The organism is Pseudomonas sp. HT11 (genome assembly GCF_044875395.1).
GTDB lineage: Bacteria > Pseudomonadota > Gammaproteobacteria > Pseudomonadales > Pseudomonadaceae > Aquipseudomonas.
This window is the reverse complement of sequence record NZ_CP173217.1, coordinates 55,628-112,132: the sequence shown is the minus strand read 5'-3', so window position 1 is coordinate 112,132 and position 56,505 is coordinate 55,628. Positions and strand designations below refer to the sequence as shown.

Below are 56,505 nucleotides of genomic sequence, written 5' to 3'. Positions count from 1 at the left end.
CGACGTGGTGCTGGTGCTGGGCGCGAACGACGTGGTCAACCCGGCCGCCAAGAACGACCCTAATTCGCCGATCGCCGGCATGCCGATCCTTGAGGCGTTCAAGGCCAAGACCATCATCGTCAACAAGCGCTCGATGGCCAGCGGCTACGCGGGCCTGGACAACGAATTGTTCTACCTGGACAAGACCATGATGGTCTTCGGTGATGCCAAGAAGGTCATCGAAGACATGGTCAAAGCCGTCGAATAACACTGCGCCAGCGCAATACCCGAAACCCTGGCCTGCAGTAGGCTGGGGTTTTTTATTGCTGGATTAAAACCGACCAAAGGCTCTAAATCGCCGCCTGGCATTCGACCATGGTAGCGGGCCGAAATTTTTTGAAATCACTACACTGCCCACCTTGCTTCCGTAGCCTGAGATAACAATTCATGTACCGTGATCGTATCCGCTTGCCTTCGTTGTTGAACAAGGTCATGAGCGCGGCAGACGCCGCCGCACTGATCGAGGACGGCATGACCGTCGGCATGAGCGGCTTCACCCGCGCCGGTGAAGCCAAGGCCGTCCCTCACGCCCTGGCCGAACGCGCCAAGACTTCGCCGCTGAAAATCACCTTGATGACCGGCGCCAGCCTGGGCAATGACCTGGACAAGCAACTGACAGAAGCAGGCGTGCTGTCCCGACGCATGCCATTTCAGGTCGACAGCACCCTGCGCAAGGCGATCAATGCCGGCGAGGTGATGTTCATCGACCAGCATTTGTCCGAAACCGTCGAACAACTGCGCAACAACCAGCTCAAGCTGCCGGATATTGCCGTGATCGAAGCCGTCGCGATCACCGAGCAAGGCCATATTGTGCCGACCACCTCTGTGGGTAACTCGGCGAGCTTTGCGATTTTCGCCAAGCACGTGATCGTAGAGATCAACCTGGCGCACAACCCGAACCTGGAAGGGTTGCACGACATCTATATTCCCACCTACCGGCCGACGCGCACGCCGATCCCGCTGGTCAAGGTCGACGACCGCATCGGTAGCACTGCAATTCCGATCCCGCCGGAAAAGATTGTCGCCATCGTAATCACCAACCAGTCTGATTCCGCATCCACTGTGACGCCGCCGGACGCCGATACCCAAGGCATCGCCAATCACCTGATCAATTTCCTCAAGCAGGAAGTGGACGCCGGTCGCATGACCAACAAGCTCGGCCCGTTGCAGGCCGGGATTGGCAACATCGCCAACGCCGTGATGTGCGGTTTGATCGAATCGCCGTTCGAAGACCTGACGATGTATTCGGAAGTCCTGCAGGATTCGACCTTCGACCTGATCGATGCGGGCAAGCTGAGTTTCGCCTCCGGCAGCTCGATTACCTTGTCGGAACGGCGCAACGCCGACGTGTTCGGCAACCTGGAGCACTACAAGGACAAGCTGGTGCTGCGCCCACAGGAAATCTCCAACCACCCTGAGGTGGTGCGGCGCCTGGGTATTATCGGCATCAATACCGCGCTGGAATTCGACATCTACGGCAACGTCAATTCCACCCATGTATGTGGCACGCGGATGATGAACGGTATTGGCGGCTCCGGGGACTTCGCGCGCAATGCGCACCTGGCCATCTTCGTGACCAAGTCGATCGCCAAGGGCGGCGCCATTTCCAGCGTCGTGCCGATGGTCAGCCATGTGGACCACACTGAGCATGATGTCGACATTCTGGTCACCGAAGTGGGCCTTGCCGACTTGCGCGGTCTGGCGCCACGGGAACGGGCTCGGGTAATCATCGACAACTGTGTGCACCCGGCGTACCGCGATGCGCTGAACAGCTACTTCAATGCGGCCTGTGCTATCGGCGGGCATACCCCGCATATCCTGCGCGAGGCACTGAGCTGGCACATTAACCTGGAAGAAACCGGGCACATGCTCAAGGCGTGATTGATACAGATTCGAGCTGATGCTCATACAGTTGCATCAGCTCGAATGCATCAGAATCAGATCTGCAAAAAACTGTACTGCTGTACCGGTCATTTCCCGCCGTATATTCCTACATACATCATCGAAATTGCCAATTTCGCACTGTTTCAGTGCGGACAGGTACAGTTGCCCCATTTCCGTACAGTACAGCGGGTATAAACAGTTAACTGGCCCTTCACAATACAGGTGAACTGTATCTACAGAGTCTTGCGTCGGAGGAGGATCATTGGCATCAGTTAAACCACTACCTAATCCCGCCACAAGCGGAAGGATGTCATCATGGAACGTACACTCAGTTCCGATCTGTTCTTCGAAGAAAAAGCTGTAAACACCCAGGCTTCCCTGCCTTTGCGCGTTCTCGCCAACCTGATGTTGTGGCAGCGCCGCATCTCCAGCCGCCATCAACTGGCTCGTCTGGATTCGCGTCTGCTGGCTGACGCCGGTATCAGCGAAGCTCAACGCTACGAAGAGCTGAGCAAGCCGTTCTGGCGCTAATTGGCGCCCGCTGGCCCTGACCCGCCGGGTCCACCGCCAGCATCCAGATTTGTCAAAGCAAAGCCCGCCCCGGGTAACCGGAGGCGGGCTTTGCTGTTTCTGGGATTCAGCTTTTAGATCGCAAACAGATGAGCTGCTTCGTAACCAGTACAGTTTAAAAAACACTACAGTTAAGCAGTACAATTTAGACTTGGTGTATCTGTATTGGTGTCAGGGACACGCCCAACATGGAGTTCCACTACCTCATAAAAGGCCATCCCCATGCGAGCCTCGTCCAGTAAACAACTGATTATTCGTACCGCCAGTGCCCTGGCTCGATGGGCGAAACAGGCCCATGAGCGCCAACAACTGGCACAACTCGACGCTCGCGAGCTGTCCGACGCTGGCATCAGCCAGGGCGACCGAATCGCCGAGCTGTCCAAACCGTTCTGGCGCGACTAAAACGGTGGGGGCTTTCCGAATAGATAAACGGCAGCTTAAGATCGCGTCATCACGTGGCGAACCTTGTAGAACCGACGTCTGATGCTCAATTGCAACAACGTCGGTTTCACAGTGGCCGCTTTGCGCCGCTTTATTTGTTCATCTACAGGAGTCATTCCATGTCCCGTCTTCGCCTGCTGAGTGCTGCAGCCCTGTTGGCCGTGGCTGCCAATGCCAACGCAAGCAGCCTTATCGTGACCACCGATTCGATCGTCGGCGCGCTGAAAGCCACCTCCGATGCCAGCTCGGATGCCACGTCCTCCCTGCGTGACAACAAGGTCGTCCAGGCCGCTCGCGATGACGCCGCCAGCTTTGTGGCCAGCGAAGGCGCCATCCGTGGCGTGAAGCTGGAGAGCGCCTTGGCCCAGATCCGCCAACAAGCCCCCCAACTGAATGCGGCGAGTGACACGCAGCTCGCTCAAGCGATCCTGGCTATCTGACGCAGATCGACAAAGAAGGGCGCCAGCTGCTACCTCATGTGTCAGCGCTGGCTCTCGCCCGGGCGTTGCGCTAGCCTTGGCGCTCGCTTTCAGTTGTCGAGTCTTATGGTTTTTTCATACCGCCTGTTGATCGTTCCCGTATTATTTTCCGTCTGCTGGTCACCCTTGGCTTCGGCCTTTGATGTGTCCACCCAGAGCACCGTCATCAGTGCGTACGCCACCAGCAAGGTGACGTCAGCGCCCTTTGACAGAAAGTTGGTAATGGCCGCCCAGGATGACGCTGCCGCTTTTATCGCCACTGACGGCCAATGGCGGGGCGCTCGTCTGGAATCCGCGCTGGATTATCTGCGCCGCACCCAGCCAAAACTTCATGCAAGCGACCTTGAACTGGCGCAAGCAATTCTCGTCCAATAATCATCTTTGTATTTTGGAGTTATTTCATGCGTAGCCCGCTGATCGCCGCCGCTCTCGGCCTGCTGTTGTTGGCCGATGTTGCCCACGCGCAAACCTTGAAGGCCACCAGTAACATCGTCGTGCGTGCCTCGGCCCGCACCATCGACTTCACCTCGGACACCACCACCTCCATACGCGACTCCAAAGTTGTGCGCGAAGCCCACGACGATGCCGCCAGTTTCGTCGCCACCAATGGCGAGATCCGTGGCGCCCAATTGGAAGCCGCCTTCGACACCCTGCGAACCCGCGTGCCGGAAGCTCGCGATGCCAGTGACCAGACGCTCGCCGAAGCCATCCTCGCTCTGTGAGGCGCCTGGTCGCCTGGCTATTGGCCGGGACTGTACTGCTCTGTGCAGGCGCAGCCCAGGCCAGCCTGCAACTGCGGCTCAAGACCGATGGCTTGAGCCCGGCCGAACAGCAGGCCAGCCAGGCATTGCTTGATGAAGCGATGCGCGCTTTGCCGCCGCGCTTTGTCGAGCAACTGGACCGACGTATCGATGTCGGCTGGACCGACAAAATGCCTGAAAACGCCTATGGTCAGGCCTCACTGGTGTCTGAGCTTGATCTGAATCAGAACCTGCTCGCCAGCCTGACCGACGGCAGCGCCGCCACCCAAAAAACCAATCGCCCACACGGCACTGTGCGCCGCGAAATGCTCGCCACCGTGCTGCATGAGCTGACCCACATCTATGACCGTGCGCGCCTGTGGTCCAAAGACGACCGCACGCTCATCCAGCGCTGCAGCCGCCAAAACAACATCACCGGCCTGATCGGCCTGCCCGATCAATGCCGTGGCCAGAATGATCGCCGCTTTACCTTGAGTGACGACCCGCGCCTGTTGGACCTCGCCGGCTGGCCGCAATACGTGGGCCGTCGCGGCGAACGTGAACAACACAACCACCAGGTTGCCCGTAGCCCGGACATCTATGAAACCACCAGCCCGCTGGAGTTCGTGGCAGTCAACATGGAGTACTTCCTCCTCGACCCGAGCTACGCCTGCCGTCGCCCCGCGCTGTTTCGCTATTACAAGGAACACTTCGGCTGGGCGCCGCCTGCGCAAGACACCTGCGCCAAAACCTACGCATTCCTGAACGCAGGCAACGATTTCGCCAAGACGCCTCTGGGCCAGATCGATCCGGAGCGCGTGTACGAAATCGACTACCTGCTGGCCGAAGCCAACCAGAACCTGGTCAGCCGCTGGGGCCATAGCATGTTGCGCCTGGTGATCTGCGCACCCGGTCGCCCGCGCGGCCCGGATTGCCGCCTAGACCTGGACCAACACCTGGTCCTGTCCTACCGCGCCTTTGTCGGTGACGTACAGCTGTCGAGCTGGGATGGCCTGGTGGGCAAATACCCGTCACGCCTGTTCGTGCTGCCACTGGCCCAAGTCATCGACGAATACACCAAGACCGAGCTGCGCGGGCTGGCCTCCGTACCGCTGAAACTCACCCGCCAAGAGATCAACGACACCGTCGAGCATGCCGCCGAAATGCATTGGAGCTACGACGGCAACTACTTCTTCATCTCCAACAACTGCGCGGTCGAAAGCCTGAAACTCCTGCGCAGTGGCAGCGCCAACCCACAGCTGACCGGGCTCGACAACATCACCCCCAACGGTCTGCTGGAAGTGCTCAGTGCACGCGGCCTGGCCGACACCAGCGTCCTCAAGGATAAACGCGAGGCATTGCGCCGGGGTTATCACTTCGACTCGTTCCGCGAGCGTTACCAGGCGATGTTCGATGTCCTGCGCAAACACTTGCCGATCAAGCAGACCGAGGTCGAAGACTGGCTGTCGCTCAGCGCAGAAGAGCGCCGCCAATGGTTCAGCCAGGCCGACCTGCGCACCAGCGCCGCGCTGTTGCTGCTGGAACAGGCCAGCTATCGCAAACAGCTGATGCTGGCCCAGGATGAAGTCAAACAACGCTACCTCGGTGCCCGCGAGCTGAAAAACGGCGGCATGGAAAAAGCCAACAACACACTGCAACAGATCCTCGCCAACAGCGGCTTCCTCAGCCGCCCGGCGGAACTACTGGGCAGTAGTGGCTACGGCCTGCCACAACCTTCGGAATCCAAACGCCTGGAATCCGAAAGCGCCGAGCGCCAGAAGCAGCTGCAATCGTTGACCGGCGATCTGGATAAAGAGGTGAGGGTGCTGCTCGAGCCTTCCCGCGCCGCCGAAATTGCCGCGTGTGAAGCCAATCTCAAACAGGTGGGCGAGCACCTGCGCGCGCTGCACAAAGCGGCGGGGGGCCTGGAGCTTCCATAATTCGCCCCACACAAGCTGACTCGCCCTACAGAAGAAACAGAAAAACCTCTCATCACCTGATTACACAGCGAAAGCTGGCTGAAAGCTTCCACGTCTAGGATCGCCCCCACTGTCGGCAACAGACCGGCTGTTAACAACAACAATGGTGATTCCCGATGTCCGCTCGTCCTTGCCCTTTCGCTCCAACTCCACCCGTACGCCACGTGCCTTTCGTACTGCGCTGACCCCAAACCGGTTCGCCATTCCCTAGCCGCGCTACGCCTGGAGTATTCCTATGCTGACTTTCCTTGGCTTTGCCATGGTCATCACGTTCATGTTCCTGATCATGACCAAGCGCCTTTCCGCGCTGATTGCCTTGATCATCGTGCCCATCCTGTTCGCCCTGTTTGGTGGCTTTGCACCCGAGATCGGGCCGATGATGCTTGCGGGCATCACCAAGCTTGCGCCGACCGGCGTGATGCTGATGTTCGCCATTCTCTACTTTGCCCTGATGATCGACTCCGGCCTGTTCGACCCGGCCGTGCGCAAGATCCTCAAGATGGTCAAGGGCGACCCGCTGAAAGTGTCGGTCGGTACCGCCGTGCTGGCGCTGGTGGTGTCCCTCGACGGTGACGGCGCTACCACCTACATGATCTGCGTCGCCGCCATGCTGCCGCTGTACCAGCGCATCGGCATGAGCCCACGGATCATGGCCGGCCTGATCATCCTCGCCGGTGGCGTGATGAACATGACGCCATGGGGCGGCCCGACCGCCCGCGCCGCCAGTGCGCTGCACGTAGACCCCTCGGATATTTTCGTACCGATGATCCCGGCCATGGCCGCCGGCGTCGTAGCAATCCTGGCGATTGCTTATATGTACGGCAAACGCGAACGAGCGCGCCTGGGCGAACTGCACCTGCAGGGTGACGAGATCGACCACAGCGAGATCAGCGTGTCGCAGTTCCCGGATGCTCGCCGTCCGAAGCTGATCTGGTTCAACGGCGCCCTGACCTTTGCCCTGATGTGCACCCTGATCGCCGGCTTGTTGCCGCTGCCAGTGCTGTTCATGGTGGCGTTCAGCATCGCGATGATCGTCAACTACCCGTGTCTGCAACAGCAGAAGGACCGCGTCGCTGCCCACGCAGGCAGCGTACTGGCGGTGGTGGGGCTGATCTTCGCCGCCGGTATTTTCACCGGCATCCTGTCGGGCACCGGCATGGTCGACGCCATGTCCAAAAGCCTGCTGGCGGTCATCCCTGAAGCCATGGGCCCTTACCTGGCGGTGATCACCGCGCTGGTGAGCATGCCGTTTACTTTCTTCATGTCCAACGACGCGTTTTACTACGGCGTACTGCCGGTACTCGCCGAAGCCGCCAGCCACTATGGCATCACCGCCGTGGAAATGGCCCGCGCGTCTATCGTCGGCCAACCCGTGCATTTGCTCAGCCCGCTGGTCCCTTCGACCTACCTGCTGGTAGCCCTGGCCGGTATCGAATTTGGCGATCACCAACGCTTTACCCTCAAGTGGGCAGTGCTGGTGTGCCTGTGCATAATGTTCGCCGCTTTGCTGATGGGGATTTTTCCGCTGTTCAGCACTCTATAATCGTACCCACTCACCCGCGCGGCGCTGCAGCTTGCGCGGTTTAACATTTGCTCAAAGGAATACACATGGAATGGCTGACCAATCCGGAAATCTGGATTGCCTTCTTCACCCTGACGGCCCTCGAGATCGTCCTGGGCATCGATAACATCATCATGATTTCGATCCTGGTCAGCCGCATGCCCAAGCATATGCAGGCGCGCACCCGGATCTTCGGCCTGGCCCTGGCCATGGTCACGCGAATCCTGTTGCTGCTGTCGATCACCTGGGTCATGCAACTGACCGCCGACCTGTTCGTGGTCTTCGGCCAAGGCATTTCCGGCCGCGACCTGATCCTGTTCTTCGGTGGCCTGTTCCTGCTGTGGAAAAGCTCCCAGGAGATGTACCACGCGCTGGAAGGCGAAGACGAAACCCACGATGAGCCAAAAGGCGCCGGCGGCAAGTTCATCTACACCATCATTCAAATCGCCATCATCGACATCGTGTTCTCGCTGGACTCGGTGATCACTGCGGTCGGCATGGTTTCTCACGTGCCGGTGATGGTGGCGGCGATCGTGGTGGCCGTTCTGGTGATGATGCTGGCTGCCGGCACCATCAGCGAATTCATCGACAAGCACCCGTCGCTGAAGATGCTCGCGCTGTCGTTCCTGCTGGTGGTGGGTACGGTGCTGATTGCCGAATCCTTCGACGTGCACGTGCCAAAGGGCTACGTCTACTTCGCCATGGCGTTCTCGCTGGCGGTGGAGGCGATCAATATCAAGATGCGCACCGCTATCGCGAAAAAGAAGAAACAGCAGGATCCAGTGAAACTGCGCAAGGACATTCCGGGTCAATAACACTGACCCGCTGCTGAAAAAGGGGCTTTCGAGCCCCTTTTTTTCATCTGCAAAAAACTGATTTCATGACAGTTTTATTTCAAACACGACTTTAGCTATGCGATGCTGGCGCGCAGCCCATTCGCCAACTACAGCTTAAGTAGACGTAGAGCGGCACGCGGCAATTCTTATTTGCTCTTTTTGAGCTAACCCACACGGGGGGCCGAGCATGCTGACCTTGCTCAATCTGCTTTCCGCCGTGACCCTGCTTATCTGGGGCACGCATATCGTCCGTACCGGCATCTTGCGGGTCTACGGCTCCAACTTGCGCCAAGTCATCGGGCAGAACATGTCAAAGCGCTGGCTGGCGTTTGTCGCCGGTATCCTGGTGACGGCCATGGTGCAAAGCAGTAACGCCACGGCGATGCTGGTGACATCCTTTGTCGGCCAGGGCCTGATGGGGCTCACGCCTGCCTTGGCGACCATGCTCGGTGCCGACGTCGGTACAGCGTTGATGGCGCGCGTGCTGACCTTTGACTTGTCCTGGCTGTCGCCGCTGCTGATTTTTCTCGGGGTGATTTTCTTCCTGTCGCGCAAACAGACGCGAGCAGGGCAGATGGGCCGCGTCGGCATCGGCCTGGGCCTGATCATTCTGGCACTGCAACTGATTGTCGAAGCCGCTGGGCCCATCACCCACGCCCAAGGCGTCAAAGTGCTGTTCGCCTCGCTGACCGGCGACATCCTGCTGGATGCCTTGGTCGGTGCATTGTTCGCGATGATTTCCTACTCCAGCCTGGCTGCCGTGCTGCTCACGGCAACCCTGGCCGGGGCGGGCGTGATCGGCCTGCACGTGGCCATCGGCCTGGTGATCGGCGCCAACATCGGCAGTGGCGTGCTGGCGTTTCTCAGCACCAGCATGCAGAACGCGGCCGGTCGACAAGTGGCACTGGGCAGCCTGCTGTACAAACTGATCGGCTTACTGCTGATCATCCCGGTGCTCGACCCGCTCGTAGGCTGGATGGACGGCCTGGACTACAGCGCCCAAGGCATGGTCATTACCTTCCACCTGCTCTACAACGTCAGCCGCTGCCTCATCCTGCTGCCGACGATCGGCCCAATGGCGCGCTTGTGCGCCTGGTTGCTGCCGGAACAAGCCGAGACCAACGGCAAAGCCAAACCGCGCCACCTCGACCTTGCCGCGCTCGACACCCCAAGCCTGGCATTGGCCAACGCCGCGCGCGAAACCCTGCGCCTGGGCGACCTGATCGACAACATGCTCACCGCAATGCTCGAAGTGTTGCGCGGTAAGCAAACCGCCATCACTCAGGAAATGCGCAGCCTCAGTGACGACGTTGAAGCCTTGTACAGCGCGATCAAGCTTTACCTGGCGCAAATGCCGCGTGAAGACCTCAGCGAACAGGACAGCCGTCGTTGGGCCGAGATCATCGAGCTGTCGATCAACCTAAAACTGGCTGGCGACCTGATCGAGCGCATGCTGCGCAAAGTCCAGCAGCAGAAAACCTCGCAACGCCGGCAGTTCTCCGAAGTAGGCCTGGAGGAGTTGGCCGGCCTGCACACCCAGCTGATTGCCAACCTGCGTCTGGGCCTGTCGGTGTTCCTCAGTGCCGACCCGGAAAGCGCCCGCCAACTGCTGCGCGAGAAGCGCCGCTTCCGCGCTCAGGAACGCCGCCTGGCTCACGCCCACGTCAGCCGTCTGCAACGCAAAATCGTACAGAGCCTGGAAACCAGTTCCCTGCACCTTGAGCTGATTGCCGACATGAAACGCCTCAACTCGCTGTTCTGCAGCAGCGCCTACGTCGTGCTCGAAACGTCCGACACCGGCGCGCTCTCGGCCGAAGATATCGCCGACATCACCCATTCACCCTGAACGTACGACGGTGAGTGAAGTCAGTTAACAGTGGACCTCACTCGCCAGGAAGCTGTTATGCGTCGCCTGCTATTCGCCTGCCTGCTCATGGGCTCGGCACATACCTTTGCCTTTGACCGCCTGCAAGTCGAGGGCTACACCTTGCCCAACGGCCTGCAGCTGCTGCTCAAACCGGGCACCGAGCGCGGGCACGTGGCTATCCGCCTGGTGGTAGGCGTAGGCCTGGATGACTTCCCTTGTGAAGAAAAAGAGCTGCCGCACCTGCTCGAACACTTGTTGTTCAGTGGCATCGACGGCGGCGGCGAAGGCGACCTCGAAGAGCGCATGCAGGCCTTGGGCGGCGACTGGAACGCCTACACCAGCAACGCCGACACCACTTTCGTGATTGAAGCGCCCGCGCAAAACCAGCGCAAAGTGCTGGATTTGCTCTTGGCCATCATCACTCGCACAGAACTGACCGACGCCAACATCTCTGCGGCCAAGCGCGTGGTCGAACGCGAAGACGGCGGGCATTACTCGCACCTGCAACGCCTGCTCGACCGCCAGGACCTTGGCCACACCGCCAGCAACCAATTGGCCGTTGAGCTAGGGCTCAAGTGCGCTGAGCGCGCCGAGGTCGACCACTTGACCCGCGATCAATTGCAAGCGCTGCGCAAAAACTGGTACGCGCCCAACAACATGACCCTGATCATCGTCGGCGACCTCGACAAACTGCTGCCGGCCTACCTGGAACGCACCTACGGCCAACTTGATCCCATCGAGCCGAGCGAGCATTTGCCGCTTCCGGAAATCCAGCACGCCGCCGCCAGCCATCGCGACCTGATCCACGGCTGGATCGGTGACAGCGCCAAACTGCACTGGCTGTTCCCGGAACCGGTACTCGACAACCAGCATGATGAAACCTATGACCTGCTCAAGGACTACCTCGACTGGGCGCTGTACCGCCAACTGCGCCTCAAGCACGGTTTGTCCTACGGCCCGTGGAGCGAGCGTGAAGTGCTCGGCGGTGTCGGTTTCCTGAGCCTGAATGCCGACCTTGAGCGTGAAAACCTGCCGCAGGCCGAACAGGTGCTGCAAGCGCTCAAGGCGCAACTGCTCAAGGACGGCCTCGACGCGGCCACCTTCGCCCGCCTGCAGCAAGCTGCTATCGCGCGCCAGGCGTGGGCCGTGCAGGGCAACAGTGCGCTGGCCGATTACTACTGGAGTGCATCCGGCGACTACGCCGACGGCCACTTCAGCGATCCGGTCAAACGCATCAAGGCCGTCAACCTGAAACAGGCCAACCAGGCCATGCGCCAAGTGTTTGACCAGGCGGGCTATTGGCGTATCGAAAAACCGCTGTTGAGCTACGACAGCCTGACCTGGATCGGCGCGGGCGTGCTCGGGCTGATCGCCATTGTGTTGGGCGGCCTGCGGCTTTATCGCAAACGGATCGCGTAATGAGGCACCGAACACAGGACTAAGACGTTATTCTGTCTGGGTTTTTTCCTACACACATTGTGGATCGCTCATGCCAAAGCTGCCGCCCCTTATCCAGCGCATTCTCGTCCTGATCAAGCGCTACCCTGGGGTCATCGCACTCGGCGGCTTTATCTCGGGTGTGTGCAGCTTCATGCTGGTGGATCGCCAGCAGGGCATGGCCAGCTGGATCGCCGTGATCATGCTGGTGAGCTGGCTGTGGCTGATGCTGGAAAACAGCTTCACCCAGCTGTTCGCCAAGGTCTTCAAACGCGAAATCCCCGAACCCCTGCTGCGCTACGCCACCCAGATGATCCACCAGGAAAGTCTGTTTTTTGTGTTGCCCTTCTTTTTCGTCACCACCACCTGGAACAGCGGCCAGTCGGTTTTCACCGGCCTGCTCGGCGCGGCGGCACTGGTGTCGATCACAGACCCGCTGTACTACAAATGGCTGGCGCCGAAACGCTCGCTGTTCCTGGCGCTGCACACACTGACCTTGTTCGCTGCGCTGCTCACCGCGCTGCCGATCATCCTGCACCTGACCACCGCCGAAAGTTACAAATTGGCGCTGGGTGTGGCCATGGCGCTGTCGATCCCGAGCCTGGCGGTCAGCTTGCCGCTGCGCAGCTTCAAAGGTTGGGCGATGCTGCTGGGGGTGACGGCCGCCATTGGCTGTGCCGGCTGGTTCCTGCGCACGTGGGTGCCGCCGGCCACGCTGTGGATGACCGAAGTGGCGATCAGCACCCAACTGCAGGACCGTACGCCCGGAGATGACCTCAAGGAAGTCACCGCCGCCCAACTGCGCAGTGGCGGGCTGTACGCCTACACCGCGATCAACGCGCCGCGCGGGTTGGATGAGCGGATTTACCATGTGTGGAAATTCAACGGCAAAGAGGTCGACCGCATTGCCCTGGATATCCACGGCGGGCGGGACGAAGGCTACCGCGCCTGGACGCACAAGCAGAACTTCCCCGCCGACGCGGTAGGCCGCTGGCAAGTGCGGGTGCTGACGGAGGACGGCCAGGTCATTGGCGTGCTGCGATTCAAAGTCACTGACACAGCACAAACGGACACGCCAAAGTAGGCCGTATCGTGCTATTACGTAGGAATTCTGGATAGCCAAACAAGCTCGGAGCTTATGACCACCAGTACCACGGCGGGCGCCGCCCATCTCGACACGACTACCGCTCCTCCGTTACTCAGGATTACGGGGGACTGGACGCTTGCCCACTACGCAAACCTCAAGAAGCTGTCGGACACACTCGACGGCCAATACGACGCCGGCGCACGCATCGACCTCAATGGCTTGGGCGCCCTGGATACCGCCGGCGCGTCGCTGCTGGTAGAGCTGCTGGGGCCGCACCGTATCGAGCAATCGGCCGAACAGACCGATTGCAGCCTGTCCGCCGCCGACCGCGCGTTGCTGAAGACCGTCTACCGCTCGCTGAATGATTTTTGTGTGCCGGACAAAGCCCCGGAAGAGGCCGCCGGCATCCAGGTGCTGGCGCGCATCGGCCGCGCGGTGGACACCGTGTGGCAAGACAGCAAGAAGCTGCTCGGCTTTATCGGCCTGATCCTGGAAACCTTTGCCCGCGGCATTTTGCGCCCCAAGCGCTGGCGCCTTACGCCCATGGTCGCGCATATCGAACAGACCGGCCTCGACGCCGCCCCCATCGTGGCCTTGCTGACCTTCTTGGTCGGCGCAGTGGTGGCATTTCTCGGCGCTACGGTGCTCAAGAGTTTCGGCGCGACCATTTTTACCGTGGACTTGGTGGCGTTCTCTTTCCTGCGTGAATTTGGCGTGCTGCTCACTGCGATCCTGATCGCCGGCCGCACCGCCAGCGCCTTCACGGCGCAAATCGGCTCGATGAAGGCCAACGAAGAAATCGACGCCATCCGCACCCTGGGCCTGGACCCGATGGAGCTGCTGGTGTTGCCGCGCGTGATGGCGCTGCTGGTGTCGCTGCCGATGCTGACCTTTCTGGCGATGCTCTCGGGGATTGTCGGCGGCGGCGTGGTGTGTGCGGTGGCACTGGATATTTCACCGGCGATGTTTCTCTCGCTGCTGCAATCGGACATCGGTGTACAACATTTTCTGGTGGGCATGGTGAAAGCGCCGATCTTTGCCTTCCTGATCGCCGCCATTGGCTGCCTCGAAGGCTTCAAGGTCAGCGGCAGCGCCGAATCGGTCGGTGCCCACACCACCTCCAGCGTGGTGCAATCGATTTTTGTGGTGATCGTGCTGGACGCAGTTGCCGCGCTGTTCTTTATGGAGATGGGCTGGTGAGTCGTCTACACCGTGCGCCCACCGAGGCGGTGATCGAAGTGCGGGGCCTGTGCAACCGCTTTGGCAGCCAGAGCGTGCACGAGAACCTCAATCTGGATTTGTACAAGGGCGAGATCCTCGCGGTGGTGGGCGGTTCCGGCAGCGGCAAGTCGGTGTTGCTGCGCAGCATCGTCGGCCTGCGCCGCCCCAGCGAAGGCGAGGTGCGGGTGTTCGGCAAGAACCTGCCGAGCCTGCCGGAACAGCAACGCTCACTGGTGGAGCGACGCTTTGGCGTGCTGTTTCAGAAGGGCGCGCTGTTTTCCTCGCTGACCGTCACCGAAAACGTCGCCCTGCCGCTAATCGAGCACGCGGGCCTCAGCCGCGCCGACGCCGAGCACTTGGCCGCGGTCAAGCTTGCCCTGGCGGGGTTGCCGCTGTCGGCGGCCGACAAGTACCCGGCGTCACTCTCCGGCGGCATGATCAAGCGTGCGGCTCTGGCCCGAGCCTTGGCGCTGGACCCGGACATCCTGTTTCTCGACGAACCCACCGCCGGCCTCGACCCGATTGGCGCGGCGCAATTCGACCAACTGATCCTGACCTTGCGCGATGCGCTGGGGCTGAGCGTGTTCCTGGTCACCCACGACCTCGACACGCTGTACACCATCACCGACCGTGTGGCGGTGCTGGCGCAGAAGAAAGTGCTGGTGGCCGATGCCATTGATGTCGTCTCGGAAACGAACGACCCCTGGATTCACGAATATTTCCACGGCCCCCGCGGCCGCGCGGCATTGGATGCCGCTCAATCGCTCAACGAGGTATGACATGGAAACCCGAGCCCATCATGTGATGATCGGTCTGTTCAGCGTAATCGTGGTGGTCGGCGCGATGCTGTTTGGCCTGTGGCTGGCCAAGTCCAGCGTCGACAGTGCCTTCCAGGATTATGAAGTGGTGTTCAACGAGGCGGTCAGCGGCCTGTCGCAAGGCAGCTCGGTGCAGTACAGCGGGATCAAGGTGGGTGACGTCACCAGCCTGCGCCTGGACCCCAACGACCCGCGCCGCGTACTGGCACGTATCCGCCTGGCCGGGCAGACGCCGATCAAGGAAGACACGCAGGCCAAGCTGGCCCTGACCGGCATCACCGGCACCTCGATCATCCAGCTCAGCGGCGGCACCCCGCAAAGCCCGGAACTCAAGGGCAAGGACGGCAACCTGCCGGAAATCATCGCCTCGCCATCGCCGATCGCGCGCCTGCTCAATAACAGCAACGACCTGATGACCAGCATCAACCTGCTGCTGCACAACGCCAACCACATGTTCTCCCGGGAGAACGTCGAGCGCCTGAGCAACACCCTGGACAACCTGCAACAAACCACTGGCGCCATCGCCGAGCAACGCGGTGACATCAAGGTGGTGATGCAGCAATTGATGCAGGTGAGCAAACAGGCGACGGCCGCCCTGGAGCAAACCACCGTGCTGATGCGCAACGCCAACGGCCTGCTGAACGATCAAGGCAAGCAAGCCTTCGGCAGCGCCGAGCAGGCAATGAGATCGCTCGAACAAAGCACCGCAACCATCAACACCTTGCTGACCAATAACAAGGACTCGGTGAACAGCGGCATGCAGGGCCTCAATGAACTGGCGCCGGCCGTGCGCGAACTGCGCGAAACCCTGGGTTCGCTGCGCGCCATCTCCCGCCGCCTGGAAGCCAACCCCAGCGGCTACCTGCTGGGCAGCGACAAGAATAAGGAGTTCACGCCATGAAGCGCGCTTATCAACTGATCGCCCCTGTGGCCCTGGTGCTGGTCAGCGCCTGCTCGATCCTGCCCAAGCCCGACCCTTCGGACGTGTACCGCCTGGCTTCGGCCCAGACGACCACCCAAGGCGCGCCGGTGAGCTGGTCGCTGCGCGTGAGCAAGCCGCAGAGCAGCGAGTTTCTCGACAGCCCGCGCATTGCCGTGGTGCCCAACGGTGACCTGATCAGCAGCTATGCGAACTCACGCTGGAGCGACCCGACGCCCGTGTTGCTGCGCAACCGGTTCATGGACGGTTTCCAGCGCGATGGGCGGGTGACGCTGTTGAGTACCGACGAGACCAACTTGCAGGCCGACTACGAGCTGGGCGGGCAATTGCAGGCGTTTCAGAGCGAGTACCACGGCAGTGCTGTAGAGGTAGTCGTCCGACTGGACGCAAGGCTGGTGCGGGGGAGTGATCAGCGCATTATTGCCAGCCGGCGGTTTGAGGTGAAGCAGCCGGTGGGTGCCACCCAGGTGCCGGCGGTGGTGGCCGCGTTTGGGCGGGCGGGGGATCAGTTGAATAAGCAGGTGGTGGATTGGGTGGTACAGCAGGGCAATGCGGCACCGAAAGGCTAAGGGCCTCATCGCAGGCAAGCCAGCTCCCACATTTTTGAATGTATTTACACATCAACATGTGGGAGCTGGCTTGCCTGCGATAGCCATTTAAGCCTTAACCGAAGAACCAGTAGCACACCGAAATCGCCGCCACGACACCGGCAAACTCCGCCAGCAACGCACACCCCACCGCATGCCGCGCCCGCTGGATCCCCACCGAGCCGAAGTACACCGCCAACACGTAGAAGGTGGTTTCCGTACTGCCCTGAATCGTCGCCGCCACCAACGCCGGGAAACTGTCCACGCCTTTGGTTTGCATGGTCTCGATCAGCAGCGCCCGCGCGGCACTGCCGGAGAAGGGCTTGACCATGGCGGTCGGCAACGCGTCGACAAAACGCGTGTCCAAACCCGTCCAGGCCACCAGGTGGCGAATGCCTTCAAGGCCAAAGTCCAAGGCTCCCGAGGCGCGTAACACGCCCACCGCGCACAGCATCGCCACCAGATACGGCAGCAGGTTCTTGGCAACGTCGAAACCCTCTTTGGCGCCTTCGACGAACGCCTCGTACACCTTGACCTTGCGCAGCGCACCAATCAGCAAAAACAGCATGATCAACCCGAACAGCGTCAGGTTGCCAAGGATCGATGACAAACCGGCCAGCGCCGTGGCGGACAAGGTCGCCAGCAACGCCATAAAGCCACCGAGGATCAATGCGCCGGGAATCAGGTAGGCCAGCACCACCGGGTCCCACAGCCGCAGGCGCTGCATCACCGCCACCGACAATAGGCCGACCAGGGTCGAGGCGCTGGTTGCCAGCAGGATCGGCAGAAACACCAGCGTCGGGTCCGCTGCGCCTTGCTGGGCGCGGTACATGAAGATGGTCACCGGCAACAGCGTCAGCGACGACGCGTTAAGCACCAGGAACAGAATCTGCGCGTTACTGGCGGTGTTGGGGATCGGGTTGAGCTCCTGCAGCGCCTTCATGGCTTTCAGGCCAATCGGCGTGGCAGCGTTGTCCAGCCCAAGGCCATTGGCGGCGAAGTTGAGGGTGATCAAGCCGATAGCGGGGTGGCCGGCCGGCACTTCCGGCATCAGGCGGCGAAACAGCGGGCCAAGGGCCTTGGCCAACCAGTCGACGATCCCGGCTTTTTCGGCGATGCGCAAAAAGCCCAGCCATAAGGTCAGGGTGCCGAACAGCAGCACCATGACTTCCACCGACAATTTGGCCATGGCGAAAATGCTTTCCACCATCGCCGCAAAAATCCCGGCATTACTGCCAATCAGCCATTGCGCCAGTGCTGACACCATTGCCACGACAAAGAAGCCAAGCCACAGGCCATTGAGCATCTGTTGAATCCCCCGAAAGATGGGGCGAATGATAGCGGGGCTGGCAGAAACGACAAACCCCGGAATTTTCCGGGGTTTGTGTTCACGCCGCGGGCTATCAGCCGCGAGTGGCTTGGGGGGTTGGCAAGGCCTGTTTGCTGCGCCAGTGCGGCAGGGAGTTCCAGTAGCGCTCGCCTTTGGCGTCGTCGTACATGCCTTCCCAACGGGAGATGACCAATACGGCCAAGGCGTTGCCGATCACGTTGAGTGCGGTACGCGCCATGTCCATCACACGGTCGACACCGGCGATGAACGCCAGGCCTTCCAGCGGAATGCCCACGCTGCCCAGGGTAGCCAGCAATACGACGAAGGACACACCCGGTACGCCGGCGATGCCTTTGGAGGTCACCATCAGGGTCAGCACCAGCATCAGCTGCTGGCCGATCGACAGGTCAATGCCGTACAGCTGGGCGATGAAGATCGCCGCGATGCTCTGATACAGGGTCGAACCGTCGAGGTTGAACGAGTAGCCGGTCGGTACCACGAAGCTGCAGATGGCCTTCGGCGCGCCGTAGGCTTCCATCTTCTCGATGACGCGCGGCAGCACGGTTTCGGAACTGGCGGTGGAGTAGGCCAGCACCAGCTCATCCTTGAAGATGCGCATCAGCTTGATCACCGAGAAGCCGAACAGGCGAGCGATCAGGCCCAGCACCACGAAGGCGAAGAACAGAATGGCGACGTAAACCAGAATCACCAGCTTGGCCAGCGGCAGCAGCGAGGCGAAGCCGAAGTTGGCGACGGTCACCGCGATCAACGCGAATACGCCGATCGGGGCGTACTTCATGATCATGTGGGTGACTTTGAACATGCTCTCGGAAACGCCCTGGAACATAGTGACCAGAGGCTCACGCAGTTCCGGCTTGAGGCTCGACAGGCCGAGGCCGAACAGCACCGAGAAGAAGATGATCGGCAGCATGTCGCCACGGGCGACGGCAGCGAAGATGTTCGAGGGAATCAGGTTGAGGATGGTCTCGATGAACGCATGCTCATGCTGCACTTCGGCAGCGGTGGCGGTGTATTTGGAGATATCGACGGTACCCAGGGTACTCATGTCGATGCCAGCGCCTGGGTGGAACAGGTTGGCCAGCAACAGACCAACCACAATGGCGATGGTGGTGACCACTTCGAAGTAAAGGATGGTTTTGACGCCGATGCGACCGAGCTTCTTCGCGTCACCCACGCCGGCGATGCCGACGATCAGCGAGGAAATCACAATCGGGATCACGATCATCTTGATCAGGCGGATAAAGATATCGCCCGCCGGCTGCAACACATTGCTGATCCACCAGGCTTTTTCAGCACTGAAATGGTTGAGCACTGCACCGATTGCGATCCCCAGCACCAAACCGATGAGGATCTGCCAGGCGAGGCTTAGCTTTGCCTTCTTCATGTCATTACCCTTACTTCAAGTGGACTTAAGGCACATGCGCCATCTGGAACGCTCGGAAGCGAAAAAGTGTGTGCATCTGCCTCCGTAGAAGGTCACCGCAGCGTGGCCGAAATGGCTTACTGGCAGGCGAAAAAAGGCGCAACTATTCCCATGCAAGGGGGCGACGTCTAATGCCGTAAACGCCTACCCTATGCCGAATCGGCATGGCTTTTTTTGAAAATAGTTGTCTGAACGGTCAGTTCGATTCCGCCATTCCGTCCGGTGAATATGCCGTGAACCGGCCACGAGCGGCTCGCTCAGAGAGGTTGGACGTCTGTGAGTCATCGGCAAAAATGCCTGGAATTAGATGGGGTTGGCGTCCGAAGAGTCCTATAGCGCGAGCATAATTTTCTAGATAGAAGGTCGCACCGACACACAAAGTAACGCTTGGGAGGAGGCGAGATAGAAAATAGCGACTATGGGCGACATACAAGAGGATTAATGCGCGATAAGCCCGCCGCAAGTTCAGCAAGCTTGAGGACTTGTGAACTTGCGTCGCAGCTTTTCGCCTGACCCGGCCCTTGCGCAGGTACTCCCTGTACCCGTAGGTCACGCCGATCCGAATCGATCAGAGCAACCCGGCCCCCTGGTCATGCACCACCCTTGGCGAGTGGTGCAGACAGAAAGAAGCAAAGGGCTTCTTTCTATGGACGCCGGCTCCGTTGACGACAGATGCGTCAGACGGAACCTAGTACCAATTCGGATCTTTCTTAAGCTGTTCCATCAGCAGTTGTTTCATGCCTTCGTTCGGCTTACCGATAAAACGGTAATCGGCGTGCCGCGTCGGGGATTTGTCTGCCGGCAAACCGGCCGGGACTTCCACCAACATGGCGTAGGCGTCTTCCTTGTCGTAGCTGAAGGCGACGATCAGGCGCTTGTTCAGGCAGGTGTCTGCAGTCTCGCAGAGTGGCCCGACCAGGTACTTATCGCCATCTTCTTCCACGGCATTCATTTGTTCGGCCGTACCGGACAGGTTCATCACCCATTCCGGCAGGCGTTGTTCTTTCTTCACCACGCTTTGCCAGGTTTCGCGGTACTGCTTGTCCGCACTGAGCAATTCGTTAGCCCGGGATTGACCGTCATTGGCGGCCATCGCCAGGCCGCTACCGCCCAGAATCAGGGCGGCAGCACAGGCTTTGATAAACAAAGTGGTCATATTCAGCCTCGGCCGCGACGACCAAAGAAGAACGAAGCGATGAACATCACCAGGAAGACCACAAACAGAATTTTTGCGATACCCGTGGCGGTGCCCGCGATACCACCGAAGCCCAGGACTGCAGCCACAATGGCGATGATCAGAAATGTGATTGCCCAACTCAACATGGTGATTCTCCTTACGCTTTTATAGGGGTAACAGCGGTAGTGCCGTGCAGCCGCTCAACACAAGCGGCTTTTTGTTGCCTAGAACACCCAACGTTCTTGAGCAGGCAACTCGCCAAGAGTCGAATCCTGGTCTGCCACTCTCAATTGTGGGGCGGTAACGTCGGCAGCCACGCTGCTGACGGAACTGAAATGGTGCTGGGTCATCACCGGACGTTCGAATTGCAGGGTTTGTTGCTGACTCTGCTGCCAATGCTGGAATTGCTGGCCCGCAATCAACGTGACCATCAAGGCCAGGCTGGCAAACAGACCTTGCTGCAAGCGCAGTGGCGATACACGCAATTGGCTGAGGCTTTGGCGAGTCATGCTGCATTTCTCCCGCATTCTGATTATTCGGTCATGACACTGTTGAGAGGGATATTGCAGGGCGCGTGCCAGTTTTTTTACAAAATAAAACTCAATAAAATCAATGAGTTAATAATACATCCCGGATCGATAGCCCAGCATCCTGCACGATGCCCCTATCCAGGCCGTGCGAAATGCACGATGGTCAGTGGTCGGGTCAGGGGATCGAAAAGAGAAATAGCATTGCCGAAGTGGCTACGAGGCATGAAAAGGCCAGCAAATCGCGCGTTTGTAGGAGGTTGTGCAGATACCTGCGCGAAGACGGCTTTTATCGATCAGAATAAACCATGCAACTTGCCCGATTATTCCGGGACTAAACACCATCATTCATAGTTAAGGGGAGCGCGGGACAGATGGAATCAGCCAAGGAACTTCAAGGCCGCATTCTTTTAGTGGATGACGAATCCGCGATCCTTCGCACCTTCCGTTACTGCCTGGAAGATGAAGGCTACACCGTAGCCACCGCCAACAGCGCCGCGCAGGCGGATGCACTGATGCAGCGCCAGGTGTTCGACCTGTGCTTCCTGGACCTGCGCCTGGGCGAGGATAATGGCCTGGACGTGTTGGCGCAGATGCGCATCCAGGCGCCGTGGATGCGCGTGGTGATTGTGACCGCACACTCCGCCGTGGATACCGCAGTCGACGCCATCCAGGCTGGCGCCGCCGACTACCTGGTCAAGCCATGCAGCCCAGACCAACTGCGCCTCGCTACGGCCAAGCAATTGGAAGTGCGCCAACTCTCCGCTCGCCTCGAAGCCCTGGAAGGCGAAGTTCGCCAGCCCAAGGACGGCCTCGATTCCCACAGCCCGGCCATGATGGTAGTGCTGGAAACCGCGCGCCAAGTCGCGGGCACCGACGCCAACATTTTGATCCTCGGCGAGTCAGGCACGGGCAAGGGTGAATTGGCGCGCGCCATTCACGGCTGGAGCAAGCGCTCGAAGAAGTCCTGCGTGACCATCAACTGCCCGTCGCTGACGGCAGAGCTGATGGAAAGCGAACTGTTCGGTCACAGCCGTGGCGCCTTTACCGGCGCCAGCGAAAGCACCTTGGGCCGAGTCAACCAGGCGGATGGCGGCACGCTGTTTCTCGACGAGATCGGCGATTTTCCCCTCACCTTGCAACCAAAGTTGCTGCGCTTCATTCAGGACAAGGAATATGAACGCGTGGGTGACCCGGTCACCCGACGCGCTGATGTACGCATTCTCGCGGCGACCAACCTGAACCTGGAAGACATGGTGCGCGAAGGCCGCTTCCGTGAAGACTTGCTCTACCGCCTGAATGTCATCACCTTGCACTTGCCACCGTTGCGTGAGCGCAGTGAAGACATTCTGACCTTGGCCGACCGCTTCCTGGCGCGCTTCGTCAAAGAATATGCCCGACCGGCACGCGGCTTCAGCGATGAAGCGCGCGAAGCACTGCTCAATTACCGCTGGCCGGGGAATATCCGAGAACTGCGAAACGTTGTGGAGCGAGCCAGCATCATCTGCCCCCAGGAAAAGGTTGAAATCAGCCACCTCGGGATGGCCGAGCAGCCGACCAACAATGCGCCGCGCATTGGGGCAGCGCTGAGTCTGGATGAGCTGGAGAAAGCCCACATCGGCGCGGTACTCGCCACCAGTGACACGCTGGACCAGGCGGCCCGCACTCTCGGTATCGACGCGTCGACCCTGTACCGCAAACGTAAACAGTACAACCTGTGAGCTGTACCCTATGAAGCTAGCGATGAAACTGCGCACTCGTTTGTTCCTGAGTATCTCAGCGCTGATCACCGTCGCCCTGCTGGGACTGGTTCTGGGACTGGTCAGTGTCATGCAAATGGCCAAGAGCCAGGAGTCGCTGATCCGCAGCAACTTCATCACGCTGGACCTTGGCCTCAAGCTGCGTCAGACCTTGGGCGACCAGTTGATCCTGATGCTGCAGGAGCAACCGGACCCCGAGGTACTGAAAACCTCAAAAGAGCAGTATTTCGCCTTGCTGGATGAGGGCATCGCCCATGAACAGCAAGACGGCAAGCTCAGCGGGTTCAGCCAGGCACGCGTTGACTACCTGAACTTCCTCAAGGCATTTGATGAAGCCCAGCAAAGCTCACTGGCAAATAGCAAAAACCCGAAGCTGACCGAAACCTTTAACGCCTTGCGTAATGGCCTGATCGCCGAGCACAAGCACGCGCTGGATAATATCAACGAGAGTGAACACAAATCCCGCGACCGGGCGCTGTTGATTGCCGGTCTTCTGGGCCTGGTCGGGCTGGCAGTGTTGATCATCGGCTTCATTACGGCACACGGTATCGCCCGACGCTTTGGTGGCCCCATCGAAGCCTTGGCCAAAGCCGCCGACAAGATCGGGCAGGGTGATTTCGAAGTGACACTGCCCATCTCGTCGGCCGCGGAAATGAACCAGCTGACCCGCCGCTTCGGCATCATGGCCGAAGCGTTGCGCCAGCATCAGGCAACCAATGTCGACGAACTGCTGGCCGGCCAGCAGCGTCTGCAAGCGGTGCTCGACAGCATCGACGATGGCCTGCTGATGATCGACCGCCAAGGCCGCCTCGAACACCTCAACCCTGTGGCACAGCGCCAGCTGGGCTGGGACGAGGCACGCTTGGGGCAGGGCTTGGGCGAAGCATTGGGTCGCCCGGAAATGGATGAGCAACTGCAACTGGTGCTGCGCGGCGGCAACCTGGAGCGGGCACCTGAGGATTTGGAAGTGGAGGTCGAGGGCGAATTGCGCCTGCTGACCTACAGCCTGACGCCAGTCAGTCATACCCAAGGGCATATTCTTGGGGCGGTGATGGTGCTGCACGACGTGACCGAGCAGCGCGCTTTCGAGCGCGTGCGGAGCGAATTCGTCTTGCGGGCCTCCCACGAACTGCGCACGCCCGTCACCGGCATGCACATGGCCTTCGGGCTGTTTCGTGAGCGTGCGAAGTTTCCCGCAGAATCCCGTGAAGCGGACCTGCTGGATACGGTTAATGAAGAAATGCAGCGCTTGATGCAGCTGATCAACGACTTGCTCAACTTCTCGCGCTACCAGAACGGCCTGCAAAAACTCACGCTAGGACCGTGCGATGTCACCGACCTGCTGGAACACGCACGGGCACGCTTTACTGAGCTGGCAAATGCTCAGCACGTCGAATTGCTGGTCGAAGCCCAATCCGGGTTGCCCAGGCTGTACGCAGACCAGGCCCAGCTTGAGCGCGTACTCGACAACCTTTTAGGCAACGCATTGCGCCATACCGCCGATGGCGGGCAAATTCGCCTGCAGGCGCGCCGGCATGGCGAGCGGGTGATTATCAGCGTCGAGGATAACGGCGAAGGTATCGCCTATGGCCAGCAGGGACGCATCTTCGAACCTTTCGTGCAGGTTGGACGCAAGAAAGGCGGCGCCGGCCTGGGGCTGGCGCTGTGCAAGGAAATCGTGCAACTGCACGGCGGGCGCATGGGCGTCTACTCGAGGCCGGGGCAGGGCACGCAGTTCTACATGGCGCTGCCGCTTTAGCGCCTAACTCCGGTTCAATGCGCGCAGGATCGCGGCGCTTTCGGCATCCGGCGTGCCATCAAACAGCGACGGCCGGAAATGCATCTGGAACGCCGCGATCACGTGCCGCGTGGCAACATCCAGCTCGCCGGTCTGTGGTGTCTGATAGCCCAACCGTGCCAACTCTTCCTGGAACCAGGTGATGCTCGGCAGGCTGGCGGCGTACTGCATCTGGAATCGAGCGACCGCCTGCGCATTCGGCCAGGCTCCCAGCCCTTCAGCCGCCAAGCGCTTCCACGGGAACAACGGGCCCGGATCGAGCTTGCGCAACGGCGCGATATCGCTATGACCAATGATGTTTTTGGGGTCGATGCCATTTCGCTTGCTGATGTCCTTGAGCAACACCACCAACGACTGCACTTGCGCCTCGGAATACGGGTACCAGACGCGGCCAGTCGGCGTGTCGCGATAACCCGGGTTGACGATCTCGATACCAATGGAGCTGGAGTTGAGCCAGGTGCGGCCCATCCACTCGCTTTCCCCGGCGTGCCAGGCACGCTGGCTCTCATCCACCAGCTTATAGATGGTGCCTGAAGCATCATCGCCGATCAGGTAATGACTGCTGACCTGGCCATGCGTCAATAGCGCCAGGGAGCGTTCAAGGTTGGTGGAGGTGTAATGGACGACAACGAATTGCACACGATTGTCGTGATTGAGCGAAGGATGGTTGGTGTTCAGGCGAGGGCCGCTCGCGCAGCCGGCGAGCAGGAGCAGTACGAAGGCGAAGTAAAAGGATTTCATGGCAGAAGACATTACGCTGAAGACGATAATGCAACAGTGTAACGTACGGATTGTGCTTGAGCGGTCAAATTACAAAATGGAACATCTTTTACGCCGCCTGCACCTGATTACGTCCCGCGGCCTTCGCTCGATAAAGTGCTTCGTCGGCACGCTTTAGCGCCAAGTCACTGCGCTCACCCGGCTGGAACTGCGCCACGCCCATGGACACCGTAATCGTCACCGGCTCGCCCTTGAAATGGAAAGGGCACGCTTCGATGGCCGCGCGCAGCACCTCGCCCACGCCCAACGCATCCGCCAAGGCGGAGTCAGGCATCAGCAACACAAACTCTTCACCGCCAAACCGCGCAATAAAGTCAGTCGGGCGCAGGTACTTGCGCAGCACATTGGCGATGATCTTCAACACTTTGTCGCCCGCCAAGTGCCCATAGCCGTCGTTGACGCGCTTGAAGTGATCAAGGTCCAGCATGGCCAGCGACAGGCTGTTGCCGCGCTGGTGCCAGGCGTTGACTTCGTGGTCCAGACGCTCGCTCCAGGCCGCCCGGTTGGGCAGGCCGGTGAGCGGATCGATCAACGCCTTCTGGCGCTGGACTTCCAGATGCTCGCGATACCCCTGCGCTTCCTGTTCCATATTCGCCACCCGCTCAGCCAGCCCCTTGAGGCGCGCCGCCACTTCCTGCTCTCGCTGATCACGCTGCTGCTGATGTTGATCCATGGTGCCGAGCAGGCCTTCAAGGTGGCTCTCCAGCACGTGCTTGAGGCTGTCCAGGTCGGCCGCCTCCTGCACGCTGCTTTGCAGACCGTCGACTTGCTCGCGAATCTGCGTGTCCAGCTCGCGCGCGGCCGAGCGGCTGTCAGCGTGGCCATCACTGGCCACTTGCAGATGGCCCTGGAACGCTTCGAGGCGCTCATTGAGCTGTTTGAGGTAAGCCTCGAACTCGTGCTGGCCGCTGTCGGTGATCGCCAGCATCAACACCGCCAGGTCATCGAGAATCGGCAACAGTTCGTACCAGTTCAAGCCATGAGCCAGGCGCTCGCGCATGGCTTCAGCCTGAGGACGGTGACGCTCGGGCAGTGACAGGTCTTCCAGCAGGCCAAGCAAGGTGTCTTCGATGTGCTTGGCAACCGAGCTGTACGAAGGCTCCGGCGAGTCCGGCAGTGCGTAGACGCCATCCGATTCCAACGCATCCGGGTCAGGCTCGGGACTTTCCAGCACAGGCGGGAGAGACAAGCTGCCAATGGCGGTTTCGTTCGGAGTGTCGACCTCGACCTGCGCTTCTTCGATAAAGGCGGCAAGTGCGCTTTCTGGAGCGGTTTCTTCAACCAGCGCCTCCACTGCTTCAGGTTCAGGTACCTCGGCGGGCAGAACGACAGGCTCCTCTGCAGCCGGCGCCTCGAAGACAAAGGTTTCGCCGGCAACCTCCGCTACTTTGACAGGCACAACGTGTTCGGGTTGTGACGCTGCCGGCGTTTGCGGCAGTGGCGCAAAGGCGCGCAAGGCTTGTGTCAGTTCTTCGGATTGCTCCGGCTCCTGAGGCTCAGGGGCGGGCTTGGGCGCAGCGGATTTTGGCGCAGCCGGCGCGGGTACAGCTTCAACCACCGGCGCTTCATTCGAACCCTCTTTCGCGCCAAACAGGCGTTGCAGCAAACCCGGCCCAGGGCGCGGGGTTTCGCCATCCGGGTCCAGGTTATTCAGTGCCTGACCTTGCAGACTGCTCAGCTCGCTGAGCAACAAAGGAATCTCGCGTGCCTGGCCGACTCGACCATCGAGTTGCTTGGCAAAGGTTTTCAGCGGGCGTGCCACTTCACGCGGCAGCGGCAGTTTTTGCAGCTGCGCAACCAGGGCCGTGAGCGCAGTGCTGATCTGGTCAACCCGGGTTTCGCGGCGCTGTTCCGAATCCAGCACCGCCTTTTCAAGGCGCGGCAGCAGGGCCGCGAGGGCGGCGTCCATGTCGTCGGTACGCACGACGTCGCGCATCTCTTTCATGCACTGGTCAACCGCGCGATCGGTGCCCTCAGCCGCCAGCGTGCTGCGCACCAGGCCTCGACGTAACAGGTCGAGACGGGCAGCCCAGCGACGTTCGAGCTTGTCTTGCTGCTCGACGCTTTTCAGGTATTTCTCTTTCCAGCGCTGAGAGTCGTCGCTCATGCAAGGGGTCCGCGAGGGCCTGGGCTCAACGCGGGTAATGCATCAGCCGTAAGCGAACCCGGCAGACGAATCTCTACCGCGACCGGCAGGTGATCGGAGATGGGCTGCGCCAGTACTTGCACACTTTCGAGTGTGAGTGTCGGACTGAGCAGGATGTGGTCGAGACAGCGTTGCGGGCGCCAACTGGGGAACGTGGCTTCGACTTGCGGCGCCAGTAACCCGAGGTCCCGCAACGGGGAATTCTGCAGCAGGTCGTTGGCATGGGTGTTCATGTCACCCATCAGTACCTGGTGCTTGTAGTTGCCAATTAATTCACGAATGTAGGCGAGCTGCAGGTTGCGCGTACGCCCCCCGAGCGCCAGGTGCATCATCACCACCACCAAGGCTTCGGGGCCTTCGCCGAAACGCACGAGGATCGCCCCGCGCCCTTTGGGGCCTGGCAAGGGGTGATCTTCGATGGCGGTCGGTTTCAAGCGGCTGAGCACACCGTTGCTGTGCTGCGCCAGACGCCCGAGGTTGCGGTTGAGTTGCTGATACCAGTACGGGAACGCGCCGAGCTGCGCGAGGTGTTCCACCTGGTTGATGTAACCGGAGCGTATGCTGCCGCCGTCAGCTTCCTGCAGGGCGACCAAATCGAAGTCGTTCAGCAGGTTGCCGATTTTTTGCAGGTTAACGGCACGCCCATTGTGGGGCAGCAAATGCTGCCAGCCACGGGTGAGGTAGTGCCGATACTTTTCGGTGCTGATGCCCACCTGAATATTGAAGCTGAGCAAGCGCAGGCGGCTATCTGCCGGAAGGCCTGTGGATTCCAGGTGATGCTCGTTGACCTTCGCATCATGCAGGCCAACGACACGTTCAGTACCCCAGCGGCGCATGGTAGGCCCCTTACTTGGCTGCGCGCTCTTTGGCGATCAGTTGGTCGGCAACGTTCAGCGCTTGCTCTTCGCCACCGGCACTGCCGATGTCGAAACGGTATTTACCGCTGACGATCAGCGTAGGTACGCCTTGTACGCCGTACTTCTGGGCAAGCTCTTTGTATTGGGCCATCTTGCCCTTCACAGCGAACGAGTTGAACGTTTCAAGGAATTTGGTTTTATCGACGCCCTGAGTGGCGACGAAATCAGCCATGTCTTCAGGTTTGACCAGGCGCTTGCCTTCTTTCTGAATGGCATTGAACACCGCTGCGTGCACTTTGTGCTCTACACCCATGGTGTCCAGCGTGATGAAGAGTTGACCATGAGCATCCCATGGGCCGCCGAACAGCGCTGGGACGCGTTTGAAATTCACATCCTCAGGCAGCTTCTCGACCCATGGATTGATGACCGGCTCAAAAGCATAGCAATGCGGGCAGCCATACCAGAACAGCTCCACGACTTCGATCTTGCCTGGCACCGAAACCGGCACCGGGTTGGCCAATTCAACGTAGGTTTTACCGGCTTCAAGCGGCACATTATCGGCAGCTTGTGCGGTGATGCCGAAGAGGCTGGCAGTGACGAGAGCGGCGCTGAGGATCAGATTACGCATGCTTTACTCCTGGACAAATAAAGTCGCCTCACGCGACCTTTAGGTGTGACAGGTCTACGCGGGCATGAGTTCGTTAGTGTAACGGCACCGGCCACAAAAAAGGGCGGCCTAAGCCACCCTTTTTATGCTTGCATCGATGGATTAATCGAGCGTTAACGTCCTGCCCGGATCAGTGCAGGCCCTGGATGTAGCTGGACAGTGCCTCGATGTCTTTATCCGACAGCTTGGCCGCAATATCAGTCATCATTTTGTTACCCGCGTCGCCATCGATATAGCGAACCTTCTCGCGAAAATCCTTCAATTGCTTGGCCGTGTACTGAGCATGTTGACCACTCAGGTGAGGGAAGCCCGCCGCTGCGACACCGCCGCCGTCCGGAATGTGGCAAGCCTTGCACGCCGGCATGCCGCCGATAGGCTGGTCTTCGGCGAGCTTGCCACCGCGGAACAACGCTTGGCCTTTTTCGACCAGTTTCGGGTCGGCAGCTCCCACACTGCCTTTCTGGCTGGCAAAATACGCCGCGATGTCCGCCAGGTCTTGATCGCTGAGGTTGGTCAGCAAGCCGGTCATTTCCAGCACCGTGCGCTTGCCGTCCTTGATGTCGTGCATCTGCTTGGTCAGGTAACGTTCACCCTGGCCGGCGAGTTTGGGGAAGTTCGGTGCCGGGCTATTGCCATCCGGTCCATGGCAAGCACCACACACGGCGGCTTTCGCCTGACCCGCTGTAGCGTCGCCTGCAGCATGGGCAACACCGGTGATGCCCAAGGTCAACAGCAGACTCACGATCAGTTTGTTCATCAGCTAATCCAACTACGGCTAAGGGTTTAAGAGTTATCTACCGGGTTTACTCACCATCAATTCAATGATGGCCTGGTAATCCTCAGTACTGCAGTCCATGCACAAACCACGCGGCGGCATTGCCTTGAAACCCTGGGTCACGTGTTGCACCAACGTGCCCATGCCCTTAGCCAGTCTTGGCTGCCAGGCTGCCTGGTCACCCCGTTTGGGGCGTTAGGCAGCTGGCCGGCATGGCAAGCTACGCAAACTCGGTTGTACACCGCCTCCGGATCCTGTGTAGCCTGAGCGCCGTAAAGCGGCATCAGGACACCAAAAGCGAGCAACCATCGGGTCATACATCGACCTTTTCAGGGTTTGAGAGCGTTTTGCGTTCTAATGCGCAATGAAGGTCTTTCGCTCCCGTGAACCTCATCCTTCGCTGGGACAAAGCACACACAAAATCTGCGGCATTATATACTGGCGCTACTGAAACGGAAACGACACCGCTTGCCGCACCCTTTTTCGGCACCGCCCACATCGGAAATCTCATGCAACTCAAGAATCCCATCCTCGGCCTGTGCCAACAGTCCACGTTTATGCTCAGCGCCGCCAAAGTAGACCAATGCCCCGATGACGAAGGCTTTGAAGTCGCCTTTGCCGGTCGTTCCAACGCCGGCAAGTCCAGCGCGTTGAACACCCTGACCCATGCCAGCCTGGCACGCACCTCGAAAACCCCGGGCCGCACGCAACTTCTCAATTTCTTCAAGCTAGACGATGATCGGCGTCTGGTCGACCTGCCGGGCTACGGTTACGCAAAAGTACCTATCCCGTTGAAGCTGCACTGGCAGCGTCACCTGGAGGCTTACCTGGGTGGCCGGGAGAGTTTGAAGGGTTTGATTTTGATGATGGACATCCGTCATCCAATGACCGACTTCGACCTGCTGATGCTCGATTGGGCCGTCGCCAGCGGCATGCCGATGCATATCCTGCTGACCAAGGCAGACAAACTGACCTACGGCGCAGCCAAGAACACCCTGCTCAAAGTGCAGTCCGAGATCCGTAAGGGTTGGGGTGATGCGATCACCATCCAGCTGTTCTCGGCGCCCAAGCGCATGGGCCTGGAAGACGCCTACACTGTGTTGGCCGGTTGGATGGAATTGGCGGACAAGGGCGCGCAAGACGCGGAATAACTTTTCTGCAGGCAAAAAAAACCCCGGACTTCGTATGGGGAGGGGAAGTTCGGGGTCCAAGTTCCGGACCGCTAGGGCGGGGTCCAGATATCTGCCAACACTTAACACAACATAGGAGCATTGAAGGGCTTCACCACCCATTCAGTAACTCTGAGTAGCAGTTCACAGGTTAAGTTCCGGCAGGTTAAAAAAACTATTGGAAATAACTGACACCGTTTTCCGATCTAAAGCGCTCTGCCACCACCCCGGCAGTGGCAGAGCCGCGAAATCAGTGCGCCTCGTCCCAGTTATCGCCCACGCCTACGTCCACCACCAACGGTACATCCAGCTTGGCCGCTGCGCTCATGTACTCGCGGACCTTCTCGCTGACGTGCGCAACCAAGTCCTCGCGCACCTCAAGCACCAGTTCATCGTGCACTTGCAGGATGACCTTGGCATCCAGGCCCGACTCCGTCAGCCAGTTATCCACCAACACCATGGCCTTCTTGATGATGTCCGCCGCGGTGCCCTGCATCGGCGCGTTGATCGCCGTGCGCTCTGCAGCTGCTCGCTCCTGAGGCTTGTTGGAATTGATATCCGGCAAGTACAGCCGACGCCCGAAGAAGGTTTCTACATAGCCTTGATCGGCCGCTTGAGCACGCGTGCGCTCCATGTACTCGCGAACGCCAGGGTAGCGCGCGAAATACACGTCGATATACGCCTTGGCGGTCTTGGTATCGACGCCGATATCCTTGCCCAGCTTCTGCGCGCCCATGCCGTAGATCAGGCCAAAGTTGATCGCCTTGGCACTGCGACGCTGGTTGGAACTGACCTCAGCCAACTCAACCTTGAACACCTCGGCCGCTGTAGCGGTGTGCACGTCCAAGTCGTTACGGAACGCATTCATCAAGCCCTCATCCTTGGACAAGTGCGCCATGATCCGCAGCTCGATCTGCGAATAGTCCGCCGCCAGCAGCTTGTAGCCCTTGGGCGCGACAAACGCCTGACGAATCCGCCGCCCTTCAGCGGTGCGCACCGGAATGTTCTGCAGGTTCGGATCGCTCGAAGACAAGCGCCCGGTCGCCGCCACAGCCTGATGATAAGAGGTGTGAATACGCCCGGTACGCGGGTTGATCTGCTCGGGCAGTCGGTCGGTGTAGGTGCTTTTCAGCTTACTCATGCTGCGGTACTGCATCAGCACTTTGGGCAGCAGAAAATCGTCTTCAGCCAACTTTGCCAGCACTTCCTCGGCCGTGGACGCCTGCCCCTTGCCTGTCTTTTTCAACACCGGCAGCCCAAGCTTCTCGTAGAGAATCGCCCCGAGCTGTTTGGGCGAACCCAGGTTGAATTCTTCACCGGCGATCTCGAACGCCTGGCGCTCCAGCTCAACCATCTTGTTACCCAGCTCGATGCTCTGGATGCCCAACAGGTCCTTATCCACGAATGCGCCCTGGCGCTCGATACGCGCCAGCACCGGCACCAACGGGATTTCGATATCCGTCAGCACACTGGCCAGGCTCGGTATGGCTGACAGCTGTGCATGCAACGCCTGGTGCAGGCGCAGGGTTATATCCGCATCTTCAGCCGCGTACGGGCCGGCCTGCTCAAGCGCGATCTGGTCGAATGTCAGTTGCTTGACGCCTCTGCCGGCGATGTCCTGGAAGCTGACAGTGTCGTAGTCCAGGTACTTCTTGGCCAGGCTGTCCATGTCGTGCCGGGTCGCGGTGGAATTCAACACGTAGGATTCAAGCATGGTGTCGAAGGCGATGCCGCGCACGGTGATGCCGTGCGCAGGGTCACCACCGATGGCGCAATTGGCCAGGATGTTCATGTCGAACTTGGCGTGCTGGCCGACCTTGAGTTTGGTCGGGTCTTCGAGCAGCGGCTTCAACGCCAACAGAACCGTGTCGCGATCCAACTGCTCGGGCGCACCGACATAGGAATGGGTCAACGGGATGTAGGCGGCTTCATGCGGCTGCACGGCGAAGGAAACCCCAACCAACTGCGCTTTTTGCGCGTCGATCCCGGTGGTTTCGGTATCGAATGCGAACAGCTTGGCGTCGTTGAGCTTCTTCAGCCAGCTATCGAAAGTCGCCTGGTCCAGGATGGTCGTGTAGGACGCCTCCACCGGCGCGGCCGCTACTACCTCAGCCACGGCTTCGGCAGACGGCGCCGCCTCGGTCGAAGCCTTGAGCTCGACACGCTTGGCGTCGCGCTGAATCTCATCAATCCAGCTCCTGAACTCCAGCAGCGTGTACAGCTCCAGCAGCTTTTCGCGGTCAGGCTCGATCAGGTGCAGATCTTCCAGGCCTACATCCAGCGGTACGTCGATTTTGATCGTCGCCAGTTGATAGGACAGGAACGCCATCTCCTTGTGCTCTTCCAGCTTGGCCGGCAGGTTCTTGGCCCCGCGAATCGGCAGGGTCGGCACGATATCCAGCTGTTCATAAAGCTCTTTGAGGCCGCCATTCACGCCTACGAGCAAGCCGGACGCAGTCTTCGGGCCAATGCCCGGAACGCCCGGGATGTTGTCGGACGAATCGCCCATCAGCGCCAGGTAATCGATGATCTGCTCGGGAGCGACACCGAATTTCTCCTTCACGCCCTCAATGTCCATCGCGCTACCGGTCATGGTGTTGACCAAGGTAATGTGCCCGTCGACCAACTGCGCCATGTCCTTGTCGCCGGTAGAAATTACTACCGGGCGGTCCGCCGCCGCACTGCTGCGGGCCAAAGTGCCGATGACGTCATCGGCCTCGACGCCTTCGACGCACAGCAGCGGGAAGCCCAGCGCGATGACGCTTTGGTGCAGCGGCTCGATTTGCAGGCGCATGTCATCGGGCATGCTCGGGCGGTTGGCCTTGTATTCGGCGAACATTTCATCGCGAAAGGTCCCACCCTTGGCGTCGAAAACAACGGCAAACGGGCTGTCCGGGTACTGCCTGCGCAGGCTTTTGAGCATGTTCAACACGCCCTTGACCGCACCGGTCGGCAGGCCTTTGGAAGTGGTCAGCGGTGGCAGCGCGTGAAAGGCGCGGTACAGATAAGAAGAACCGTCCACCAGGACGAGGGGGGCTTGGCTCATGAGCAGGATCAACCTTTTCGGCGGGTCAGGCGCTAGAATAGCCGGACCAATGACGACAAAGGGACAAGGTTATCATGCGTACAGTAAATCGCCTGTTGTTGACCGGCTTGATTGCGTTCTTGCCGCTGGCCGCCACGGCAGCTGACAGCGCACCCTCGGCAGACCCGGAAGTCACGATCCGCACCGAAGGTGACAGAACCATCCAGGAGTACCGCCAAAACGGTTTCCTGTACGCGATCAAGGTCACCGTAAAGGGCGCGCCGCCGTATTTCCTGGTGCGCGCGGACGGAACCGATGCGAACTTCATCCGTTCTGACCAGCCGGATATGCTGATTCCGTCATGGAAGATCTTCGAATGGAAATGATTTCTTAACTTAAATTGGCGCCGCCCCTCGCGGCGCCCGTACTGGCAGTTTTAACCATGTCTGTGTTCACCCCGCTGGCTCGGCCCGAGCTGGAAACCTTTCTCGCCCCTTACGGGCTCGGCCGCCTGCTTGATTTCCAGGGGATTGCCGCCGGTAGCGAAAACACCAACTTCTTTGTCAGCCTGGAACAGGGCGAATTCGTCCTGACCCTGGTTGAGCGCGGCCCAGTCGCAGAAATGCCGTTTTTCATCGAACTGCTCGACGTGCTCCATGACGCTGACTTGCCGGTGCCCTATGCGCTGCGCACCACCGACGGCGTGGCCTTGCGCGAATTGAAGGGCAAACCGGCGCTGCTGCAACCACGCCTGGCCGGCAAACATATCAAGGAAGCCAACGCGCAGCATTGCGCCCAGGTTGGCGACCTGCTCGGCCATTTGCACTTGGCCACTCAGGGCGAGAAAGTGCTGGAGCGCAAGACTGATCGCGGGCTGGACTGGATGCTCACCGAAGGTGCGCAGCTGATCTCGCACCTTAACGACGCGCAGCAGCGCCTGCTGCAAGACGCGCTGAGCGAGATCAAAGCCCACAAGGCTCACATTCTCGCGCTGCCACGCGCCAACGTTCACGCCGATCTGTTCCGCGATAACGCGATGTTCGAAGGCACACACCTGACCGGTCTGATCGACTTTTACAACGCTTGCTCAGGCCCGATGCTGTACGACGTGGCGATCGCCTTGAATGACTGGTGTTCGGACGCCGAGGGCGCGATTGATGGGCAACGCGCCCGTGCACTGCTAGGTGCGTATGCGGCTCTGCGGCCATTCACGGCCAAGGAAGCGGAGTTGTGGCCAACGATGCTGCGGGTAGCGTGTGTGCGCTTCTGGCTGTCACGCCTGATCGCCGCGGAGTCGTTTGCCGGGCAGGATGTATTGATTCATGACCCTGCGGAGTTCGAGCATCGGCTGGCGCAGCGTCAGCAGGTCACGCTCCATCTGCCGTTCGCACTCTAAAAACCTGCTCGGTCAAAAAATGTGGGAGCTGGCTTGCCTGCGATAGCGATGTCGACTGACACAACGCCATCGCAGGCAAGCCAGCTCCCACAGTAGTTCTGTGTTGGTTGTTATAACGATTCCAGGCACCCAGCCAAGTCATTCCCCAACTTCTCCAGCACCTGCTCGTAACCCTGCGCTGTGGCCGGGGTGTAACCGCCCAACGCATCCAACTCCGCCAACTTCACCGGCAACCCCGCCACCAACGTCTCAGCCAAGCGCGGACGCAACGGCGGCTCGCTGAACACACAGGTCTTGCCGACTTCCTGCAACCGCGTACGCATTGCTGCCACGTGCTGGGCGCCGGGCTGCACTTCGGCGGCCACGCTGAACACGCCAGTGTGCTTGAGCCCGTAAGCGTCTTCGAAGTAATCAAAGGCCTCGTGGAATACGAAGTAAGGCTTGTCGCCCACACTCGCCAAGCGCGCCTTCAAACGGGCATCCAACGCATCCAGACGCTCATCGAATGCCTGCACGTTGCTCTGATACCGCGCAGCATTGGCCGGGTCGGCAGTGCTCAGGTCAGCCGCCATGCGCGCAGCGATCACGCGCGCGTTGACCGTCGAGAGCCACAAGTGCGCATCCAGGCTGCCTGGGCGGTGATCGTGATCATGTTCGTCAGCATCATCGGCGTGCGAGTGGCTATCTTCGGCGAAACGACGCAACTTCATCCCCGGCAGGTCTTGAACCGCCACGGTCGGCAGGCTACGCCCCTTAAGCACGCGCGGCAGGAAGCTTTCCATGTCCGGGCCGATCCAATAAAGCAGGTCCACCGACTGCACGCGCCGTACGTCGGATGGACGCAGGGCGTAGTTGTGCGGCGATGCGCCGGGCGGCAACAACACCTCCGGAATGGCCACACCGTCCTGCACAGCCGCGGCAATCAACTGCAACGGCTTGATGCTCGTCAGCACCTTGACCTCGGCCTGAGCGGCCCCAGCAATGAACAAACTGGTGACAAATACGACAAAAACGGGAAAAAGTCGGGACACGATGACCACTCAATGACGTAGGAACGGGTAACATAATAACGTCTCTATCAAATGTCTGTCGCCGCTCATGCCTAAAACACCCATTGCCAGCCGCCCCCACGACCACTCTCACTGCGTGCACACCGCGCTGTCGGAGGCCGATACGCTGTGCGCTCAGAAGGGCCTGCGCCTGACCGCGCTGCGTCGTCGGGTGCTGGAACTGGTGTGGCAAAGCCACAAGCCGCTGGGCGCCTACGACATTCTTGGCGTGCTCAGCGAGCAGGACGGCCGCCGCGCCGCGCCGCCAACGGTGTACCGCGCGCTGGATTTCCTGCTGGAAAACGGCCTGGTGCACCGCATCGCCTCGCTCAATGCCTTTGTTGGCTGCAACCACCCGGAACACGCGCATCAGGGCCAGTTCCTGATCTGCCGCGAGTGCCATGCGGCCATCGAGCTTGAACAAAAAAGCATCAGCGACGCCATCATCAAAAGCTCGGCCGAAGTCGGCTTCAGGGTCGAAGGGCAAACGGTCGAAGTGGTCGGGCTCTGCTCGGGTTGCCAGGGGGCTTGATGAGCAATGCGTTAATCCGCCTCGAAGGGGTTGGTGTCACGTTCGCCGGGCAAAACGTGCTGGATAACATCGGGCTGAGCGTCGAGCCGGGCCAGATCGTCACGCTTATCGGCCCCAATGGCGCCGGCAAGACCACGCTGGTGCGCGCAGTACTCGGTTTGTTGAAGCCGGACAGTGGCAGCGTATGGCGCAAGCCCAAGCTACGCGTCGGTTACATGCCGCAAAAATTGCACGTCGACCCGACACTGCCGCTGTCCGTGCTGCGCTTTTTGCGCCTGGTGCCCGGTGTAGACCGCGCCCGCGCGCAGGCTGCGCTCAAGGAGGTCGGTGCCGAACAGGTGATCGACAGCCCGGTGCAAAGCATCTCCGGCGGCGAAATGCAGCGCGTGCTGCTGGCCCGCGCCTTGCTGCGCGAGCCTGAACTGCTGGTGCTCGATGAACCCGTGCAAGGCGTTGACGTTGCCGGCCAGGCCGAGCTGTACAGCCTGATTACCCGCCTGCGTGACCGCCACGGCTGTGGCGTGTTGATGGTCTCACACGACCTGCACCTGGTCATGAGCACCACCGATCAGGTGGTGTGCCTCAACCGCCACGTTTGCTGCTCCGGCCACCCGGAACAGGTCAGTAGCGACCCGGCGTTTGTCGAGCTGTTCGGCAAGAATGCCCCGAGCCTGGCGATCTACCACCACCATCACGACCACGCCCATGATTTGCACGGCGCCGTGGTTGACGATCCCGCCACCCCTCACACACATGTTCATGGAGATAGCTGCAAGCATGGCTGATTTTCTGCTCTACGCCCTGCTGGCAGGCTTGGCTCTGGCGCTGGTGGCGGGCCCGTTGGGCTCGTTTGTGGTCTGGCGGCGCATGGCCTATTTTGGCGACACGTTGTCGCATGCCGCGCTGCTGGGCGTGGCCATGGGCTTTTTGCTGGACGTGAGCCCGACCATCGCCGTCACCGTGGGCTGCCTGCTGCTGGCGGTGCTGCTGGTGACCCTGCAACAGCGCCAACCGCTGGCCTCCGACACACTGCTGGGGATCCTGGCGCCGAGCACCCTGTCCCTGGGCCTGGTGGTGCTGAGCTTCATGCATGAAGTGCGCATCGACCTGATGGCCTACCTGTTCGGCGACCTGCTGGCGATCAGCCCTACAGACCTTGCGTGGATCCTCGGTGGCAGCGCCGCCGTGCTGCTCTTGCTGGTGGCTCTGTGGCGCCCGTTGCTGGCGATCACCGTGCATGAAGAGCTGGCCACGGTGGAAGGTTTGCCCGTGCCCGCCCTGCGCATGACCCTGATGCTGTTGATCGCGGTGGTGATTGCTGTCGCGATGAAGATTGTCGGCGTATTGTTGATCACCTCGCTGCTGATCATTCCCGCAGCCGCCGCCCAACGCCATGCGCGCTCACCCGAGCAAATGGCGATCGGCGCCAGCCTGTTGGGCATGCTTGCAGTGTGCGGGGGCCTGGCGCTGTCGTGGTTCAAGGACACGCCAGCCGGCCCGTCGATTGTCGTCACGGCGGCCGCCCTCTTTCTGCTGAGTTTTGTCCTGCCCCGTCGAGGGGTGTAGACTTGCTCGCTTTTTGCGCAACTAGAGAGTCGCAGGAATGAAGCTGTTCAACGCCCGTTATCTGCTCCTTGCCGCATTTTCCCTGCTGCTGGGCGCCTGTCAAAGTACGCCGCCCGCCGCCCCCGAGGTACCGGACGCACGCGCTGCGGCTATCGCGCAGCTGGAGCAAAACCTGGCCAGCAGCGAGCTTGCCACTGCCGAAGACGAATTGGCCGCGTTACAGGCCCAGTCGCCCAACGACCCGGCCCTTGAGCCTTACCAGCGTCAATTGGCCGAAGCCTACTTGCAGCGCAGCCAGATTGTGCTGCAAAAAGGCGATGTCAACGCTGCCGCCACGGCCCTGAGCCGTGCACGTGCGCTGATGCCCAAGGCCCCGGCACTGACCGGTGGCGTCAACAGCGCCATCAGCCATGCGCGCAAAGCCGAGCTGGATAAAGCCGAAGCCGCCTTGAAAGCCGCTGAAGCCAAGCCGCCTGCCAAGGTCATCGACCCGGCCGCTGAAAGCACCACTGTGGCGCTGAACCTCGTCGATATCGAAGAACTTCGCCATCAACTGGACGCTATCGCTACCGACGTGGTGAACTACCAGTGCGACGTGACCATCCAGGCGCCGCGCACGCAGGACTACCCATGGCTGGCCACATTGCTGACCAAACGGGTGAAGCGAATTGATTCGGGGTATGACCTGAAGATTCACCGGCAGATTGTGAAACACATTCCGGCGCAGGTAGTGCTGATTCCGCGCAAGGCGCAATAAAAAGCATCGCGGGCAAGCCCGCTCCCACATTTTGAACTGTGAATACATTCAAATGTGGGAGCGGGCTTGCCCGCGATGGCGATCTAACAAACAGCCGATAACTTAAGCCGGAATAGCCTTAGCCTTCGGCTCACGATCCCAAACCCGGTGCTGTGCAATCGCGGCAAAGAACGCCTTGAACGCTTTCGCATCCGACCCCACGATCAGCCCCGCATCCACTTCAAGCTTCAGTAGATCCAGCAACGGCTTGGCATCATTGGCAACCGTGATCGCCTTCAGGTGCTTGTACGCCTCCAGCAGGAAGTGCAACGCCACACCATCCCCGCTCAATGCCTGCACCGACTTGGCGCCGCCCGGTACGAACACCGCGTCAAAGGCAATCGACGGCATGCCTTCCATCGACGCATCCACCTTCAGGCTCTTGCCATCGGCGGTGGTCACCGGCGCCGAAGTTGGCCCCAGCAGCTTGGCGTGTGCACCTTCAGCTTCCAGCGCTTTCTTCAACGCAGCAATTGCCGCGCCGTCCACGCCGTTAGCCGCGAGGATCGCAACTTTGCGCGTTTTGATATCGCCCGACAGCAGGTTCACCTGGCTCAACGCCGGCGACTCTTTGAGCGACGACTCACGCGGCGGCACGGTGCCTTTGGTTGGCGCCGGCAAACCGAGGTTCTGTGCTACGCGCTTGGCCAGCTCCAGGTCGATATTGGCCAGAATCTCGTTGACCTGACGGGCGCGGATAAACTCACGCTCCACCTTGCCCAACTCGAAGCTGTACGCCGCGATGATATGCTCTTTCTCGTGGTGGCTCATGCTGTGGAAAAACAGCGTGGCTTGCGAGAAGTGATCGCCAAACGACTCGCTGCGCTCACGCACTTTGTTGGCGTCGACACGTTCGTAATAGGTCTCGAAACCGCCATCCTGCGCAGCCGGTGGCGTTTCTTTCGGCCAGCCGCCGTCAATCGAGTTCGGCTCGTAGGCCGCGCGGCCTTTGTCGATCACGGTGCGATGCTGAGCGTCGCGCTGGCCGTTATGGAACGGCGTGACCGGCCGATTGATCGGCAGCTCATGGAAGTTCGGGCCACCGAGACGGCTGATCTGAGTATCCGTGTAGGAAAACAGACGGCCTTGCAGCAGTGGGTCGTTGGTGAAGTCGATACCCGGCACGATATGGCCCGGGCAAAAAGCCACCTGTTCAACCTCAGCGAAGAAGTTATCCGGGTTACGGTTAAGCACCATCTTGCCCAGCGGCGTAATCGGCACCAATTCTTCAGGGATGATCTTGGTCGGATCGAGCAGGTCGAAGTCGAACTTGTGCTCGTCTTCTTCCGCAACGATTTGCACGCCCAATTCCCACTCAGGGTAGTCGCCGCTTTCAATCGCTTCCCACAGGTCGCGACGGTGGTAATCGGTATCTTTACCGGCAAGCTTTTGCGCTTCGTCCCACACCAGCGAGCAGGTGCCCACTTTTGGATGCCAGTGGAATTTCACAAAGCTCGACTTACCTTCGGTGTTGATCAAGCGGAAGGTGTGAATGCCGAAGCCCTGCATGGCGCGCAGGCTTTTGGGGATGGCACGGTCGGACATGGCCCACAGCACCATGTGCGCGGATTCTGGCTGCAGCGAGACGAAATCCCAGAACGTGTCGTGGGCAGAGCCGCCGGTGGGAATCTCGTTATGCGGCTCAGGTTTGACCGCGTGCACGAAGTCAGGAAACTTGATCGCGTCCTGAATAAAGAACACCGGCATGTTGTTGCCCACCAGGTCGAAGTTACCTTCGTCGGTGAAGAACTTCACAGCAAAACCACGCACGTCACGCACCGTATCGCCCGAGCCACGCGGGCCCTGCACGGTGGAGAACCGCACAAACACCGGGGTTTTATGCTCGGGGTTGCGCAGGAAACCGGCCTTGCTCAGCGCCGAATGGTTCTCATAGGTCTGGAAATAGCCGTGGGCGCCAGTGCCGCGAGCATGCACGATGCGCTCCGGGATACGCTCATGGTCAAAGTGCGTGATTTTTTCACGCATGATGAAGTCTTCCAGCAGCGATGGGCCACGGGCGCCGACTTTCAGGGTGTTCTGGTTGTCAGAAATCTTTACGCCTTGATTGGTGCGCAGCGCCTGGCCGGTTGCGTCGGAACGGAACTCTTCCAGGGCCTGCAGCTTGGCGTTGGTGTTGCCACGGTCCAGGGTATCGGTGCCCGCGAGTTCACTCTTCGGCGGGGTAGCTGGCTTCTTGGTACTCATCAGTCAAAACTCCTTATTCAAATTGGCCAGAGCGGTCCCCGGCTCGTTTGAGCAAACCCCCAGGCACGGCACCTGGGAAATTGAGTTGCTTAAGTAGTGACTGACACGGATTTGCACCGTTCCTTTTTTATGACCTTTGATCGCGTTATTGCCAAATCGCTGGTTGAATGCGAAATAAATGCTAAGAAACACTATACGGACAGGCTAAAATGCGCGCCCGGCTAACCGCTGATCCCTTTTCCATGCGCCCCACAAGGTTCGCTACGTGATCGAGTTTCATAACGTCCATAAAACCTACCGCGTCGCCGGTAAGGAAATCCCCGCGCTGCACCCCACCAGCCTGCGTGTCGAAAACGGCCAGGTGTTCGGCCTGATTGGCCACTCCGGTGCGGGAAAAAGTACCCTGTTGCGTCTGATCAACCGCCTGGAGCAACCCAGCGGTGGCCAGATCAATGTCGACGGCGAAGAAGTCACCGCCCTGGACGCCAATGGCCTGCGCCGTTTTCGCCAGCAAGTCGGGATGATCTTCCAGCACTTCAACCTGCTTGCCTCCAAGACCGTCGCCGACAACGTAGCGCTGCCGCTGACGCTGGCTGGCGAACTGTCGCGCAAGGAAATCGACCAGCGCGTGGCTGAGCTGCTCGCCCGTGTCGGCTTGTCGGACCACGCCAAGAAATACCCGGCGCAGTTGTCCGGTGGCCAGAAGCAGCGCGTCGGTATTGCCCGCGCCCTGGCAACCAAGCCAAAAATTCTGCTGTGCGACGAAGCCACCAGCGCCCTCGACCCGCAAACAACCGCCTCGGTGCTGCAACTGCTGGCTGAGATCAACCGCGAGTTGAAGCTGACCATCGTGCTGATCACCCACGAGATGGACGTGATCCGCCGCGTATGCGACCAAGTGGCGGTGATGGATGCTGGCGTGATCGTCGAGCAAGGTTCGGTGGCCGATGTGTTCCTGCACCCCAAGCACCCGACCACCAAGCGCTTCGTGCAAGAAGCGGATCAGGTCGACGAAAGCGAGCAGCGCGATGACTTTGCTCACGTGCCAGGCCGTATCGTGCGTCTGACGTTCCAGGGCGAAGCAACCTACGCGCCGCTGCTGGGTACCGTCGCCCGCGAAACCGGCGTGGACTACAGCATCCTCGCCGGTCGTATTGACCGCATCAAAGACATTCCCTACGGCCAACTGACCCTCGCCGTCACCGGCGGGGACATGGACGCCGCTTTCGCCCGCTTTACCGCGGCAGACGTCCACATGGAGGTTCTGCGCTAATGGAAATCCTGTTGAGTTTCTTCGCCAATATCGACTGGTCCGAGATCTGGCTCGCCACCGGCGACACCATGACCATGCTGCTCGGTTCGCTGTTCTTTACCATCCTGCTCGGCCTGCCACTGGGTGTGCTGCTGTTTCTGACCAGCCCGCGCCAACTGTTCGAACAAAAAGGCCTGTACGCGCTGCTGTCGCTGATCGTGAACATCCTGCGTTCGCTGCCGTTCATCATCCTGCTGATTGTGATGATCCCGTTCACCATACTGATCACCGGCACCTCGCTGGGCGTGGCCGGTGCGATTCCGCCACTGGTCGTAGGCGCGACGCCGTTCTTCGCGCGCCTGGTGGAAACCGCCCTGCGTGAAGTGGACCGCGGCATCATCGAAGCCACGCAGTCCATGGGCGCCAGCACGCGTCAGATCATCATCAATGCACTGCTGCCCGAAGCGCGCCCCGGTATTTTCGCTGCGATTACGGTGACGGCCATTACACTGGTTTCCTACACGGCCATGGCCGGTGTTGTCGGCGCCGGCGGCTTGGGCGACCTGGCGATCCGCTTTGGTTACCAGCGGTTTCAGACTGACGTGATGGTTGTCACTGTGGTGATGCTGCTGATCCTGGTGCAAATTCTGCAAACCGTCGGCGATAAGCTGGTGGTGCACTTTTCTCGAAAATAACGGCCGTGGCCGGCCCCCGCCGGCGCATGCCCGAACAAGGAGCTTGCTGGATGAAAAAACTACTGGTTGCTTTCGCTGCCGTTGCCGCGTTTTCCGCCCACGCTGCCGAGCCCCTCACGGTCGCCGCGTCGCCAGTGCCGCACGCGGAAATCCTGGAGTTTGTGAAGCCCGCACTCGCCAAAGAAGGCGTGGACCTGCAGGTCAAAGTCTTCACCGACTACGTGCAGCCGAACGTACAAGTGGCTGAAAAGCGCCTGGACGCCAACTTCTTCCAGCACCAGCCGTACCTGGATGAGTTCAACAAGGCCAAGGGCACTCACCTGGTGAGCGTCGGTGCCGTGCACCTGGAGCCTTTGGGCGCCTACTCCAGCAAGTACAAAAAACTCGAAGACCTGCCGGATGGCGCCAATGTCGTGATCCCGAACGACGCCACCAACGGTGGCCGCGCGTTGCTGCTGCTGGCCAAGCACAACCTGATCACCCTGAAGGACCCGACCAACATCCTGTCGACCATCAAGGACATCTCCGGTAACCCGAAAAACCTCAAATTCCGCGAACTGGAAGCCGCCACACTGCCGCGCGTGCTGACCCAGGTCGACCTGGCGCTGATCAACACCAACTACGCCCTGGAAGCCAAACTGGACCCATCCAAGGACGCCCTGGTGATCGAAGGCAACGACTCGCCTTACGTGAACATTCTGGTGACCCGCGAAGACAACAAAGACTCGGACGCCGTGAAGAAGCTGGTTGCAGCCCTGCACACGCCGGAAGTGAAAGCGTTCATTCTTGAGAAGTACAAAGGCGCGATTCTGCCGGCGTTCTGATCTGCCCCGATCTTCAAAACTCTGAAGATCAAAAATGTGGGAGCGGGCTTGCTCGCGAAGGCGCTGTGTCAGTCACCGAATTTATCGACTGAACCACCGCCTTCGGGGGCAAGCCCCCTCCCACATTTGTTTTGTGTTGTTTGGAAGATCAAGCAGCACACTTGCCTGCTTACGCGTTGTTCAAACCTTGCACAAAACTCCTGTGGGAGCGGGCTTGCTCGCGAAGGCGCTGTGTCAGTCACCGAATTTATCGACTGGCCCACCGCCTTCGGGGGCAAGCCCCCTCCCACATTTGTTTTGTGTTGCTTGAAAGATCAGGCCGGCGCACTTACCTGCTTACGCATTGCTCAAACCTTGCACAAAACCCCTGTGGGAGCGGGCTTGCTCGCGAAGGCGCAGTGTCAGTCACCGAATTTATCGACTGAACCACCGCCTTCGCGGGCAAGCCCCCTCCCACATTTGGTTTTGTGTTGTTTGGAAGATCAGGCCGGCGCACTTGCCTGCTTACGCGTTGTTCAAACCTTGCACAAAACTCCTGTGGGAGCGGGCTTGCTCGCGAAGGCGCAGTGTCAGTCACCGAATTTATCGACTGAACCACCGTCTTCGGGGGCAAGCCCCCTCCCACATTTGTTTTTGTGTTGTTTGGAAGATCAGGCCGGCGCACTTACCCGCTACGCGTTGTTCAAACCTTGCACAAAGCACTGTGGGAGCTGGCTTGCCTGCGAGGGCGGTGGGTCAGTCAGCCTATCAGCCTCCGATCCACCGCCCTCGCAGGCACGCCAGCTCCCACATGTATGGTGCGGTGCCTGCTATTTACGCTGCAGCAATCCCGGTAACTGCGCCACCAGCTTTTGATTGTTCAGCGGCGCACGAATAAACCCGCGCTGCGTGCCGTCCGGCCCGATCAGCGCCAGGTTGCCGCTGTGGTCGACGGTGTAGTTGGGCTTGCTGGTATCCGCTGGAATAAACGGGATGCTCACCGCATTCGAGACCTTCTGCACATCGTCCACATTCGCGCCGGTCAGGCCTTCGAATTGCGGGTCGAAGTAGCCCAGGTATTGCTTGAGCTGAGCCGGCGTGTCGCGGTTCGGGTCGACGCTGACCAGAATCACCTGCAACTTATCCACCGCCTCTTTGGGCAGCTCGCTCTTGATCTGGCGCAGTTGGGCGAGGGTGGTGGGGCAGATGTCGGGGCAGAAGGTGTAGCCGAAAAACAGCAGGCTCCATTTGCCTTTCAACTCGTTGACCACCACCGGCTGGCCGTTCTGGTCTGTCATGGTCACTGGCGGCAGCTGGCGGCTTTGCGGCAGCAGGATGATGCCCGCGTCGATCAGCGCAGTAGGGTCGCCCTGGCCTTTGCCGCTGAGCACTTTGTTGACGGTCAGGCCCATGATCAACGCGACGATGGCCACAAGGATAAAGACGGTTTTTTGAGTTCGAGTCATAGGTTCAACAGTAAGTAGTGGTCTACGAGCAGGGCGATAAACAGCACAAACAGGTACCAGATAGAGTACTTGAAGGTGTTGATCGCCGCGTGCGGCTGGCTGCCACGGTACAGCACCCAGGCCCATTGCAGAAAGCGTGCGCCCAACACCAGCGCACACGCCAGGTACAGCAGGCCACTCATGTGAATCACATACGGCATCAGGCTCACCGCCAGCAGGGCGAAGGTGTAGAGCAGGATGTGCACCTTCGTGTAGTGCTCGCCGTGGGTGACCGGCAGCATCGGGATGTCGGCCTTGGCGTATTCCTCCTTGCGGTGAATGGCCAGGGCCCAGAAGTGCGGCGGGGTCCAGGCGAAGATGATCAACACCAGCAGTAGCGGCTCGGCGCTGACATGCCCGGTCACCGCAACCCAGCCCAACAGCGGCGGCGCCGCGCCGGCGAGGCCGCCGATGACGATGTTTTGTGGCGTTGCGCGCTTGAGGAAGCCGGTGTAGATCACCGCGTAGCCGAGCAGCGAAGCCAGCGTCAACCAGGCCGCCAATGGATTGGTGAACGCCAGCAGCAAGGCCAAGCCTGCAACAGCCAGAAACAAAGCAAAGGCCAATGCCGCCACTGGCGACACCCGCCCTTCGGCCATCGGCCGTTTGTGCGTGCGCGCCATCACCGCATCGATGCGCCGATCCACCACATGGTTGACTGCTGCCGCACCACCGGCACACAGCGCAATGCCCAGGTTGCCAAAAATCAGCACCGCCCATGGCACCCCGGCGCGGGTGGCGAGGAACATGCCCACCAAGGAGGTGATGAGCATCAGCACCACCACCTTTGGCTTGGTCAGCTCCAGGTAATCTCGCCAGATCGCCTGATCGCGGCGCGCGTCGATCAAGGTCGCCATGGCGTCTCTCCTTTAAGGGTGATGAGGCCCGAAACGTATTTGCGCGGAATGAAGCGCCAGCCGAACGGCAGCTGATGGCGCACCCGGACCAGGCTGGTGCGCGCGTGGTAATTGACCAGCACCAACGTCAGCAGCAACGCTGCGCCGCCTGCGTTATGGCCGACCGCCACCGGCAGCGGCAGGCCGAACGCCACATTGCTCACGCCCAGGCTGATTTGCACCGCCAGGGCGATCAGCAACAAGCCCGCCAGTCGCGTCATACCCACTGCGCGCAATTGCCAGGCCAGCCCCAACAGCACCAGTGTCACCAGCATCGCGCCAAGGCGATGGGTCAGGTGGATAGCGGTACGCGCTTCGCTGTCGAGCTGGCCACCGAGGTAATTGGGGCCGATGTGCTGAGTGAGATGAAAGCCGTTGGCAAAGTCCGCCGCCGGCCACCACTGGCCATGGCACGTGGGCAGGTCGATACAGGCCACCGCCGCATAGTTGGAACTCACCCAGCCGCCCAGCGCAATCTGGCCGATCACCAGCACCAACCCGGCGGTCGCCCAATATTGCAGGCGCTTGGGCACGATCAACGCGGGCAGCACGCCGGACAGTCGCAGGGTCAGCAGAAACAATAAGCTCAAGGTGGCAAAACCGCCGAGCAGATGGCCGGTTACAACTTGCGGCCACAGCTTCAATGTCACCGTCCACATGCCAAACGCGGCCTGGGCGAACACCACCGCCAGCACAAACAGCGGCAGTTTCACCGGCTGGCCTGGATCACGCCGATGGCTCCACGAGCGCGCCGCCAACAGCACGATGAGCAACCCCAAGGTGCCGGCAAAGTAGCGATGGGTCATCTCGGCCCACCCCTTGTCGGCCTGCACCGGCGTATCAGGGAAGTGCAGCTCGGCGTGCGCCAGTTGGGCTTCGCTCTGCGGCACGCTGATAAAACCGTAACAGCCGGGCCAGTCCGGGCAACCGAGGCCGGCATGGGTCAGGCGCGTATAGGCGCCGAGCAGCACGACGATCAGCGCGAGCAAGGTGGCAAACAACGCGAGGCGAAATCCAGGTTTGGCCATGACGATGCCCTTATCCGATGTTCGACAGTTTCAGCAGCAAGCGCAGGTCGTTGAGCAGGTCCTTGCCCTTGACCTTGGCGTCGTAGCGCAGGACCAGATTGCCGTGCGGGTCGACGATCCACAGTTGCGCATCGCCGGGTGCGGCGGCGTCCTTGGTGAAGGTCGACAGGTCCAGCGGATAGCGTTGCAGTTGCGGGTATTCGGCTTTGAGCTTGGCCTCGTAGGCGCTGCTCACTGGCTGCGCGCTGGCCAAGGCATGGCTGGCGCGCGAGGCATCACGGCCCAGGCTGATTTGCAGTTGGCGCGCCAGGTACACCAACTGCTGGCACTCAACGGCGCAGGCGGTGGGCGCGGTGACCAGCAGTTGCCAGCGATCTTCATCGGCCTGCACGCCAATGTCGGCGCGGGTCTGGCCGTTGCCGATCAGCTCGCCGTGGTAGCTGCGGCTGTCCGGCACCCAGAACTGCAGCTTGTACATGAACGTGGCCAACGCCATCGGGCCGATCACCATCATCAGGATCAGGATCAGCTGCCAGCGGCCTTTGCGCCGGTCGGGCGCCTCAGACGTGCTGGGTGGATTCATGGCCGTTCCCATGGGGTTTCTCCTTGTTGTTGTGCCATCCGAGGTAGAGGTAAAGCGCCAGCAGCGCCAACGCCATGGCGAACCACTGCACGGCGTACCCCAAATGTTTTTCCGGGCCCATGGCGACCACCGGCCACGTGGTGTCGTACGTGCCCGGGCCGGGTTCGGCGCGCAGTTCGTAGGCAAAACCGTCACGGCCCAACTCACTCCACAGTGCGTCAGGGTGCAGCGCGGTGAGCAAGCGCGGCCATTGCGTGGTGGCTGGGTCGGCGTGCAGTTGGAAGGTTTCGCCGGGGGCGACGTAGACCCAGGCGTCGAGATTCAACGGTTGATCGGGTGTGGTGAAGACCGGTGGCGTGCGCCGGTCCGGCCACGGCAGCCAGCCGCGATTGAGCAACAGCCACTGGCCGCTGGCCTGATCATGAAAGGGTTGCAGCAACTCGACGCCGGCCTTGCCGTCGCGCATGCGGTTGTCGAGCAACACGTTGTGATCGGCGTCGAACTGGCCGCGCAGGCGCACGCGGCGAAATGCGGGGTCGGGCATCTCATTGAGCTGAACACTGCTGATGGGATCGGCCACACGCCGCTCGGCGTAACTGTCCACCAGCAACTGTTTTTCATGGCCGCGCGCCAGTTGCCAGAACCCCAGGCCCACCATCAACGGCAGCAGCACCAGCACCACCAGCGTGGGTGCGAGCCCTGGGCGAAAGTCTTTTATGGCGCTGGCTATACTTGTTTTCATTGCCCGCCCATCCGAAGGGAACCTGACCATGCTCAAAGCAGCCATTGCCCTGATGCTGATCGCGACTGTCGTGAGCCTGTTCAGTGGTTTGTTCTTTCTGGTCAAGGACGAGGGCAACTCCAACCGCCTCGTCACTGCCTTGACCGTGCGTGTCGTACTGGCCGCGATCACCGTGGGCTTGATCGCCTGGGGCTTTTTCAGCGGCCAGCTGGTGTCTCATGCGCCGTGGTAAGGCGCCTCACAGCACATACACGAAGAAGAACAGGCCGATCCACACCACATCCACAAAGTGCCAATACCAGCTGGCTGCCTCGAAACCAAACTGGTGCTCGGCATTGAAATGCCCGCGCAGGATGCGCATCAGCATCACGAACAGAATGATGGTGCCGATGGTTACGTGAGCGCCGTGAAAGCCTGTGAGCATGAAGAAGGTCGCGCCGTACACGCCCGAGCCGAGGGTCAGGCCCAGTTCTTTGTAGGCGTGCATGTACTCCTCGGCCTGGAAGGCCAGGAACGCCCAGCCCAGCAGCACGGTCAGCGCCAGCCAGATTTTCAGTGCGCCGCGGTGGCCCTTGCGCAAGGCATGGTGGGCGAGGGTGATGGTCACGCTGGAGCTGACCAGCAAGATCGTATTGATCAGCGGCAAGCCCCAGGGGCTGATGGTGCCCTCCGGTGGCGGGTACATTTTTGGGTCAGGGTTGTTGAGCAGCGGCCAGGTGAACTGAAAATTCGGCCACAGCATGTGCGCGATGCCCTTGTGCCCTTCACCGCCCAGCCATGGCCCCGACATGTGCCGCACATAAAACAGGGCGCCAAAGAACGCGACGAAGAACATCACCTCGGAAAAGATGAACCAGGTCATGCCCCAGCGAAACGAGCGGTCCATCTGCGGGCTGTACAAACCGGCGCGGCTTTCCTTGATCACCGCGCCAAACCAGCCGAACAGCATGTAGGCCAGCAATAGCCCACCGACGAAAAAGATCCACGGCCCGTGGGATTCCGGGCGCGCCGCCTTCAGATCGTTAAACCACACAGCCAAACCGTACACGGTGGTGAGCATGCCCAGGGTGGCAATTATTGGCCATTTGCTTTGCGCTGGTACGTAGTACGTATCATGAGACGACATGTATTCGCTCTCCTGATTGAGGGGGCAAACAGTAGCTAGCCGCCGGTATGGACGGCCACCGGCGGTTGGCGCGCAGTGATGTCAAACAGCGTGTACGCGAGGGTCAAATGCTTCACATCCTTGGGCATGTCGCGGTCGACGATAAAACGCACCGGCATTTCAATGCGCTGGCCGGGCTGCAGCACTTGCTGGGTGAAGCAAAAGCACTCGGTCTTGTGGAAGTACATCGCCGCTTCGGCCGGGGAAATGCTCGGCACTGCCTGGGCTTTCATGACCTTGTCGGTGGGGTTGTAGGCGACGAACAGCATCTCGGTGACCGCACCGGGGTTGACCACCACTTCGTCAGCCTTGGAGTGAAACTCCCAGACCATGTCGATGGCATTGGTCGACAGGAACTGCACTCGCACCTGGCGCGTGGGGTCGACGACTTGCTCACCTTCGTACTGCCCGGCGGTCTTGCCGTTGATGCCGAACGCCTTGCACATCACGTCGTAAATCGGCACCAGGGCGAAGCCGAAGACGAACATCGCCACCACCAGAATCAGCAGGCGGGTGACCAGGCGCTTGATGGGGATGGACTCAAGCATGGCGATCACCCCGCTTTTGACTTTCTGTGGGAGCTGGCTTGCCTGCGATGGGGGTCTGGCAGTTGATAGATTCGGTGACTGACACACCGCTATCGCAGGCAAGCCAGCTCCCACAGGAGAGCGAGGTAGCCTGGGCCAGGGTATTCACTTGACCTCCGGCGGCGTGGTGAACGTGTGATACGGCGCGGGCGAGGGGATGCTCCATTCCAAACCTTCGGCACCATCCCACGGCTTGGCCGGCGCCGGCGGGCCGCCGCGGATGCACTTGATGACGATAAACAGGAAGAAGATCTGCGTGGCGCCAAACATGAAGGCGCCAATCGAGGAGACCATGTTGAAGTCGGCGAACTGCAGGTTGTAGTCCGGCACCCGGCGCGGCATGCCGGCCAGTCCCACGAAGTGCATCGGGAAAAACGCCATGTTCATGCCGATGAAGGACAGCCAGAAGTGCAGCTTGCCCAGGGTTTCGTCGTACATGTGCCCAGTCCATTTGGGCAGCCAGTAGTACGCCGAGGCGAAGATGCCGAAGATCGCGCCAGGTACCAGTACGTAATGGAAATGCGCCACCACAAAGTAGGTGTCGTGGTACTGGAAGTCCGCTGGGGCAATCGCCAGCATCAGGCCGGAGAAGCCGCCAATGGTGAACAGGATCACGAAGGCCACGGCAAACAGCATCGGCGTCTCGAAGGTCAGCGAGCCTTGCCACATGGTGCTGACCCAGTTGAACACCTTCACGCCCGTCGGCACGGCGATCAGCAGCGTGGCGTACATGAAGAACAGCTCGCCCACCAGCGGAATGCCCACCACGAACATGTGGTGCGCCCACACAATGAACGACAGGAACGCGATGCTCGCCGTGGCGTAGACCATAGAGGTGTAGCCGAACAGCGGCTTGCGCGAGAAGGTCGGGATGATCGAGCTGACGGCGCCGAAGGCCGGCAGGATCATGATGTACACCTCGGGGTGGCCGAAGAACCAGAACACGTGCTGGAACAGCACCGGGTCACCGCCACCGGCGGCACTGAAGAAGCTGGTGCCGAAGTGGATGTCCATCAGCATCATGGTCACGCAGCCGGCCAGCACCGGCATCACCGCGATCAACAGGAACGCGGTGATCAGCCAGGTCCAGACAAACAGCGGCATCTTCATCAGGGTCATGCCAGGGGCGCGCAGGTTGAGAATGGTCGCGACCACGTTGATCGCGCCCATGATCGAACTGATGCCCATCAGGTGGATGGCAAAAATAAAGAACGTCACACTTTCCGGCGCGTAGGTGGTGGACAGCGGGGCGTAGAAGGTCCAGCCGAAATTCGGCCCGCCGCCGGGTGTGAACAACGTGGAAACCAGCAACAGGAACGCCGCTGGCAGCAGCCAGAAACTGAAGTTGTTCATGCGCGGCAGGGCCATGTCCGGCGCGCCGATCATCAGCGGGATCATCCAGTTGGCCAGGCCGACAAAGGCCGGCATCACCGCGCCGAACACCATGATCAGGCCGTGCATGGTGGTCATCTGGTTGAAGAACGCCGGCTGCACGATCTGCAGGCCGGGCTGGAACAGCTCGGCGCGGATCACCATGGCGAACGAGCCGCCGAGCAGGAACATGGTGAAGGCGAACCACAGGTACATCGTGCCGATGTCTTTGTGGTTGGTGGTCAGCACCCAGCGCATCAGGCCTTTGGCGGGGCCATGGGCATGGTCGGCGTGACCATGGTCATCGATCACAGTGCTCATGGCCGTTCTCCTGCAAAGGAATGGGCTGTGCGGTTCAGGGCATACGCAGTTGAGGCCGTCATTTGCTTTCCGCCTGTTTCAAAGCCAGCACGTCTTTGGGCGTGACCATGTCGCCTTTGTTGTTGCCCCAGGCGTTGCGTTCGTAGGTCACCACGGCGGCGATGTCCACCTCCGACAGCTGTTTGCCGAAGGCGGCCATGGCGGTGCCAGGCTTGCCGAAATACACGCGGTGCAGGTGATCTTCCTTAGGCCCGGTGGCGATCGGCGAGCCTTTGAGCGCCGGGAACATCGGCGGCAGGCCTTGGCCCTCAGCCTGGTGACAGGCCACGCAGGTGGTGTGGTAAACCTTGTCGCCACGCGCCACCAGCTCTTCAAGCGTCCACTCTTTGGAGGTCAGCTCCTTGAGCTTGGCCGCTTCTGCCTTGCGCTCGCCGAGCCAAGTGTCGTAGTCGGCCTGGGATTTGACCTCGACCACAATCGGCATGAAGCCGTGGTCCTTGCCGCACAATTCAGCGCACTGGCCACGGTAGATGCCGGGCTTCTCGATGCGCGTCCAGGCCTCGTTGACGAAGCCGGGAATAGCGTCGCGCTTGACCGCAAAGGCCGGCACCCACCACGAATGGATCACGTCGGCGGCAGTCACCAGAAAGCGCACTTTGGCGCCTACCGGCAGCACCAAAGGCTGGTCGACTTCGAGCAGATAGTGCTCGCCCTTGGTGGCCTGGTTATGGATCTGCTCGGCAGGGGTGGCCAGGTTGCTGAAGAATTCCACGTCCTGGCCCAGGTATTTGTAATGCCACTTCCACTGGTAACCGGTGACCTGGATATCGATATCCGACTCGGTGCTGTCGTAGATGTTGATCAGGGTCTTGGTCGCCGGAATGGCCATCGCTACCAGGATCAGCAACGGCACTACGGTCCAGAGGATTTCCACGGTCGTGCTCTCGTGAAATTTGGCAGCCACCTGGCCCGTGGACCGGCGGTGCAGGATCATCGACCAGAACATCGCGCCAAACACGACAATGCCGATCACCACACAAATCCAGAAGATGGTCATGTGCAGGTCAAACACGGCGTGACTGACTTCAGTAGCCCCTGGCGCCATATTCGTTGTCCAGGCGGCGTGCGCCTGGCCGAATACCGACCACAACAGTAGGCCCATCCAAACGTGTGGATGTCGCGTCATTGCGGGTTCCCCTTTATGTTTCTTGTTATCCCGCCGGTTTGCACCTGCGGCGAAGGGAGCGGCTTCCATACTGCTTACAACCGCCAAGCCTTGCCTGCTTCATGCAGTTGGGCGTCATCAGCTAATTGCGTACAAAATCGAGTATAGACAGCCGGGGCAACCCCGCAATGTGTAGGGGCAAATGAGCACAAACAGACGGGCGGGCCCAATAAATACGGGGGCGCAAACGTTTATCCGACGAACGATGGCGATTCGATATAACGCATGCGCATAACCATGAAATAATTATGACAAACGCGTCTTAGGCCCTCGTATAAACGAGCTACCTTGTTCTTTCCCTTTTCCTACGCCTGTTTCAATGGAGCTTTCATGAACACCGCCGCATTGCGCGAGCAGATTTCCCGTGCCCATCAACACGAAGCCAGCACTGGCCAGCTTTCCCAGCAACTGGAAAAACAATTGCCGCACCTGCATTCGGCCATCTCCCTGGCTGACGGTGATCGCAACATTGTCATGACCCGTTTTGTTACCGCCTACATCGAGCTTGTCCCTGACTTGCTGGAAGCCGCCAATGACGTGGCGCGCGAAGCTGGCATCGAAAGCCAGATCAAACCGGTACTGAAAATCGCCGAGCATTTCTTCCTGCAACCGCCCGCGATTCTTGCCGGCCACGAAGGCCTCGACGGCCTGCTGGACGAGGCCTACCTGGCCCATCGCCTGGTAGAAGAAGTCAACGATCTGTACATCACGCACTTCGGTCAGCCGTTGATTCCGGCGGACACCACCGTGGCCAACTTGATCGCTCATCAGTTGATCGGCGAAGCATTTGCCAACCAGTTGGACGAAGCCGTGCATTTGGCGGTGGATGAAATGCTCAACGAAGACAGCTTTGCGCTGGAGTCGGTCGAAGCTTACCGCGAGACGCTCAAGAGCCCGAACACGGAAGCGGCGTGGAAGCGCTGGCCGTGCCTGTCGCGGCAGCTGGGGGTTGAGTTGGCGTTGGATCAGCCGGCTTAACTCTTCAATATGATGCAAAACCCATGTGGGAGCGGGCTTGCTCGCGAAAGCGGTGTATCAGTCGACATTGCTTTGACTGATACACCGCTTTCGCGAGCAAGCCCGCTCCCACATTTTTGATTGGGTTCCGTCAGCTAGTGGACGGCGCCGAACCTATCCCCACCGTCGTGCGCACCCGGCCTTCCAGCCGGCGCTTCAACCCACGCGCCTCGATCACCAGTTGCGAGCCCTTGGCCGCATTGGCCCGGCCCCATTCCTCCAGCAACTCCAGGCAGGAATGGTCGATGTAACTCAAGTTGCTCAGCGGCACATGCAACGTGGTCCCTGCGGGCACCGTCGACAGCACTTGGGTCAGTGCCGGCACTTTCAGGAAGGTCGCCGCACCGGTCAGGCGCAACTCCATCTCACCGTCCTGGGGCAGGTCGATCAGGCTGATTTTCAGTCGCGACGCCTTGAAGGCCAACTTGACCAACGTCAGCCCGAAGCCCACCAGCACACCGGTCAGCAAGTCGGTAAAGATGATCGCCAGCGCCGTCGCGGCATAGGTGAACATCGGCATCCGCCCGTATCGGCCCAATGCGCGAAATGCTTTCACGTCCACCAGCTTGATCCCGGTGTACACCAGCACGCCCGCCAGGCTCGCCACCGGGATGCTTTGCAGCACGCTCGACAGCAGCAGCACGAACCCCAGCAGCCATACACCGTGGAACATCGCCGACAAGCGCGTGGTCGCACCGGCCTGCACATTGGCCGAGCTGCGCACGATTACGCCGGTCATCGGCAGCGCGCCGACCAGGCCACAAAGCATGTTGCCTACACCTTGAGCGGACAATTCCTTGTCGAAATCCGAGCGCTGGCCGCTGTGCATGCGGTCAACCGCAGCAGCCGACAGCAGGGTTTCGGCGCTGGCGATAAAGGCCACGGCGAACGCGGCGATCAACAGTTGCGGATCGGCCAGGTTCAGCAAGTCGCTGGGGCGTAGCCAGTCGATGGCATCGGCAAGGTTTTCCGGGACTTCCACACGCTTGACCTGCAACGCCAGCACCAGGCTGGTGACCGTCGCCAAGCCCACGCCCAACAAGGCGCCTGGCACAAACCGCAGTTTTTGCGGGCGCAATTTATCCCACAGGTACATCACCAGCATCGTCGACAGCCCCAGCAAACCCGCTTGCCAGCCAAGGCCTGCGCCCAGGGTTGGTATCGCCTCAACCACCGCGGCCGGGAAGCCCGCCAGGTTATCCAGCCCGGAAGGCTTGGGCGCGCCGTCGAGCATCACATGGACCTGCGAGAGCACAATCAGCACGCCGATCCCCGCCAGCATGCCGTACACCACCGCCGGCGCCGTGACGCGAAACCAGCAGCCCAGACGCAATCGCCCGGCCACCAATTGCAGGAACCCCGCCAGCAACAGGATGGGGCCGAGCATCATCATGCCGTGCTGGCGCACCAGTTCGAACACCAACACTGCCAAACCTGCGGCGGGCCCGCTGACCTGCAGCGGCGATCCAGCCAGCCAACCCACCACCAGGCCACCGATGATCCCGGTGATCAGCCCTTTGGCCGGCGGCATGCCAGACGCAATCGCGATGCCCATGCACAAGGGCAGGGCGACCAGAAACACAACCACGGACGCGAGCAGCTCCCGAGGCAATACAGCTTTCAATTGAGCAGCACGCATATTGACTCTCCCAAGGCATTCGCCGGGCGCGGCAATGCCTGGCTGCATCCATGGCAGCCACCGCATTACCCGGCAGGGAAGTGTTTTAGAAGCGCGCTTTAGGCGTCGCGCAAGGGATTGGTCCGTCGCCGCTCAGCGGTCGAAATGCCGCTTGATCTGCATCGTAGGCTCGGATTTCGCTGGTCTCGATG

At 60.3% G+C, this 56,505-nt stretch carries 55 protein-coding genes and 1 pseudogene (2 of these 56 only partly in view); 31 read left to right on the top strand and 25 right to left on the bottom strand.

What is annotated here, in order from left to right:
- The 17 genes from ABWL43_RS00545 to ABWL43_RS00465 form a co-directional block, all read left to right on the top strand.
- Positions 1–247, top strand: partial view of an NAD(P)(+) transhydrogenase (Re/Si-specific) subunit beta gene (locus ABWL43_RS00545; RefSeq protein ID WP_119741358.1) — the final stretch only. The gene continues 1,190 nt to the left of window position 1, outside the view; only the last 247 of its 1,437 coding nucleotides appear in the window; its start codon lies off the left edge, out of view; the stop codon is at positions 245–247.
- Between the two features lie 179 nt (positions 248–426).
- On the top strand, positions 427–1,920 hold the full coding sequence (locus tag ABWL43_RS00540) for an acetyl-CoA hydrolase/transferase family protein (RefSeq protein WP_145158558.1): 1,494 nt from the start codon (positions 427–429) through the stop codon (positions 1,918–1,920).
- 318 nt (positions 1,921–2,238) lie between these two features.
- Positions 2,239–2,454, top strand: a complete 216-nt coding sequence (locus ABWL43_RS00535) for a DUF1127 domain-containing protein (RefSeq protein ID WP_003214752.1) — start codon at positions 2,239–2,241, stop codon at positions 2,452–2,454.
- A gap of 261 nt (positions 2,455–2,715) precedes the next feature.
- Complete coding sequence (locus tag ABWL43_RS00530) at positions 2,716–2,895, top strand: DUF1127 domain-containing protein (protein ID WP_145158557.1); 180 nt, start codon at positions 2,716–2,718, stop codon at positions 2,893–2,895.
- A gap of 158 nt (positions 2,896–3,053) precedes the next feature.
- A complete protein-coding gene (locus ABWL43_RS00525) occupies positions 3,054–3,374 on the top strand; it encodes a DUF2388 domain-containing protein (protein WP_106576061.1) in 321 nt (106 codons plus the stop codon).
- Positions 3,375–3,479: 105 nt separating this feature from the next.
- Positions 3,480–3,788 carry a DUF2388 domain-containing protein gene (locus ABWL43_RS00520; RefSeq protein ID WP_106576060.1) on the top strand — a complete coding sequence of 103 codons (309 nt, stop codon included), beginning with the start codon at positions 3,480–3,482 and terminating at the stop codon, positions 3,786–3,788.
- 26 nt (positions 3,789–3,814) lie between these two features.
- Positions 3,815–4,135 (top strand): DUF2388 domain-containing protein, encoded by a 321-nt coding sequence (locus ABWL43_RS00515; RefSeq protein WP_145158555.1) that lies wholly within the window; start codon positions 3,815–3,817, stop codon positions 4,133–4,135.
- Entirely contained in the window at positions 4,132–6,093 is a 1,962-nt protein-coding gene (locus ABWL43_RS00510) for a DUF4105 domain-containing protein (RefSeq protein ID WP_262206015.1), read from the top strand. Before ABWL43_RS00515 ends, ABWL43_RS00510 begins: the two co-directional genes overlap by 4 nt.
- 274 nt (positions 6,094–6,367) lie before the next feature.
- Positions 6,368–7,675 carry a CitMHS family transporter gene (locus ABWL43_RS00505; RefSeq protein WP_106576057.1) on the top strand — a complete coding sequence of 436 codons (1,308 nt, stop codon included), beginning with the start codon at positions 6,368–6,370 and terminating at the stop codon, positions 7,673–7,675.
- A 65-nt stretch (positions 7,676–7,740) separates the two neighbouring features.
- Positions 7,741–8,508 (top strand): TerC family protein, encoded by a 768-nt coding sequence (locus tag ABWL43_RS00500; RefSeq protein WP_106576056.1) that lies wholly within the window; start codon positions 7,741–7,743, stop codon positions 8,506–8,508.
- Between the two features lie 208 nt (positions 8,509–8,716).
- A complete protein-coding gene (locus ABWL43_RS00495; RefSeq protein ID WP_106576055.1) occupies positions 8,717–10,375 on the top strand; it encodes a Na/Pi cotransporter family protein in 1,659 nt (552 codons plus the stop codon).
- A gap of 57 nt (positions 10,376–10,432) precedes the next feature.
- Positions 10,433–11,815 carry a M16 family metallopeptidase gene (locus ABWL43_RS00490; RefSeq protein ID WP_404486189.1) on the top strand — a complete coding sequence of 461 codons (1,383 nt, stop codon included), beginning with the start codon at positions 10,433–10,435 and terminating at the stop codon, positions 11,813–11,815.
- Between the two features lie 70 nt (positions 11,816–11,885).
- Positions 11,886–12,917, top strand: coding sequence for a DUF5924 family protein (locus ABWL43_RS00485; RefSeq protein ID WP_106576053.1), 1,032 nt, complete (start codon positions 11,886–11,888; stop codon positions 12,915–12,917).
- Between the two features lie 54 nt (positions 12,918–12,971).
- Entirely contained in the window at positions 12,972–14,120 is a 1,149-nt protein-coding gene (locus ABWL43_RS00480; RefSeq protein ID WP_404486187.1) for an MlaE family lipid ABC transporter permease subunit, read from the top strand.
- Positions 14,117–14,920 (top strand): ABC transporter ATP-binding protein, encoded by an 804-nt coding sequence (locus ABWL43_RS00475; RefSeq protein ID WP_242200467.1) that lies wholly within the window; start codon positions 14,117–14,119, stop codon positions 14,918–14,920. Before ABWL43_RS00480 ends, ABWL43_RS00475 begins: the two co-directional genes overlap by 4 nt.
- A 1-nt stretch (position 14,921) precedes the next feature.
- Positions 14,922–15,860: an MlaD family protein gene (locus tag ABWL43_RS00470; protein WP_262206017.1), complete on the top strand. Its 939-nt coding sequence runs from the start codon at positions 14,922–14,924 to the stop codon at positions 15,858–15,860.
- Positions 15,857–16,468, top strand: coding sequence for an ABC-type transport auxiliary lipoprotein family protein (locus tag ABWL43_RS00465; protein ID WP_404486185.1), 612 nt, complete (start codon positions 15,857–15,859; stop codon positions 16,466–16,468). Before ABWL43_RS00470 ends, ABWL43_RS00465 begins: the two co-directional genes overlap by 4 nt.
- A 94-nt stretch (positions 16,469–16,562) precedes the next feature.
- Here ABWL43_RS00465 and ABWL43_RS00460 read toward each other — a convergent pair whose 3' ends face one another.
- From ABWL43_RS00460 to ABWL43_RS00440, 5 genes are all read right to left on the bottom strand, one after another.
- On the bottom strand, positions 16,563–17,792 hold the full coding sequence (locus tag ABWL43_RS00460; RefSeq protein ID WP_404486183.1) for a nucleoside recognition domain-containing protein: 1,230 nt from the start codon (positions 17,790–17,792) through the stop codon (positions 16,563–16,565).
- A gap of 97 nt (positions 17,793–17,889) precedes the next feature.
- Positions 17,890–19,221 (bottom strand): glutamate/aspartate:proton symporter GltP, encoded by a 1,332-nt coding sequence (gene gltP / locus ABWL43_RS00455; RefSeq protein ID WP_404486181.1) that lies wholly within the window; start codon positions 19,219–19,221, stop codon positions 17,890–17,892.
- Positions 19,222–19,948: 727 nt separating this feature from the next.
- A complete protein-coding gene (locus tag ABWL43_RS00450) occupies positions 19,949–20,416 on the bottom strand; it encodes an inhibitor of vertebrate lysozyme family protein (RefSeq protein ID WP_119741338.1) in 468 nt (155 codons plus the stop codon).
- A 2-nt stretch (positions 20,417–20,418) separates the two neighbouring features.
- Entirely contained in the window at positions 20,419–20,583 is a 165-nt protein-coding gene (locus ABWL43_RS00445) for a DUF1328 domain-containing protein (protein WP_003170804.1), read from the bottom strand.
- Between the two features lie 78 nt (positions 20,584–20,661).
- A complete protein-coding gene (locus ABWL43_RS00440) occupies positions 20,662–20,946 on the bottom strand; it encodes a hypothetical protein (protein ID WP_106576045.1) in 285 nt (94 codons plus the stop codon).
- Positions 20,947–21,338: 392 nt separating this feature from the next.
- Between ABWL43_RS00440 and algB the strand changes: the two genes are divergently transcribed.
- Positions 21,339–22,685: a sigma-54-dependent response regulator transcription factor AlgB gene (gene algB / locus ABWL43_RS00435; protein WP_145158535.1), complete on the top strand. Its 1,347-nt coding sequence runs from the start codon at positions 21,339–21,341 to the stop codon at positions 22,683–22,685.
- A gap of 10 nt (positions 22,686–22,695) precedes the next feature.
- Complete coding sequence (locus ABWL43_RS00430; protein ID WP_262206019.1) at positions 22,696–24,483, top strand: KinB sensor domain-containing domain; 1,788 nt, start codon at positions 22,696–22,698, stop codon at positions 24,481–24,483.
- A 3-nt stretch (positions 24,484–24,486) separates the two neighbouring features.
- Here ABWL43_RS00430 and ABWL43_RS00425 read toward each other — a convergent pair whose 3' ends face one another.
- The 6 genes and pseudogenes from ABWL43_RS00425 to ABWL43_RS00400 form a co-directional block, all read right to left on the bottom strand.
- Positions 24,487–25,263, bottom strand: a complete 777-nt coding sequence (locus tag ABWL43_RS00425; protein WP_404486178.1) for an N-acetylmuramoyl-L-alanine amidase — start codon at positions 25,261–25,263, stop codon at positions 24,487–24,489.
- An 88-nt stretch (positions 25,264–25,351) separates the two neighbouring features.
- Complete coding sequence (locus tag ABWL43_RS00420) at positions 25,352–27,409, bottom strand: diguanylate cyclase (protein ID WP_404486176.1); 2,058 nt, start codon at positions 27,407–27,409, stop codon at positions 25,352–25,354.
- Entirely contained in the window at positions 27,406–28,284 is an 879-nt protein-coding gene (locus ABWL43_RS00415) for an endonuclease/exonuclease/phosphatase family protein (RefSeq protein WP_119741332.1), read from the bottom strand. The genes ABWL43_RS00420 and ABWL43_RS00415 overlap by 4 nt, the downstream gene beginning before the upstream one ends.
- A gap of 10 nt (positions 28,285–28,294) precedes the next feature.
- On the bottom strand, positions 28,295–28,933 hold the full coding sequence (locus ABWL43_RS00410; RefSeq protein WP_404486174.1) for a thiol:disulfide interchange protein DsbA/DsbL: 639 nt from the start codon (positions 28,931–28,933) through the stop codon (positions 28,295–28,297).
- A 169-nt stretch (positions 28,934–29,102) separates the two neighbouring features.
- Positions 29,103–29,729, bottom strand: a complete 627-nt coding sequence (locus ABWL43_RS00405) for a cytochrome c4 (protein ID WP_106576039.1) — start codon at positions 29,727–29,729, stop codon at positions 29,103–29,105.
- Between the two features lie 33 nt (positions 29,730–29,762).
- Positions 29,763–30,064: pseudogene (locus ABWL43_RS00400) on the bottom strand (c-type cytochrome).
- A gap of 192 nt (positions 30,065–30,256) precedes the next feature.
- Here ABWL43_RS00400 and yihA point away from each other — a divergent pair.
- Positions 30,257–30,898 (top strand): ribosome biogenesis GTP-binding protein YihA/YsxC, encoded by a 642-nt coding sequence (gene yihA, locus ABWL43_RS00395; RefSeq protein ID WP_262206022.1) that lies wholly within the window; start codon positions 30,257–30,259, stop codon positions 30,896–30,898.
- A 268-nt stretch (positions 30,899–31,166) separates the two neighbouring features.
- On the opposite strand, the gene polA is transcribed toward yihA, so the two are convergent.
- Positions 31,167–33,962 (bottom strand): DNA polymerase I, encoded by a 2,796-nt coding sequence (gene polA / locus ABWL43_RS00390; RefSeq protein WP_404486171.1) that lies wholly within the window; start codon positions 33,960–33,962, stop codon positions 31,167–31,169.
- Between the two features lie 74 nt (positions 33,963–34,036).
- On the opposite strand from polA, the gene ABWL43_RS00385 reads away from it, so the two are divergent.
- On the top strand, positions 34,037–34,327 hold the full coding sequence (locus tag ABWL43_RS00385) for a DUF2782 domain-containing protein (RefSeq protein WP_145158523.1): 291 nt from the start codon (positions 34,037–34,039) through the stop codon (positions 34,325–34,327).
- A gap of 56 nt (positions 34,328–34,383) precedes the next feature.
- On the top strand, positions 34,384–35,337 hold the full coding sequence (locus ABWL43_RS00380; RefSeq protein WP_404486169.1) for a homoserine kinase: 954 nt from the start codon (positions 34,384–34,386) through the stop codon (positions 35,335–35,337).
- A 110-nt stretch (positions 35,338–35,447) separates the two neighbouring features.
- Here the strand turns inward: ABWL43_RS00380 and ABWL43_RS00375 are convergent, their stop codons facing one another.
- Positions 35,448–36,377 (bottom strand): zinc ABC transporter substrate-binding protein, encoded by a 930-nt coding sequence (locus ABWL43_RS00375; protein ID WP_262206025.1) that lies wholly within the window; start codon positions 36,375–36,377, stop codon positions 35,448–35,450.
- Between the two features lie 58 nt (positions 36,378–36,435).
- On the opposite strand from ABWL43_RS00375, the gene ABWL43_RS00370 reads away from it, so the two are divergent.
- The 4 genes from ABWL43_RS00370 to ABWL43_RS00355 are packed head-to-tail and all read left to right on the top strand — an operon-like array spanning position 36,436 to position 39,241.
- Positions 36,436–36,918, top strand: coding sequence for a Fur family transcriptional regulator (locus ABWL43_RS00370; RefSeq protein ID WP_404486167.1), 483 nt, complete (start codon positions 36,436–36,438; stop codon positions 36,916–36,918).
- Complete coding sequence (gene znuC / locus ABWL43_RS00365) at positions 36,918–37,703, top strand: zinc ABC transporter ATP-binding protein ZnuC (RefSeq protein WP_404486165.1); 786 nt, start codon at positions 36,918–36,920, stop codon at positions 37,701–37,703. The genes ABWL43_RS00370 and znuC overlap by 1 nt, the downstream gene beginning before the upstream one ends.
- A complete protein-coding gene (gene znuB, locus ABWL43_RS00360; RefSeq protein WP_094949676.1) occupies positions 37,696–38,484 on the top strand; it encodes a zinc ABC transporter permease subunit ZnuB in 789 nt (262 codons plus the stop codon). The genes znuC and znuB overlap by 8 nt, the downstream gene beginning before the upstream one ends.
- A 37-nt stretch (positions 38,485–38,521) precedes the next feature.
- Positions 38,522–39,241 (top strand): PA5502 family lipoprotein, encoded by a 720-nt coding sequence (locus ABWL43_RS00355; RefSeq protein WP_119741320.1) that lies wholly within the window; start codon positions 38,522–38,524, stop codon positions 39,239–39,241.
- A gap of 102 nt (positions 39,242–39,343) precedes the next feature.
- On the opposite strand, the gene katE is transcribed toward ABWL43_RS00355, so the two are convergent.
- Positions 39,344–41,485, bottom strand: coding sequence for a catalase HPII (gene katE / locus ABWL43_RS00350; RefSeq protein ID WP_106576029.1), 2,142 nt, complete (start codon positions 41,483–41,485; stop codon positions 39,344–39,346).
- 265 nt (positions 41,486–41,750) lie between these two features.
- Between katE and ABWL43_RS00345 the strand changes: the two genes are divergently transcribed.
- Genes ABWL43_RS00345 through ABWL43_RS00335 form a run of 3 tightly spaced genes read left to right on the top strand, consistent with a single transcriptional unit; the run spans position 41,751 to position 44,256 of the window.
- Complete coding sequence (locus ABWL43_RS00345; RefSeq protein WP_145158580.1) at positions 41,751–42,758, top strand: methionine ABC transporter ATP-binding protein; 1,008 nt, start codon at positions 41,751–41,753, stop codon at positions 42,756–42,758.
- Positions 42,758–43,432, top strand: coding sequence for a methionine ABC transporter permease (locus ABWL43_RS00340; protein ID WP_106576027.1), 675 nt, complete (start codon positions 42,758–42,760; stop codon positions 43,430–43,432). The genes ABWL43_RS00345 and ABWL43_RS00340 overlap by 1 nt, the downstream gene beginning before the upstream one ends.
- A gap of 50 nt (positions 43,433–43,482) precedes the next feature.
- Entirely contained in the window at positions 43,483–44,256 is a 774-nt protein-coding gene (locus tag ABWL43_RS00335) for a MetQ/NlpA family ABC transporter substrate-binding protein (protein ID WP_242200493.1), read from the top strand.
- An 809-nt stretch (positions 44,257–45,065) separates the two neighbouring features.
- Here the strand turns inward: ABWL43_RS00335 and ABWL43_RS00330 are convergent.
- Genes ABWL43_RS00330 through ABWL43_RS00310 form a run of 5 tightly spaced genes read right to left on the bottom strand, consistent with a single transcriptional unit; the run spans position 45,066 to position 48,989 of the window.
- Entirely contained in the window at positions 45,066–45,701 is a 636-nt protein-coding gene (locus ABWL43_RS00330) for an SCO family protein (protein ID WP_145158510.1), read from the bottom strand.
- Entirely contained in the window at positions 45,698–46,597 is a 900-nt protein-coding gene (gene cyoE / locus ABWL43_RS00325; RefSeq protein WP_106576024.1) for a heme o synthase, read from the bottom strand. Before cyoE ends, ABWL43_RS00330 begins: the two co-directional genes overlap by 4 nt.
- Positions 46,585–47,664, bottom strand: coding sequence for a heme A synthase (locus ABWL43_RS00320; RefSeq protein WP_404486161.1), 1,080 nt, complete (start codon positions 47,662–47,664; stop codon positions 46,585–46,587). The genes cyoE and ABWL43_RS00320 overlap by 13 nt, the downstream gene beginning before the upstream one ends.
- A 10-nt stretch (positions 47,665–47,674) precedes the next feature.
- Positions 47,675–48,259: a hypothetical protein gene (locus tag ABWL43_RS00315; RefSeq protein WP_404486159.1), complete on the bottom strand. Its 585-nt coding sequence runs from the start codon at positions 48,257–48,259 to the stop codon at positions 47,675–47,677.
- Positions 48,225–48,989, bottom strand: coding sequence for an SURF1 family protein (locus ABWL43_RS00310; RefSeq protein ID WP_404486157.1), 765 nt, complete (start codon positions 48,987–48,989; stop codon positions 48,225–48,227). Before ABWL43_RS00310 ends, ABWL43_RS00315 begins: the two co-directional genes overlap by 35 nt.
- 28 nt (positions 48,990–49,017) lie before the next feature.
- On the opposite strand from ABWL43_RS00310, the gene ABWL43_RS00305 reads away from it, so the two are divergent.
- On the top strand, positions 49,018–49,221 hold the full coding sequence (locus ABWL43_RS00305) for a twin transmembrane helix small protein (protein WP_016969525.1): 204 nt from the start codon (positions 49,018–49,020) through the stop codon (positions 49,219–49,221).
- 6 nt (positions 49,222–49,227) lie between these two features.
- Here the strand turns inward: ABWL43_RS00305 and ABWL43_RS00300 are convergent, their stop codons facing one another.
- From ABWL43_RS00300 to coxB, 4 genes are all read right to left on the bottom strand, one after another.
- On the bottom strand, positions 49,228–50,115 hold the full coding sequence (locus tag ABWL43_RS00300) for a cytochrome c oxidase subunit 3 (protein ID WP_145158502.1): 888 nt from the start codon (positions 50,113–50,115) through the stop codon (positions 49,228–49,230).
- Positions 50,116–50,150: 35 nt separating this feature from the next.
- Positions 50,151–50,702 carry a cytochrome c oxidase assembly protein gene (locus tag ABWL43_RS00295; protein ID WP_404486155.1) on the bottom strand — a complete coding sequence of 184 codons (552 nt, stop codon included), beginning with the start codon at positions 50,700–50,702 and terminating at the stop codon, positions 50,151–50,153.
- A 144-nt stretch (positions 50,703–50,846) separates the two neighbouring features.
- On the bottom strand, positions 50,847–52,433 hold the full coding sequence (gene ctaD, locus ABWL43_RS00290) for a cytochrome c oxidase subunit I (protein ID WP_106576019.1): 1,587 nt from the start codon (positions 52,431–52,433) through the stop codon (positions 50,847–50,849).
- 58 nt (positions 52,434–52,491) lie between these two features.
- Positions 52,492–53,619 carry a cytochrome c oxidase subunit II gene (gene coxB / locus ABWL43_RS00285; RefSeq protein WP_119741308.1) on the bottom strand — a complete coding sequence of 376 codons (1,128 nt, stop codon included), beginning with the start codon at positions 53,617–53,619 and terminating at the stop codon, positions 52,492–52,494.
- Between the two features lie 369 nt (positions 53,620–53,988).
- Between coxB and ABWL43_RS00280 the strand changes: the two genes are divergently transcribed.
- Positions 53,989–54,636 carry a hypothetical protein gene (locus ABWL43_RS00280; RefSeq protein WP_404486153.1) on the top strand — a complete coding sequence of 216 codons (648 nt, stop codon included), beginning with the start codon at positions 53,989–53,991 and terminating at the stop codon, positions 54,634–54,636.
- A 130-nt stretch (positions 54,637–54,766) separates the two neighbouring features.
- Here ABWL43_RS00280 and ABWL43_RS00275 read toward each other — a convergent pair whose 3' ends face one another.
- Together ABWL43_RS00275 and ABWL43_RS00270 are read right to left on the bottom strand one after the other, a co-directional pair.
- Entirely contained in the window at positions 54,767–56,314 is a 1,548-nt protein-coding gene (locus ABWL43_RS00275; protein ID WP_262206854.1) for a SulP family inorganic anion transporter, read from the bottom strand.
- An 85-nt stretch (positions 56,315–56,399) separates the two neighbouring features.
- On the bottom strand, positions 56,400–56,505 hold the end of the coding sequence (locus tag ABWL43_RS00270) for a carbonic anhydrase (protein ID WP_106576015.1). It continues 626 nt past the right edge of the window; the window shows 106 of its 732 coding nt (coding positions 627–732); its start codon lies off the right edge, out of view — the gene reads right to left on this strand; it ends in the stop codon at positions 56,400–56,402.

Bases quoted from the DNA above. Each gene is read 5' to 3' on its own strand.
- ABWL43_RS00275 (WP_262206854.1), bottom strand. From the start codon at position 56,314: ATGCGTGCTGCTCAATTGAAAGCTGTATTGCCTCGGGAGCTGCTCGCG.
- ABWL43_RS00305 (WP_016969525.1), top strand. From the start codon at position 49,018: ATGCTCAAAGCAGCCATTGCCCTGATGCTGATCGCGACTGTCGTGAGC.
- ABWL43_RS00330 (WP_145158510.1), bottom strand. From the start codon at position 45,701: ATGACTCGAACTCAAAAAACCGTCTTTATCCTTGTGGCCATCGTCGCG.
- ctaD (WP_106576019.1), bottom strand. From the start codon at position 52,433: ATGAGCACTGTGATCGATGACCATGGTCACGCCGACCATGCCCATGGC.
- ABWL43_RS00525 (WP_106576061.1), top strand. From the start codon at position 3,054: ATGTCCCGTCTTCGCCTGCTGAGTGCTGCAGCCCTGTTGGCCGTGGCT.
- ABWL43_RS00515 (WP_145158555.1), top strand. From the start codon at position 3,815: ATGCGTAGCCCGCTGATCGCCGCCGCTCTCGGCCTGCTGTTGTTGGCC.
- ABWL43_RS00505 (WP_106576057.1), top strand. From the start codon at position 6,368: ATGCTGACTTTCCTTGGCTTTGCCATGGTCATCACGTTCATGTTCCTG.
- ABWL43_RS00540 (WP_145158558.1), top strand. From the start codon at position 427: ATGTACCGTGATCGTATCCGCTTGCCTTCGTTGTTGAACAAGGTCATG.
- cyoE (WP_106576024.1), bottom strand. From the start codon at position 46,597: ATGGCGACCTTGATCGACGCGCGCCGCGATCAGGCGATCTGGCGAGAT.
- ABWL43_RS00450 (WP_119741338.1), bottom strand. From the start codon at position 20,416: ATGACCACTTTGTTTATCAAAGCCTGTGCTGCCGCCCTGATTCTGGGC.
- yihA (WP_262206022.1), top strand. From the start codon at position 30,257: ATGCAACTCAAGAATCCCATCCTCGGCCTGTGCCAACAGTCCACGTTT.
- ABWL43_RS00490 (WP_404486189.1), top strand. From the start codon at position 10,433: ATGCGTCGCCTGCTATTCGCCTGCCTGCTCATGGGCTCGGCACATACC.
- ABWL43_RS00310 (WP_404486157.1), bottom strand. From the start codon at position 48,989: ATGAAAACAAGTATAGCCAGCGCCATAAAAGACTTTCGCCCAGGGCTC.
- ABWL43_RS00430 (WP_262206019.1), top strand. From the start codon at position 22,696: ATGAAGCTAGCGATGAAACTGCGCACTCGTTTGTTCCTGAGTATCTCA.
- ABWL43_RS00320 (WP_404486161.1), bottom strand. From the start codon at position 47,664: ATGGCCAAACCTGGATTTCGCCTCGCGTTGTTTGCCACCTTGCTCGCG.
- znuC (WP_404486165.1), top strand. From the start codon at position 36,918: ATGAGCAATGCGTTAATCCGCCTCGAAGGGGTTGGTGTCACGTTCGCC.
- ABWL43_RS00465 (WP_404486185.1), top strand. From the start codon at position 15,857: ATGAAGCGCGCTTATCAACTGATCGCCCCTGTGGCCCTGGTGCTGGTC.
- ABWL43_RS00405 (WP_106576039.1), bottom strand. From the start codon at position 29,729: ATGAACAAACTGATCGTGAGTCTGCTGTTGACCTTGGGCATCACCGGT.
- ABWL43_RS00280 (WP_404486153.1), top strand. From the start codon at position 53,989: ATGAACACCGCCGCATTGCGCGAGCAGATTTCCCGTGCCCATCAACAC.
- ABWL43_RS00530 (WP_145158557.1), top strand. From the start codon at position 2,716: ATGCGAGCCTCGTCCAGTAAACAACTGATTATTCGTACCGCCAGTGCC.
- ABWL43_RS00385 (WP_145158523.1), top strand. From the start codon at position 34,037: ATGCGTACAGTAAATCGCCTGTTGTTGACCGGCTTGATTGCGTTCTTG.
- ABWL43_RS00415 (WP_119741332.1), bottom strand. From the start codon at position 28,284: ATGCGCCGCTGGGGTACTGAACGTGTCGTTGGCCTGCATGATGCGAAG.
- ABWL43_RS00340 (WP_106576027.1), top strand. From the start codon at position 42,758: ATGGAAATCCTGTTGAGTTTCTTCGCCAATATCGACTGGTCCGAGATC.
- ABWL43_RS00445 (WP_003170804.1), bottom strand. From the start codon at position 20,583: ATGTTGAGTTGGGCAATCACATTTCTGATCATCGCCATTGTGGCTGCA.
- ABWL43_RS00520 (WP_106576060.1), top strand. From the start codon at position 3,480: ATGGTTTTTTCATACCGCCTGTTGATCGTTCCCGTATTATTTTCCGTC.
- ABWL43_RS00425 (WP_404486178.1), bottom strand. From the start codon at position 25,263: ATGAAATCCTTTTACTTCGCCTTCGTACTGCTCCTGCTCGCCGGCTGC.
- ABWL43_RS00470 (WP_262206017.1), top strand. From the start codon at position 14,922: ATGGAAACCCGAGCCCATCATGTGATGATCGGTCTGTTCAGCGTAATC.
- gltP (WP_404486181.1), bottom strand. From the start codon at position 19,221: ATGAAGAAGGCAAAGCTAAGCCTCGCCTGGCAGATCCTCATCGGTTTG.
- ABWL43_RS00335 (WP_242200493.1), top strand. From the start codon at position 43,483: ATGAAAAAACTACTGGTTGCTTTCGCTGCCGTTGCCGCGTTTTCCGCC.
- ABWL43_RS00535 (WP_003214752.1), top strand. From the start codon at position 2,239: ATGGAACGTACACTCAGTTCCGATCTGTTCTTCGAAGAAAAAGCTGTA.
- ABWL43_RS00420 (WP_404486176.1), bottom strand. From the start codon at position 27,409: ATGAGCGACGACTCTCAGCGCTGGAAAGAGAAATACCTGAAAAGCGTC.
- ABWL43_RS00460 (WP_404486183.1), bottom strand. From the start codon at position 17,792: ATGCTCAATGGCCTGTGGCTTGGCTTCTTTGTCGTGGCAATGGTGTCA.
- ABWL43_RS00440 (WP_106576045.1), bottom strand. From the start codon at position 20,946: ATGACTCGCCAAAGCCTCAGCCAATTGCGTGTATCGCCACTGCGCTTG.
- ABWL43_RS00495 (WP_106576055.1), top strand. From the start codon at position 8,717: ATGCTGACCTTGCTCAATCTGCTTTCCGCCGTGACCCTGCTTATCTGG.
- polA (WP_404486171.1), bottom strand. From the start codon at position 33,962: ATGAGCCAAGCCCCCCTCGTCCTGGTGGACGGTTCTTCTTATCTGTAC.
- ABWL43_RS00300 (WP_145158502.1), bottom strand. From the start codon at position 50,115: ATGTCGTCTCATGATACGTACTACGTACCAGCGCAAAGCAAATGGCCA.
- ABWL43_RS00295 (WP_404486155.1), bottom strand. From the start codon at position 50,702: ATGCTTGAGTCCATCCCCATCAAGCGCCTGGTCACCCGCCTGCTGATT.
- coxB (WP_119741308.1), bottom strand. From the start codon at position 53,619: ATGACGCGACATCCACACGTTTGGATGGGCCTACTGTTGTGGTCGGTA.
- ABWL43_RS00480 (WP_404486187.1), top strand. From the start codon at position 12,972: ATGACCACCAGTACCACGGCGGGCGCCGCCCATCTCGACACGACTACC.
- ABWL43_RS00355 (WP_119741320.1), top strand. From the start codon at position 38,522: ATGAAGCTGTTCAACGCCCGTTATCTGCTCCTTGCCGCATTTTCCCTG.
- ABWL43_RS00500 (WP_106576056.1), top strand. From the start codon at position 7,741: ATGGAATGGCTGACCAATCCGGAAATCTGGATTGCCTTCTTCACCCTG.
- katE (WP_106576029.1), bottom strand. From the start codon at position 41,485: ATGAGTACCAAGAAGCCAGCTACCCCGCCGAAGAGTGAACTCGCGGGC.
- ABWL43_RS00410 (WP_404486174.1), bottom strand. From the start codon at position 28,933: ATGCGTAATCTGATCCTCAGCGCCGCTCTCGTCACTGCCAGCCTCTTC.
- ABWL43_RS00315 (WP_404486159.1), bottom strand. From the start codon at position 48,259: ATGGGAACGGCCATGAATCCACCCAGCACGTCTGAGGCGCCCGACCGG.
- znuB (WP_094949676.1), top strand. From the start codon at position 37,696: ATGGCTGATTTTCTGCTCTACGCCCTGCTGGCAGGCTTGGCTCTGGCG.
- ABWL43_RS00485 (WP_106576053.1), top strand. From the start codon at position 11,886: ATGCCAAAGCTGCCGCCCCTTATCCAGCGCATTCTCGTCCTGATCAAG.
- algB (WP_145158535.1), top strand. From the start codon at position 21,339: ATGGAATCAGCCAAGGAACTTCAAGGCCGCATTCTTTTAGTGGATGAC.
- ABWL43_RS00370 (WP_404486167.1), top strand. From the start codon at position 36,436: ATGCCTAAAACACCCATTGCCAGCCGCCCCCACGACCACTCTCACTGC.
- ABWL43_RS00380 (WP_404486169.1), top strand. From the start codon at position 34,384: ATGTCTGTGTTCACCCCGCTGGCTCGGCCCGAGCTGGAAACCTTTCTC.